Consider the following 41,788-nt stretch of genomic DNA (forward strand, 5'->3'; position numbering starts at 1 on the left):
GTACCACCACGAGGGCGAGCCACCCCGGGGGAGTGACGCATCGCCATCATCATCATCCCGGAGGTAATGCCTTTTTGGGAGGGAGGAGCGCCAATTTCTGCCGCTAGACGAGCCAGGGGTGCTTTGACAAATTCGCTCTCAAACCACTCATTGAGGACATCTTCGGGGGAAGTAATCATCGTGCGGATGAAGTCGAGCAGTTTCTTTTTCGAGCCGATCGCTTTCCAGACACTAGCTAAGGCACTAGAGTTATAATTGCGGGCAATTCTGAGCAAATCTTGAGGCGGAGCGTTAAACCAAGGACCGATCGCATTCAGCAACTGTGCCCAATAGTCGATAAACTGAAGGTAGCGATCGGCATCTCGCCGAGAAAACTGGGCAATTGCGGCGTGAGTTTTTTCCAGAGAGCGATAGGAAAGAAAATATTGGCCGGAGGGATGGGGACAGAAAACGGTAGGATCGAAGAATAAATACTCTAATCCGTGGCGTTTTAGCTCCAATTCCTCAATTACCGGCCCCAAAAAAATAAATTCGTGATCGATCGCACAGAGATTAAACTTAAAATCGGGGGCTAGATCTGGGATAACCGCTTCTGTGGTTGCCGCTCCTCCTGGTACGCTACGCTGTTCCAGAAGCAGGACGCGATAACCGGCTTTGAGGAGATAGGCGGCACAAACTAAACCATTATGCCCCGCACCGATGAGGATGACATCGTAACTTTCCATGCAGTTTCAAAAATTCCTATTTTTAATTTTGCGCTTTTCTTGACCCTAATATGTTAAAAATAGTTAAAGATTCGCTGCTGTCAGCAGATTTCAGCGAGCAGTTATTAGTAAGAAGCTAGAAAACCTTTAATTTTTCCTTTTTTTTATGAGTTCTGCGATTAAAGTTATGCAGCCATCGGGTATTTTAGATGGCAACCAAGCCAGCCAATTTCGCCAAGAAATTGCCGAAGCAGTGCAGGGAGGTTCAGAGGTGATTATCGTTGATTTCCAGGATGTCACCTTTATGGATAGCTCTGGTTTAGGGGCGCTGGTTTTATCCTTGAAAACCGTGCGTTCTGCGGGGGGTAAACTATTGATCTGCTCGATTAATGAGCAGATAAAAATGTTGTTTGAATTGACCGATATGGATCGAGTTTTTGAAATTTTTAATAACCGAGAAGAATTAGAACAAAAAATCCTCGGAAGTTAATTAACGAAAATCCACCTGCATGATCGAAAGATCATCCCTAAAATTACCATCAAATTGTAAAGCTTGAATTTTTTCAATAAAATTATCAAGATTTTTAGCAGAATTACAGTGATAATTTCGTAAAGATTGAATAAAGTTTTCTAGTCCCCACATCCTACCATCAGCACAATCGATCTCGTAAATTCCATCGCTAAAAAGATAAAGGCTACTGGAGAAATTCAGGGATTGAACCTGATTGATATATTCTGCTTCCGGAAACATTCCGATGGGAAAACCGGGGGCTTTCAGTCTGGTTTCAATCATCTGTCCAAAAGGTTTTTGAGTCAGGAGAACTGCCGGGGGATGACCGGCACTGGCATAGGTTAACTGTTGTTGTTTCTGATCATAAATTCCGTACCAGATAGTAAAATATTTATCATTCTTAGGACTGATTTGATAAACTTGATTTAACCCATGTAAAACCTGATTAGGTTGATAGTAATTCACCTGAGTTAAACCACGGGAACGGAGTAAATTAATCACCGAAAGGGAAGGTAAAGCCGCTCGCAAACGATGGCCTGCCACATCTAAAAGATATAACACCAAATGGTCATTATCTAACCAATAATAATCAAAACCATCGCCCCCCAATTGACGAGAAGGAAGGAAGCGAAAATCGATAGCAAGTTTGGGAGAAATAAAAGGTTCTGGTAACAGCGATCGCACATATTCCGCCGCCTCCGCTAACTCCATTTCTAGTAATTGTTTTTGCGCTTGCAGATCATGACTTAATTGATGCAAACGAATTCCCGCCCGCACGCGCGCTCTTAACTCATTAATCTCGATCGGTTTACACAAAAAATCATCTGCCCCCGCATCCAATCCCTTGACCCGATCCTCCACCGATCCCAAAGAAGTTAAGAGGATAAAAAAAGTCGTTGACAGTTGGGGATTGAGCTTAATTTGCCGGCAAACTTCCAACCCATCGATCCCCGGCATCATCCAATCACAAATAATCATCGCTGGTTTTAGTTGCCCCGCTTGCTTTAATCCTTCTTCCCCATCACTGGCAATAAAAACCTCGTATTCCTTCCGCAAAGCGCGGCTCAAAAACGTTTGAATTACTCCATCATCATCAATTACTAGAATTCGTACCATCTTTTTTGTGACTTGACTATCTCAATCTTACTGCCTACCCCCGACTCCCTGACAGATGACTTTGCTTGTCCCTCAACCAGGGATTAAATCCAGAATCGAGCTAACACATCAGTCATAGTTTGGGAAAAATGGTATAACTTCTAGCGTAAGGCATTGGAGAGGTAAGCCGGGGGTGAAGATTTCTTTTCAGGTAGATAGCGATCTCAAGTCCTTAGATACCGTTTTAAAATATTTTGAGCAACTTGAACCAGCGGGCATTCCCCAAAAAGACTGGCTCCAGTGTCAGCTTGCTCTTGCCGAAGGTTTTACCAATGCAGTCCGTCACGCTCACCGACACCTACCTCCCGAAATCCCGATCGAGATCGAGATCGAGATTACCCGATCCCAGATGGAAATTCGCATCTGGGATCGGGGTTCCGCCTTCGATTTAGAGGACTTTATCGAGAAAAACGCCTATCATGACTATAGTTTCTCTGGTCATGGGCAAGGACTGCCGATCCTCCAAAAAATCGCCGATCAACTCAGTTATACTCGCAGCGAAGATCAGCGCAACTGTCTGTTAATTATTAAACAATTTTCCCGCCATGAATCCGATCGCACCCCTAGTTTCTCCTAGTTGGTTAGTGACTAATCTCGATCGCCCCGATCTGATGGTTATTGACTGTCGTTTTCAGTTAAACGATCCCGATCTCGGTTATCAAGAGTATTTAGCCAATCATATTGAAAATGCCTTCTATTTACACCTCGATCGCGATTTATCGGCTCCCGTTGCCCCTCATGGCGGCCGTCATCCTTTACCGAATCCGCAGACGATAGCCGCTAAATTAAGCTCTTTAGGGGTGATTTCTGGTCAAACCCATGTCATCGCCTACGATTCCTCCCGTTTTGCCTTTGCCAGTCGTCTCTGGTGGTTATTACGTTATCTGGGCCATGAACGAGTCAGCATTCTCGATGGTGGTTGGCAAAATTGGTTAAATGCCGGTTATCCCGTCTCTAATCAGATACCTGTGCCGAAAACCGGCGCTTTTCTCCCCCAAGTTCAACAGGATTGGGTAGTCACGATCGAGCAGGTAAAAAGGCAAAAAGAGCAAGGGGGAGTGGTGTTAATTGATGCCAGGGAAAGCGATCGCTATCGGGGTGAAAGGGAACCGATCGATCCGATCGCCGGTCACATCGAGGGGGCGCTTAATTATCCCTGGTTGGAAGTCACCGATAGTCAGGGTTTTTCTCAACCCCAGGACCTGCAAACACAACGTTGGCAAGAGCGGCAAGGCGATCGAGAAATTATCCTCTACTGTGGTTCAGGAGTGACAGCCTGTGTTAATATCTTTTCCCTGACCCTAGCCGGATACGAGAATGTTAAGCTATATTCTGGAGGTTGGAGTGATTGGTGTTCCTACCTGATCTAACCAGCCCTATTGATACCCATCTATCGAGAAAGATTATCAAAATGACCTGATTACTGTACAATCCCTCTATTATCACTTTTAATTATTCCCAAACTATTATCTAGTTTGTCTCCTAAGTGGGTGGGTGGAATTAAATATAAGATAAACGTAGGTTGGGTTGAAGCATGAAACCCAACGCCCGCATGGGTTACGCTACCGCTAACCCATCCTACAAATAATTGTGTCTCCCTACTTAGACAAAAAAGCTAATTTTTATTTTAGTTGCTATCTTTTTGCTCTCAAATCACCGCTATTCCCCAAAGAATAGTCGTTTTCCCCCGTAAAATTACTAAAAAGTAATTTTATAGTTAAACTGTATAAAAAATTAGGTATGTATTTTGTATGACAGAAGCCGGTCTTTGTCATTGTAATGGTGGCACCCGTCCGAAAGATCGCCTTTCGATTTTTGTGGATGGCAATAATATGTTTTATGCTCAACAAAAAAATGGTTGGTTTTTTGACCCGCGTAAGGTGTTAAATTACTTCACCAACGACCCGAATATTATGTTAATTAATGCCTTTTGGTACACGGGTTTAAAAGATTCCCAAGATCAAAGAGGTTTTCGCGATGCTTTAATTAGTTTGGGTTATACGGTGAGAACAAAAATTTTGAAAGAATATTATGATGATAGTTCCGGTCGGTTTTCCCAGAAAGCTAATTTAGATATCGAAATTGTCGTCGATATGTTTAATACCGTCGATCAATACGATCGAGTGATTTTATTTAGCGGTGATGGCGATTTTGAACGAGCGATCGAACTATTGCGCTCTAAAAATACTCATATTACCGTAGTTTCTACGGAAGGGATGATCGCTAGGGAATTACGCAACGCCACCGATCGCTATATTGACCTGAATGATATTCGCAAAGATATCGAAAAAAGTGATTATTAACCGGCCGTTTTGTCTTTAAACCGGCTATTTATCCCATTTTTCTTTATTGGTAGTCCTCACCCCAATCCTTCTCCCAGAAGGGGATAGGTGAGGCAGTTAACCATCTCTTGTTTATTTTTCCTTGAGTCGAAATAGTAAAAACTGATTGACCTGATTCGGATTAAAATTATCATCACTGACTAAAATCAAAGAGCGACTGCCATCAGCTAATCTTGGACCGAGGGTCATTCCTTCCAAATTATCTAAATCAATCCCTAAAGTCCCTAAATCTAGTAATAATTTTTTCCGCAAGGGTTGCACCTGTAAAGCTTCTAATTCTCCCGGTATCCGAGCAATTTTCGAGGTATCGGTGGCACTCCCATTAACTACCTGAAATAGTTTCGCTCCAAAACCTTCTAAACCAAAAGTTCGCTCTAAACTGAGAAAATAACCCTCTTTTTCTAAAGCTAATAATTCCGTTAAACCGTAGTATCTCGCACCACTGGGTGGCTCATCTAACACATACAATTGTTCTGATACTAACACAGGCGCACCAATCGGATCAATAACATAATGAAGAAGTCGCACTCTGAGATTTTCTGCTCTTTTTCCCGTGGGACTATCTTGAATTAACGCGCTTTCTGTGGCAGTAAACAAACGAAAAGGATCGTCTTTGAGAGTGCTGGTAATCCCTAAAGTTAAGGATTCAAACCCTAAATTATCCTGTATTCCTTTTTGATTGGTATCATCTGGTAAAAAGCGATTAGGAATTAACAAAGACTCCTTTAATTGTCCCTGCAAATCAAATTCAGCAATAAAAGGAGCAATTCCCTGTTTAACCGCACCTTCACTGGAAATAAACAAAGTTTGTCGGGGCGAAAAAGCGATACCTTCCGGGTCGATCGATCCCTTTTTAAACGTTTCTCCCTTGCCATCTTTTAGGAACGTGACTGCCTCTAAATTCACTTTTTCGATTTTTTCACCATTTATCTGCAAACTAGCCCGATAAAAGCGGGCCGGAGCTTTCTGAGAACGATCATCACTGAGGAGATAAAAGCGGTTATTGGCACGATCATAGGTAATTGCCGATAATCCCCCCACCCTTGTCCCTTGATAATCCGCTTGTGGCAATTGATATTCTCCCAAAAACTCGACCGAGAGGGGTAGAAACATTCGTTGTTCTGCTAAAACTTGCGGGGAGACACCACAGGCCCCCAGACTAAAGGTTACAATCAAACTAGCAATTAAACCCAAAATTGGGAAACGCAAATTTTCGGCAGTCAGTCTCTTATAGAATCGATCGATCACAAAATATCATCCTCTACTACGCTCCTATCAATCTATTATGCTACGTTTTTCTCTCAGTTTATGGCTCTGTTTGATCGCTACTTCCCTTCCTCTCCTAGCACAAACAGAAACCCCTGCACCCAATCCCCTCGAAACTCCCCTAAAAAGTCCTTTATTACCCGCAATCGATCGCCCTTTAACTCCCTTGGAGCGTCGTCAACTGTTATTATACATCGATCAACGCGATGCTGAAGCTCAAGCTAAATACGATGCGGGATTAAATGAGGAAGCTTTTCCTATCTGGTATGAAGTGATTAAATTAAATCGTTATTTAGGAGCAAAAGAAGAAGTAAAATCTTTGGGAAAAGTGGGTTTAGCAGCTTGGAATCGAGATCGAACCGAGGATGTTAAATTAATTACTGCTCGTTTAAAAGCTCTGCAAAAAACTGCGGAAACTAACCAGACAATGGACGGGGAATTATTAGCATTACTAGGTACATCCTATGAACAGGTACGAGCTTTTAATGAGGCGATAATTATCTATGATAAAATCCTAGCTAATGCCAGACAATCTGGTGATAATCTGGCAGTAGAAGCAACTTTAAATAAACTTGGTCAAATTCATTTATCCCGTTTTGATTATCAAAAAGCAGCTCCAGTCTATGAGGAATTATTAACTATTTCTAAGGTGCAGAATAATTCTTTGACTCAAGGAATTTATTTGCAAAGACTAGCAGAAATTTATCGAGAATCTCTGCAACCAGCTAACGCCGTAAAAATTAAAGAAGAAATAGCTGAAACCCAAATCAGAAATCAGCAAATACAGTTAATCCCCGCTCTAAAAATTCAAATTGGTTTAGATTACCAAGCTTTAAAAGATGCAAATAAAGCCAGCCAAAACTTTCAAGAAGCCTATTCTCTCGCTTTTGCTTTACAACAGTACGGCACCGCAGGAGAAGCTTTAAATAAGTTGGCCGAACTCTATAAAAGTTATCAACAGGTGGATTATGCTTTACAAATCTATCAAGAATTAATTAAAGTCCATGAATTGGGTTATAATTACTACGGTTTAATGAATACCTACGATCAAATCGGTCAAATTTATCTAGAGAGAAAAAATTATCCCCAAGCTTTACTCGCTTTCCAAAAAGGTGCGAAATTAGCCCAAGCTATCCGTTATCGTGAACAATATTTTCAAACCCAAATCACCCAAGTTAATCAAGCAATAAATAATCCTGAACAGTGATCTTTAAGTCTTTGAATAGTTAACTAATGGACATATAAGTAGGTGGGTGGAATTAAATATAAGATGAACGTAGGTTGGGTTGAAGCATGAAACCCAACGCCCGCATGGGTTACGCTACCGCTAACCCATCCTACAAATAATTGTGCCTCCCTACTTAAATGGGGAAATGGGGACTAAGAAATATCTTCCCCAACACCCTAAAACCCCAACACCCCAACACCCTAAAACCCAAAACCCAACCCACCAATGGAAAATTCCTATTCTGAATTAACCGAAGACTTGCTGAAATTGCTGCAACATTTGCCCCACTTAAAAGATAGTAAATGGATTCAAAGATCTCTGGAAGCAATAGTCAGAATTGCCGAGGAGGAAATCGATCGCCTGGATTGGAAAATTTTAACCTACGCGATCGAAGATCTAGAAAAGGGATTTCAGGTATTTTACCCCTACCGTCACATTCGTAAACTTACCATTTTTGGCTCGGCACGCATCAAACCCGACAGCAGTGAATACCGTCTCGCAGTAGAGTTCGCACGTCGTATCAGTCAATACGGTTTTATGGTGTTAACCGGCGCTGGGGGTGGCATCATGCAAGCAGGGAATGAAGGTGCTGGACGGGAAAATTCCTTCGGATTAAATATTCAGCTACCCTTTGAACAGGGGGCTAATCCCCATATCATAAATGATGCCAAATTAATCGATTTTAAATATTTCTTTACCAGAAAACTATTTTTTCTGCGGGAAAGTGACGCAGTAGCTTTATTCCCCGGTGGTTTCGGCACCCAAGATGAGGCCTTTGAAACCCTTACCCTCTGTCAAACCGGTAAATACGGACCTGCACCCCTAGTATTAATTGATGAGCCTGATGGGGATTACTGGCAAACTTGGCAAGAACAAATTAGTGAAAATCTGCAAAAAAGAGGACTGATATCCGCCGAAGATCGGAATTTTTATACTATTACCAACGATCTAGACTACGCTTGTCAAACAATTCGCCACTTCTATCGGGTGTATCACTCCAGCCGTTTTGTGGGAGAATCCTTTGTTATTCGTCTTAATCACGAACTAAGCGGGGAACAGATCGAACAAATTAACCAAAACTTCGGCGATATCCTAGTTAAGGGGAAAATCGCACCTAGTCAAATTCTAGAACGAGAGAATCGGGATTCCAGCCACCATTTACCTCGTCTAGTTTTTTACTTCAACGGCAAGAGTTACGGACGCTTGTATCAGTTAATTGATCACATCAACGATTTAAGTCCTGTAGTGACCCTCGAAGAGCATCCCGAAAGAAAATAAACCCTAGGCTAGAGTTTCCGGACAGTATCCTAAACCCTTAGTAAATTGTTGCCGAAAAGCCTCTATATCTTGCTGATCCGGGGTACCATGGGACACGATCGCCACTTGGTAACGACGCATGACATCAATAGGAGATTGTCCCGTTTCCAAACTCCAAAAAACCATCTGGAGACGCATTTCCGGTTGATAGGGAATCCCTAACTCATTCATGTAGGCGCGAAAATCCCCGTGTTGGCAAGGAGTAAGCATTTGATTAAACTTGACCTTGACCACCCAACCGTTAATCTGATGGATAACCGTCATGACGGAGGAGGGTAGATGAGTCATCGATCGCAGGTATTCGGTGACTCGTAGCGTTAGACTAGCGTTAGCAAGAAAATAGAGATAGTCCATAGTGGCCGCTGGGATGTTGGCTAATAGTCACGATTAGTGTTATATCTCTAGTCTGACGATAAACCGTTCCAGATACCAAGGGGAGAAATCCCCGATTTAGTGAAGTTCGCCTGGGTAGAATTACCCAACTTTTGCGAAGATCTTTATGATGATAACGACGATGATCCCTGACCAATCACTCTCCAGCTACGATTATCACCTTCCTCCGGAGTTAATTGCCCAAAATCCCGCAGACCCCCGAGACAGTTCCCGTCTTTTGGTGTTAGATTCTCCTAATAGTCATAATTTGGCTATTTTTCGGGATTTACCCACTTGGTTAGAGCCGGGGGATTTGTTGGTTCTCAACGATACCCGCGTGATTCCGGCCCGTTTATTTGGACGTAAAACCACCGGCGCACCCATAGAAATATTACTATTGGAAGAACAAGATAACTATCGTTGGTTATCCCTAGTGAAACCTGGAAAACGCTTTAAAGTCGGTTCAGAAGTCCTTTTTTATCCGAAAACAGGGCGAACGGAAGACCAAGCAAAATTATGGTTAGCGAAAGTAATCGATCGAGATCTAAACACCAGTGGTCGTCTGCTAGAATTTCAACGTCATCCCGGACGCAGTTTTTGGGATATGTTGGAGGAGTACGGTCATATTCCATTCCCCCCCTACGTCACCGAATCAGAGGCGGAAGAAGACCGTTATCAAACAGTTTACGGTTATAAACAGGGTTCTGTGGCCGCTCCCACGGCCGGATTACATTTTACTCCCGAATTATTCCATAAGCTCGCCCAGAAGGGTATAGATACCGCCTATATCACCCTTCATGTGGGAGTGGGAACCTTTCGTCCCGTGGAAGTGGAAAATATTACAGAACACCTAATGCACCAAGAATTTTTGCAGATTTCCGCCGAAACTGCCGAAAAAATCGCCCAAACAAAGGCTAGAGGTGGCCGGGTTATCGCCGTAGGAACCACGGTAGCTCGCGCCTTGGAAGGGGCAATTAAAGAAACTAAGAGCGATAAATTAACCGCTTTTCAGGGAAAAACCAATTTATTTGTCTATCCGGGTTATCAATGGCGGGTTATCGACGGCATGATCACTAATTTTCACCTACCCAAGTCCAGTTTGATGATGTTAGTCAGTGCCTTAGTCGGACGGGAAAGACTACTGGCATTGTATCAAGCAGCTATCCAAGAACGTTTCCGTTTCTATTCCTTCGGTGACGCTATGTTAATCCTACCCAGCGCTTGCAGCAGTAATCGGTAAGTAGTTGGGCAAAATTACATCCACACCCTAGAAAGAAGGAGGAGCAGAACTGCGGAAAGGGCAACAGGAAAGGGGAAAAATATGTGTAAGCGGCCCGCGCATCTAAATTGGTCTAGGTCGATTATCGAACCACCTCTAGCCTGTTGTCTATCCTAACCAAGAAATGAAAAGAAAAGATATTAAAATTGGTCGCCGCTATTCTAGCAAACCCCTGCAAATATTTTTAATTATTGCGTTCATCGTCGCCGCTCCCTTTGCTATTTTTTATCTTATTGCCTTGGCCTATCTCTGGCAAGGCGATCGACTTTTGGCCGCGGGGGAGAAGGAATCGGCTCTGTCTGCTTACCGAACAGTTTTATCTTTTCACGAAAATTCAGTCCAAGCCCATATAAAAATCGCTCAGGTCTTGCAAAGTCAAAAACGCTATTCTGAAGCCTTACAAGCATATAATCGTGGCTTTATCGTTAATAATAAACCACCGATGGAACCCTCCCAAAGTAATTATTTAGTGGCTTTGGGGGATATCTTCGCGCAGGAGGAAAAATGGTCAGAGGCGATCGATGCTTACCAAAAAGCAATTATCATTAAACCAACTTTTAAAGCGCAATTTCAGCTAGGAAAAGCCCTCTATAGTTCACAACGTTGGGATGAGGCGGCGAAAGCTCTGCAAGCAGCGGTTTTTCTCGATCCTACTCAGGGAAAAGCCTATTTTTATCTGGGAAAGGCCTACAGTGAACAGCAACTCTGGCCAGAGGCCAGTTATGCCTATCAGCAAGCTCTAGAATTGATACCTAATCAGGGTGAAACCTACAAAAAATTAGGAGAAACCCTAGCAAAACAGGGAAAATGGGAGGAAGCAGAGCAAATATATCGACAGGCTTTAATTTACGCCCCTAAAGATGGGGATATTTATAATTATTTAGGTAAAGCTTTAGCGGAACAGGGAAAACTAGGGGAAGCCATGGCAGTTTTTCAACAGGCGCGCCAAATTAGTCCCAAGAATGCTAATATTTACGAAAATCTCTGTTATATCTATATCAACAACGGTCAGATCGATGAGGGTCTAAATTGGTGTCGGCAGGCCGTAGAAATTGATCCCAATTTATCAGAAGTTAGATTTATTTTAGAGGAAATTCAACGGGGGCGATTGATTCACGACAATCCCGAATTATTAAAAATGCCAGAGATAATTCCCAGTGTTAAGAGTGATCCTCTGGTGAATTTAAAACGCTCAATTGTTAAAATTGTCATTCGTGGCAAAAATAACAATGGTATCGGCACTGGTTGGTTATTAAAACGAGATCAAGATACAGCTTGGATCGTGACTAACCGCCATGTGGTTACGAATTACCGTCAAGAAATCGATGCAGGGGCGCGCATTTTTGTCGAGTATTATAGCCAACCACCCCAGGGAAAAATTCCCAAGCGTTCAAAAGCTAAAATTCTCCACACTACCCCCCCTAACGACTGGCTCGATTTAGCAGTATTAGAGGTAAAAAATCCCCCCCCAGATTTAAAACCTTTAGCTTTAGCGCCCCTACCAATTGCCGCTAATCAACCAGTAATCTCGATCGGTAATCCTTTTAATCAAAAAGATTGGACTGTCAGCAAAGGCACTGTTAATGATAATAACCAAAAATCCTTAAGTTTGTCCATGTTTGTCGTTTCTGGACAGTCGGGAAGTCCAGTTTTAAACGATAAAAATCAAGTGGTGGGAGTGATTTCCCAAGCGAGTTTATTTTGTGATGATCCCTCCACTCCTAAACCCCTAGAAAATGCCGTTAAATTGGGCTGCGGTTTCGCAATTCCCATTGACAGGGTGCGAGAAAGGTTAAGGGAGTGGGAATTATGAATTGGGAAGTGGGGAAGTGGGGAAGTGGGGTGTGGGGAGGTGGGGAAGCGGGGTGTGGGGTGTAGGGTGTAGGGTGTAGGGTGTGGGGTGTGGGGTGTGGGGTGTGGGGTGTGGGGTGTGGGAAGTATAAATAAAAATAATCTCCTGTCTCCTGTCTCGGAGTCTCCTGTCTCGGAGTCTCCTGTCTCCTGATAACTGCTATGCTAGTCTAGGCAGAAAACCAGTCGATCGAGATCACCGTGGCTAACCAAGAAGCAACTTCCCCCGCTATTCGTACCCCCTTATATGACCTAATTGCCCAACAAACCAGCAAATTTACCCCTTTTGCGGGTTGGGAGATGCCGATACAGTTTAGCGGCCTAAAAATCGAACATAATGCTGTCCGCAATGGTGTCGGGATGTTTGACATTTCCCACATGGGCAAATTTATCTTAACTGGAGATAATCTGGTTCAATCTCTCCAAACCCTAGTTCCCTCTAATTTAGCCCGTTTAAGGGCAGGAAAAGCACAATATAGCGTTTTACTTAACCCGGACGGTGGCATAATCGATGATATTATCTTTTACTACCAAAGCGAAAGCCAAGGCGTATTAATTGTTAATGCCTCAACCACCGATAAAGATCGAGAATGGATTTTAGGCAATTTAGAGGGTTCGGGGGTCAAATTAAAGGATTTATCGCGAGAAAGGGTCTTAATTGCCCTGCAAGGACCCAAGGCGGCCACAATTTTACAGCCCTTGGTCGGGGAAAAATTAAGCGATTTTGGCCTATTTAATCACTGGGAAAGCCAGCTTTTCGGGGAAAAAGTTTTTATCGCTAGGACCGGTTACACGGGAGAAGATGGTTTTGAAATTATGGCCGCTCCTGAAATCGGGCAGCAACTTTGGACAGAATTCTTAAATTTAGGGGTGACTCCCTGCGGTTTAGGGGCGCGGGATACCCTGCGTTTAGAGGCAGCTTTAGCCCTTTATGGACAGGATATCGACGATAGCACGAGTCCCCTAGAGGCAGGCTTAAATTGGTTGGTTCATCTGCCAGAAAAAGGCGATTTTATCGGTCGCAATGTCCTTGAAGACCAAAAACTTAATGGTGTGAATCGGCGCTTGGTGGGATTGCAGATGTCCGGCAAACATATCGCCCGTCACGATTATCCGGTAGTATTCGCTGGGGAAGTGGTGGGTAAAGTCACCAGTGGCACTTTATCACCAACTTTAAACACAGCGATCGCTTTAGCCTATCTTCCCACACCTTTCGCCTCGATCGGACAGGCGATCGAAGTAGAAATCCGCGGCACTACCTACCCCGCTACCGTCGTTAAAAAACCCTTTTATAAAAGTAAAAAGTAGTGGTTTGTTTCAGCTAATTTGGTGTATTAGAAAAATGCTATAAATTCTATAATCTAAGACTTTAAGCCGAAATCTATTGCCCTATTTTAGCTGAAACAGTCCAGTAGGGTGCGTTAGCGCAGCGTAACGCACCAACCTAAAGCACCGAGAAAAAAGGAGCAATAATTTGGTGGGTTACGGCGAACACAAAATCAATACTAAACTGTAGCAGTTACCGTCGCCTAACCCACCCTACAGCTGAATCCTGAAAATGCAATCCGTAGACTTTACCACCCTCAGCGCCACTTGTGCCGAAATTGCCGCCACTTGGCTGCCCGCAAGACTAGAACAAGTGTATCAAATTGATCGCCAAACGATCGCCCTCCATTTACGAACCTTCGATCGCAAGGGATGGTTAATTATTTCTTGGCATCCCCAAGGGGCGCGGCTGCATATTGGTGATCCACCGCCAAAAGTCCCAGATACCTTCACTTTCAGCGATCAATTGCGTCATCAACTCAATGGTTTTGCCCTGACAAAATTAGCATTTGTTGCCCCGTGGGAAAGAGTCATCGATCTACAATTTGCCCAACGTCCCGATGATCCGGCCCTGGGGCATTTGTATATAGAAATTATGGGCAAATATAGCAATGTTATTTTAACTGCGGCTGACAATCAAATTGTCACCGTTGCCCATCAAGTCAATGCCACCCAGTCTAGTGTTCGCACCGTACAAACGGGACAAATCTATCAACTACCCCCCGTTTTATTGGCAACAAATCCCAGTTTAGAAGAATCCTTGAGCAGTTGGCAAGCCAGAGTTAGTTTAATCCCTAAAACTATCGAAAAACAGTTAGTTAGTACCTATCGTGGTGTTAGTCCGGTCATCGCTCGATCGCTGTTGCAAAAAGCCAAAATTAACCCGAAATTAAACACGGATCAGTTAGATACTAATGATTGGGAAAAGCTCTTTTCGGCCTGGCAAGAATGGTTAAAAATGCTCGAAAATAAAACCTTTCAACCGGGATGGACAAGCGAAGGTTATACAGTTATCGGTGGGGAGATGCTGGCGGCGGCTAAAAATGTCCAAGAATTATTAAACCGTTATTATAGCGACCAAATTAATCAAGAAAGTTTTCGACAACTACAGCAAAAATTAAGCCAAAAAATCACCTCTTTACTGACTAAACTGCAAACCAAAGCCGCAGGATTTCAAAGAAGACTAGCAGAATCTGCTCATGCTGATCGCTATAAAGAGCAAGGGGATTTATTAATGGCAAATCTGCAGCAAATACAGCAGGGAATGACTAGCATTAGTTTGGCGGATTTCCAGACAGGAACACCTGTAATTATTCCTCTCGATCCCGAAAGAAATCCCGTGCAGAATGCCCAATATTTTTATAAACAACATCAGAAATTAAAAAGGGCGCGGTTAGCGGTGGAACCTTTATTAGAGGAAGTGGTCAGTGAAATTAATTATCTCGAACAAGTGCGATCGAGTTTAAGTCAACTAGAAAATTATAGCAGCAGCGAAGATTTACAGGCATTAGACGAGATACAAGAAGAATTAATCCAACAAAAGTATCTAGAAAGCAATTACCAGCGTAATCGGACGAATAACAAAGAATCTGAACCCATGCGCTTTATTACTCCCTCTGGAGTAGAATTATGGATTGGCAGAAATAACCGTCAAAATGATCGGCTAACTTTTCGTAGCGCCAGCGATTACGATATCTGGTTTCATAGTCAAGAAATCGCTGGTAGTCACGTTTTACTCCGTTTAACCCCCGGTACAGTTCCAGAAGCCGCCGATCTGCAATTTGCCGCCGATTACGCCGCTTATTATAGCCGCGCTCGCCATAGTGAACAGGTTCCCGTCGTCTATACCCGTCCCAAATACGTCTATAAACCCAAGGGCGCCAAGCCCGGTATGGTGGTTTACAAACAGGAAACGGTAATCTGGGGCTGTCCTCAGAGGGTTGAAGATTACCGCAAAAAATAATTTTCTACCAAATTGTTTACTTTTTTTTACACAAAATGGGTATTGTCTGTTACAATTGTTACTAGAGAGACAAATGCAGTTCAGGCGCTTGGGAACGCAAGAACTATATTTCCTCGGATTACAACAACAAACAACAGCAAACCAGTGGTAGCAGCCGATAGTCTCGGGAAAGACACAAAAAACCGACTATTCAGGTGATATTAAAGCGACCACTGGTATTTTATCCTCACCTAACCGCTTCTGTCACTTTCCTCAACTTTCTTTTGGGTTTCCGAGACTTATTGCCCAGTTGACTGAGTTTGATTGTTGAGAATATTTGCTCTATCTTTGGGATGAAAGAGGGATAGTTGGCATCCAGCTTTTTTTGACATACCCCACGCCGTTTACGACGTGGATTCTTCTAGCATCACTGCTGTGAATTTCTGGCTCAACGAGTCCACTTGAATTAGATTCCTGGCGAAATCCAACCCAGAGGTGGTTCTCTCCCCAGACTTTCGCGACCTTACAGAAGCCTGTTTTCGGGGGCCCCTACGATACAGTTCAAAACCTCTAAAATCATTGGTTTCTTTGGTACTTGGTGCTGAGAATTTTTACCTATAGGAGCATTCCCCTAGAGAACCCCATAACTCTAGTTTTCAAGGTGCGTTCATCGGTTGATGACTGGGTTTTTTAAGCGGTTGCTTACCCGGCCCCCTATTCTTAATATCATACATCCTATAAAGTCGCCCTCAAAGGGCGAGGCTTTAAACCCAATTTTTCGGTAAAGAAATTTAAACTTCACGCACAGTTAAGCCTCTTCGGCCTAAATAAACGACTAGAAACAGTTTTTTTCGGGAGGCCCAGTTTATGGATAGCCCATTAGGGACGATGAACTTTCAACAGACAGAGCTATACAAAAGAATTCAGGCATTTGCCTTGGATCGGCCAGATAGTCAATTATCTTTCAGCCAACGATTAGCAAAAGATAACGGCTGGTCCTTAGGCTATACTCAGAGAGCGATCGAGGAATACAAAAAGTTTATATTTCTAGCCGTTGCAGCAGGACATCCGGTCACGCCATCCGACCAAATCGATCAAGTTTGGCATTTACATCTGACCTATACGCGATTGTACTGGCAAGAGTTCTGTCCCAAAATTTTGCAAACCACATTACATCACGAGCCGACTCGTGGGGGTTCATCCGAGCAATTAAAATTTGGCAGTTGGTATAGCAAGACGCTAGAAAGTTACGAACAGTTTTTTGGACATATTCCGCCAATAGATATTTGGCCTAAACCCAAAGACCGATTCGGGCGAGATTTGCATTTTATCCGGATCAACACTCAACAAAGCTGGGTTTTGTCAAAACCTAATTTCACAGTCTCCTTCAAACCACAACTGCGAAAAATAGGCATCTTTACCTTTTTAGTCTTCCTTTCACTGATGATAACTAGCTGTCAGATAATCTCCCAAATTCCTAACCCAATGAATTTTACAGGTCCGGAATTTTTAACCTTCTATATTTCCCTAGTAGTGATGGGAATCGCTTTGGCAGCCTGGCTACGTTTTTCACTGTGCCTAGTTAGCGCTAATACAAAGCAGCAACCTGATTTAAATACTTACGAGATAGCTTTCTTGGCGGGGGGCAATGATCGCCTGATTATGGCCGCAATCGCCAGTTTGGTAAAACAAGGCTATGTGGAGGTATTAAAGGAAAAATCACCATTTGGAAGAACACAAAGCAAACTGGTGGTGACAGGAAAGATCGATGCTATTGCCGATCCTGTAGAAAAGGCGGTCGCCCAAGATATTTTGGCCACTGATGGGGCAATTGAACAGGTTTTCCAGAAGTCTAAAGTAATGAAAGATAGCATTCGTTCCCGCCTAGAACAGCTTGGTTTGTTTCTGAGCGATGCCCAAGCATTCAAAGCCCAAATTTATCCATCATTGATTGTGGTTATTCTTCTAGGAATAGGCTTGTGCAAAATGGCTGTGGGAATTTCTCGCGATAAGCCAGTTGGTTTACTTCTCATCTGTATATTTGGGCTTCTAGTTTTGGGAGCAAGGTTTTTTGTCAAACCACAGTGCAAGCGCAGCCGTTATGGAGAGATCATTTTTAATGATTTAACAAATCGCTTACAACCTTTAAAAACAGCCAATAGCAGCGATTCTGAACTTGTGCTTGCGGTGGCGTTGTTTGGAGCAACAGTTCTGATGGCGGATATGGCTTTAGCAGACTTGTATCAAATGCTGACTCCCATAGCCGCTGCTAGTAGCGGCAGTGGTAGCGGCAGTGGTGGCGGCAGTGATGGCGGCAGTGATGGCGGCAGTGGCGGCAGTGATGGCGGCAGTGGCGGCGGCAGTGGCGGTTGTGGTGGTTGTGGTGGTTGTGGTGGTTGTGGTGGTTGATTGAGTTCAAGGCTATTAACAGCCGCTCGCTCGAAGCGTGATGCCGAACCGCGAACTCCGTTAAATTTGTCTGTTTTTAGCGGAAGTTCCCCCATACAGATTCTGCCACAGCAGAGGTTGTCGCTTTTTGTCAAAGGGAAACTTCCGTTGAACATTCCCGCCACGGTAGCTCTGTTAATTTCTGCCTTAATCTCCTCTCTGGTTTGATTGCTTACTGCCACCAGCCGAAAAAACCCTCCTGGAACAGGGAATTTTATCGCCTCTACTTAGGGTTTGCTGGAATAAATCTAAAAACATTGTTGGATAAGGTTTTTAGACTTTTTTCCCCTCAAAAAGTGCTGACCATTGGAGTGATCGCGGGTAAAATTCAGGGACTTTTTCCCTGAATTTTAGGTAACTGACTACCTCAAAATCGGGAAAACCCTACACCCCACACCCCACACCCCACACCCTGCCCCCACCAACAAACTTTTTCAGCAGACCCTAAGTAGCCATTTTTCAGGAGAAAAGCGCTCAGGGCAGCGGGAAAGTCTGGATATTTGCCGAGCGCTATACTTTGGCCGTGGATATCGAGACCCCAATCGGAGTTTTTATCGTAATTAGCGAGGAGAAATTGCCAAGCTTCTTCGTATTCTCCCAGGAGAATTTTCTGTGCCACATAACCGGCCAAAATGCCATTAACTTCGGCTTTTTCTTTTTTAGCTAACTGAAAAGCTTTCAACATTGCTGCTAAAGTTTTTCTTAATTCTTGGGGATATTTTCTGGTGACATCCGCTAATTTACCCTGTTGAAAAGTATAAATTCTCGAGGGAGGAAAAGAGGCGGCGTAGGAACTAAAAGCATACAAAAAAGCATTATCAACGGTGACAAATTCATAATTATTATCTCCATCTAAATCTTCAAAGGAACCACCACTACCATCTAAAAAACCCGTTTCTTCTCTAATAAATTTATCTTTTTGCCAAGTATAAATTACCAAAGATGTGCAGCAATGAGCGCCGCCGCTATAGGTGGAGACGATAATCTCATCGATGCCATTATTATCTAAATCTATTAATTCGACATAGCCAGAGCCAAAGGCACTATACTCGCTATTTTGCTGATAAAGTTGCTCGTTATAAAAGATTTGATAAGAAACATTATTAATATCAGAATTGTCATCAACTCTCTCGTTTAGGTCGATGGGTTGATAGCTAACTTGTACCTTAATTTTCCCCGATCTAACCACTTGATTTGTTAGGGGTTGACCGGCATCAAAATCGAGTTTAGTCACGGCTAAACTCGCGGCTGCATTGCCAAAAAATTGAGATAATAAGCAGCAAATAAAGCAAGTTTTGCTAATATTCATCGGCTAAGTAGCTGGTTATAATTAAATTAAAAATGGATTTTAGGTTCGATCCCCCCTGCCCCCCTTGATAAGGGGGGTGCCGATAGGCGGGGGGATCCGCCCTTAATCCCTAGGGTCGTTTCATTCTCTCAAATGTCATTCTCTCAAATCTTTATCTGGCAACGTTTTTAGTCGATTTCTCGGAATAAATATCTGAAAATTTCTAAAAACGTCGTGCTTTGCTTACCGCATAAGCGATTAAAGGTAGCAAAAAAAGAATTAGATTCAGAGAATGAATCAGCCCTACCCTACCCCCTAGTAGGGTTGATTCATGAATCAACCCTACCATGAATCAACCCTACCTTAATCCCCCCTTAATAAGGGGGGCATCTGATAATTTTTAACGCCTACCTACTTAATTCCCAGAGAGAGATTAATATCAGTGTATCTTACTTATTCTTCCCGACAATCAGCCGTTAACTTTTCGAGAAAAACTATCTAGGGTTTGCGGCAAAAAGCTTTTCGGTGGGGGCAGGGTGTGGGGTGTGGGGTGTGGGGTTTTACCGATTTTGAGGTAGTCAGTTACCTAATTTTCAGGGAAAAAGTCCCAGAATTTTACTCCCGATCCCCGCAATGGCTGGCACTTTTTGAGGGAAAAAAAGTCTAAAAGTCTTATCCAACAAGGTTTTCAGATTTATTCAGCCAACCCCTATCTATTCCAAAGTTTTAACGCTCAAAACTTGGGGGGGTGTGGCATCGGGGGGATAGAGAAAATCGAGATTAATGTCGCGTCTGGCTCCGGGGGGAAGTTCCACCTGTACTAAAGCTTCTCCCTGTTGTCCTTCCCGTTGAACGAGATGGAAAAAACGTTCCTCGGTGCGTCCCAGGGCGTTACGATAGGTAACGCGCACTGCACCCCGGAAAAATACCGGTCCCTGGACGGGTTCAACAAATAGCAAGCGATCGAGATAATTGTCTTCTTTAATTGGGGTTTGAATACTCAAAGCCACCACCTGGGTTTTGCTGCTATTGTTATATAGAGGTAAAGTCAGATAGTAGTGAACACCGTAGTTACCGTGAGCTTTGAAAGCCGTATCGGGATAACGCACTAACATGGGAGCGCTTTGAATTTGTCTGGTTCCGAAAGTAGCTGCTGTCACCGTACTTAAAGGATAGGCAAAAGCTTGACCGGGTTGAGGAATGGTGAGATTAATTCCCCCTTTGGGATCGACAATGCGGGTTGCCCATTCCGAACCGACAGAAATTCCGGCCACGCGACCATAAAAATTTCTTCTTCCAGGGAACCATTGATCGGGGGGAGTGGGGGGAAAATCGCGAGGAGCGGCTAAATCACCTCTAACTAATAGGGTACGCCATTCCTCTAGGGTAGGGGGACGAAAGGTTTCTATTTCCCGATCTTCGATTTTGACTTTTTGGGGAACTTCGTAGAGGGCTAAATTGGCCATATAGACCGGTCCATCGCTGTAGAGACGTAGGAGGGTCGAGCGGGCGCTACTTCTGGGGATAACCAGATCGAATAGCATCCGACTTTGGCCTGGGGGAATGACGATCTGGGCGGGAAATTGGGTATCATGGCGACGACGCATGATATCGCTGGCTAAACGGGAACCGGGACCGGAAAAAACCCGGCCATTGGGATCTTCCACCAGAGAGGGTAAATCGACAAAAGGGGCATCGGCGGAGGTGACGTAACTGACTCCTTGCAGGATGCGGATAACGAGGTTTCTGGAGGTGGGATTAGTAACGATCAGGCCCTGGTGTAGGTCGCGATTGGGATCGGTTTGACGGGCGATGTGGTGGGTGAAAACGTCAAAACGTCCTTGTAGGGGATGATTGAGATGGGCTATGGGATAACGTTTTCCTTTACCGGGGAAAGTGGAGAGGAGAATTCCCTCTTTTTCTACCACTTCGGGACTATTGCTATTAAAAACTAGAACGTCATTCAGTTGACCGGGCAACTGACGCACTTCCTGATATTGGGTGATTAATTTCCTCTCTATCTGGGGCAAGACCGAGGCGGACTGAGCTAAAAGAATAGTGGGTAAGAAAGAAAGCATAGAGATTCTATATTTATAGGATCTAATTAAGGGTGAGTCGATGGAGATATGAAGTTATACAACAATATAGGCGAGGGTGTCCGGGCGATCGATAAAGAATCTTAATATATTTTTCAGGCCTGATCAAGTCATGTCAGGGGTGATGTGAGCTAGGGGCGGTTTTATGGGTTAGCAAGGGAGAATACCCCTTGCTATTGCCGATTTTAACCGTTACGTTGACAGTGACGGGAGCTGCTCACCCTAGCTTTAAATTTCGCCGCGAATTTCTTCGACTATGCCATCTCTAAGGACGAGTTCCACATTCATTTTGGCCACTAAGTTATCGCCTTTTTCAACCCGGAAAAAGCTTTCTAGTTGTGCTTGGGCGACTTCTTGATTGAGTTCCAAGAGTTGTACCTGTTGCAATTGTTGCAGATACTGGTTTTTTTGTTCGAGAAACTCACTTTTCTGTTGATTGACTTGGATTTGAATATTGTCAATCTGTTGGGCAGCCGCGGGGGGTAAGGGGATCAGACTCTGACGCTGAATTTCTGCGATCGCTCTTTGGCCTTGGGTTTCTAATTGTTGAATTTGTGCGTCAATTTGAGCCATTTGTGCTTGTAATTGCTGTTGTGCTTCTTCTTTCCAGCGCGGAGTCACGATGACTTTAATTGTCACCGGGCGCTTCAGTAATAAACTGGTTTGTGCGTCATCCATGATTTGCTTATCCTAAAAAGGTCTTTTTGTCAAGGGGTTAGGGAATATTTGCCGGAAATATTTACTTGGCAAACATCTCGTTAATCATATCGCGATAGCGTTGCGTTACTACCGGTCGTTTAATCTTTAAAGTTTGGGTCATCATGCCGTTTTCTTGGGAAAAAGGCTCTAAAATTAACTCAAAGGTTTTAATCTGGTCATCGGCACGATAACTGGGCCGATTTCTTACCTCGCGCTTTAATTCTTGTTGGTAGAGAGCTAAGACTTTTTTGCTGTAGAGATCGCTAGAAAGAATCGTTGAGCGATCGCTGTGAAGATCGGGTAAATTTAAGGATATTTTCTGTTCTTGCGCCCAATTGGCCAGTATATCAAGATTAGGCACGATCAAAGCCCCCAAAGCTTTTTGATCCTGTCCCACTAGCATAATTTGGGAGATAAAGGGACTGCGTAAACAAGCATCTTCAATCGGTTGCGGTTCGATATTTTCACCATTGCTCAAAACAATTGTATCTTTGGCCCGTCCGGTTAAGACTAAATCCCCGGCAGCGGTTAACCAACCAATATCACCGCTATCAAACCAACCATCGGGAGAAATCGCTTTTTCGGTTGCTTCGGGTTTTTTATAGTATCCCTGCATCACCTGCGGACCACGAATCAAAACTAAACCGTGTTTTTCTGTCGGTAAGACTTCTTTGCTGTGTAAATCGACAATACAGATTTCTGTCTGAAAGACGGGACGACCGGCAGACCCGCGCAGGTTATGATCGATACGACGGACGGTAGCCACAGGAGAAGTTTCTGTCAGTCCATAACCAACTAAAATCGGGATTCCCGCAATCTCATAGAAAGTATCTAGATGTCTGGCTAAGGAACCACCGCCACTTACCAAGATTTTAACTTTATTTCCCACTGCTTGGCGAATTTTGCCATAAACTAGCTTATCACCGATGGCATGGAGGGGATAGAGTAAGAGGGATTGAATTCTTGCTTTCAGTCTTTCGATCCCGGAAGCGTGAAGATGATCTAGACTGAGATTATCAGCGATACGTTTAGCAATAACGTACTTTTCCGACTTTTCTAGCAAAAATCTCACTAATTTCTGTTTTGTGGCCGATTGTTCGCTAAATTGTTTTTGGATACCCTCGTAAAGAGATTCCCAAAGACGGGGAACTCCCACCATTAATTGCGGACTAAATTGCTTTAAATCGGACTTAAAAGTGCGAATACTGGTATAAATCTGGGTGCAACCCTGAGCTAGACTGAAATACTCACAACTGCGCTCGTAGGAATGCCATGAAGGTAGTATACTTAAAACTCGATCGCCAGGATCCGGTTGAAAGATAGCATTTAAGTTGCGTACCTGATGCAGCAGATTACCGTGACTTAGCATCACCCCTTTTGGTTGTCCCGTCGTTCCCGATGTGTAGATGAGGGTAGCCAGATCATTTTCGCTCTTGGTGATGGGTTTAAGGGTGTTCTCAGCCCCGATCGCCATTAGTTGCTTGAAATTTAAGGTCTGCACGGAAATCGCCCCAGTAGCGGGGTCTTCGTCGGTGAGCAGCACGATTAATTTTAGGGGCAATTCAGGGATTTTCGCCAGCAATTTCCCTAAAGTTTTGTTATTTTCGACAATCAGCGTCTGACTGTCACTATCGGCCAAAATATAGGCTAATTCCTCTGCATCTGCTTGAGCAGATCGTACCGCGTTGGCTGCCCCGGCTGCCATGGAACCTTGGTCGGCAATAAACCACCGGGGACTATTATCGGCAAATAAAGCGACATTTTCGGTTTCTGTGACTCCTAATGCTTGTAAAGCGGCGGCAAATTGCTGAATTTGTTGATAAAGTTCCCGATAGGTGATAATTACTTCCGGTTTACTGTGGGGATCGTGCAGGGCGATAATATTGGGGAAACGCTGGGCAACTATTGACCAAACTTCGGGTAAAGATTGAATATTTGAATAGTCAATTAGGGTTGTCATAACAGTAGTTATAGAGAGTTACAAGGGTAATAGCATATAGATTAACCATTCTAGGCTCTTTTTGCTGGTTCTCCTAGACAGTATTTGAACAGGTATCTAGTCCTGCAAAGTTAATTTCCTAGTCGAGACTGGGAGAGGGGAGACTTTTCGGTTATCGGTGAACAGTGAACAGTAATCAGGGAATGTTACTGTTACTTAATACTGCTTACTGATTACGGAAAAGGCTGACAGCTTAGATGTATAATTAATTTTGCCTAGGTACTTAAATATAGTTGTAACTAGCAGAAAAAACGATGATTGCTTTATCTAACTATAATAATCTCACTCCAGAAGAATATCTTCAGTTTGAAGAAACCAGTCTCATTAAACATGAATATATCGATGGACAAGTTTACGCCATGGCAGGGACGACGGATACTCATAATATTGTTTCGGGGAATATATACACAATTATTCGTAATCATTTGCGGGGTTCCGATTGTCGGGTTTATTTTGCCGATGTGAAAGTCAGATTAGAGAAGCGCAATCACTTTTATTATCCTGATATTATTGTCACCTGCGATGACAGAGATAGAGAAACCGCTACCTACAAAAGTTTTCCTAAACTGATTATCGAAGTTCTCTCCGATTCTACAGAAGCTTTTGACAGGGGGGATAAATTTAATGATTATCAAACTCTAGAAAGTTTAGAGGAATATGTCTTAGTCAATAGTAAACACCAACGAGTGGAAACTTTTCGACGGGGTGAACAGGGTTTATGGATTCTGCAAACCTATCAGCAAGAAAGTTTTAGTTTGCAGAGTATTAATCTGACGGCATCTTTTCGGGATTTATACGAGGATGTCACCCTAGAAACGGTTAATGATACTCCCGAAAGTCCTTAAGAAAATCTCCTTCAACGATTAAACCCATGATTGCTCTATCTAACTATAATAATCTCACTCCAGAAGAATATCTTCAGTTTGAAGAAAAAAGTCCCATTAAACATGAATATATCGATGGGCAAATTTACGCCATGGCAGGGACGACGGATACTCATAATATTATCGGACTCAATTTCACTTTTATCATTCGTAATCATTTGCGGGGTTCCAATTGTCGGGTTTATTTTGCCGATGTGAAAGTCAGATTAGAGAAACGCAATCACTTTTATTATCCTGATATTATTGTCACCTGCGATGACAGAGATAGAGAAACCGCTACCTATAAAAGTTTCCCTAAATTGATTATCGAAGTTCTCTCCGATTCTACAGAAGCTTTTGACAGGGGGGATAAATTTAATGATTATCAAACTCTAGAAAGTTTAGAGGAATATGTCTTAGTGAATAGTAAACGCCAACGAGTGGAAACTTTTCGACGGGGTGAACAGGGTTTATGGATTCTGCAAACCTATCAGCAAGAAAGTTTTAGTTTACAGAGTATTAATCTGACGGCATCTTTTCGGGATTTATACGAGGATGTTACCCTATAGGGAATGAAAAATAATTAAGGTACAACCTCAAAAGGTTGATTTCCATACCGTCGGTAAATATAGAAATCGCTATCGAGAGTGAATATTTGTTTTTGATTAAGAACTTCAGCCATGGCTACTAAAGAAGCATCTGCTAAATCCATAGGAACATCTTGATATTGTATCATTAAGGTTTCCATTCTTGTTAGTTCATCTGAATTATGATGGTGTATTACCAGTATTTCATCTACCACATAACCCCATAATTCTTGTTGTGCGAACCAACCACCATATCGACGCAATAAATACATTGCTTCGGTAAAACAAGCGCAAGTCGTGACAAGGGGGGCCGATAGCGAAGATAAAATGTCAACACAACGCTGATGATTTTTATCAGCTTCATTAATTAAGGCAATAAGTGGAGAAGCGTCGCAAAGAGTCATTGATGTAATGCTGATTAGTCTTGAACATCTAAAATATTTGTAAAAACTTCTTCTACTCGCTCAGATAAATCTGATGGCTGAAAATAAACTCGTCCAACTCTTCCTTTTAATTTTTGGTCTAGGGTTTCTGGAGTGGAAGAATTGGAAGATTGATTAGGTAGAATGGTCAATCTCACTCGCTGACCTGCTAATTTAGCACTATGCTGTAAAATTTCTTCCCAAGTCCCCTCTAAAGTGTTTTGTTCCATAGATATTGATTTGAATTTCGTTCTTTCCTCAGTGTAACAAGCAAAAGATAAAAAAACAAATTTCTAGAATTTTTTTGTCTTATTGTTTTCTACCGGGGGGAATAAAACGGATTTCAATTCTGCGTCTGCTTGCATCTGCGTCACGATTAACCGCGGCTAATTTACCCGATGGGAGGTATAACTGTCCTGCGGAAAAAGCTCGAAATTTGACGTTTTTGAGTTTACCTGTGCTTTCGATTTCTTGCACTACTGCTAAAGCGCGCATTAATCCTAAATCAGTGTTAGAACCGGGTACTAGCATTTTAACAGATTGTTTTCTGCTGGCAACCGATTCGATATTTTTATCGAGATTACTTGTCTTTTGTATTCCCTGTCCATCGGTGTGTCCAATTACTTGAATAAAGTCGATTTCTCTGTCTTTGGTAATGGTTTCGATAGCGGGAATAATGCGCTGACGAATATAGGTTTTTAAAGCGGGGTTTAATTCAGCACTTCCCGACTGAAATTTGAATTTTCCTGATTTTTCATCGATAACTATGGGGGTTGCTGTTTGCAGTTTTCGGTTAGCTTCCTCCAGTTTGCTGATGAGATTATAGGACTGAAAAAGTGCCAAGAGGAGAAATAAACTCAGAATCATGAAAGCATTGGACATTAAATCGGTAAATGCGGGATAAACATCCACCGATTTATCTTCATCTCGGTAGTAGGTACGTCTAGACATAGTTACTTATATGTTGGTGAAGTTATTCAAATAGGGTGTTAATGTCATCCAGAACATCTTTTTGAGGAGGATTAGGGATTGTCTCACAAAGTTTTTCTATCTTATCCTTTAAGTTAGAAAATTCAGACTGAACATCTTTTTGAGGAGGATTAGGGATTGTCTCAAAAAGTTTTTTAAGTTCTTCCAACTTCTTATTTAACTTATAAATGTCATCCTGAACATCTTTTTGAGGAGGATTAGGGATTGTCTCAAAAAGTTCTTTAAGTTCTTTCATCTTATCCTTTAAGTTAGAAAATTCAGAACTCATTTCGCCAATTTTCTCCAGTTCTGCTAAACATTTTTGAATTTCTCCATAGATGTGTTCAATCATTTTCTGATTCGATTTATTTTCCTTAGCGATAACTTTCTCTAACTTATCTCGCAAAGATTCTAAGTTAGCAGTTAATTGACTGGTGTTGGTGTTCACTGCGTTAATTACTTGAGAAAAATCTGATTTAAGGCTGCCAAATTGATTGGCTGTTTTCTCAATAGATTGGGAAACTGCTTTTAATTGTTCTGAGTTCTTAGTTAATTTATCATCAACTACCATCCCTAAGTTATTGCTTAAAAGGTTTAAATCAGACTGTAAGCTTTCCTTGACTTGAGTAAGTTGCTCTGTCACTGTACCAATTAACTGAGACAAGTTAGCATTAGTCACCTCTGGATTATTACTAGAGCGCTCAATGCCATGGGAAGCAGTGAGGATTTTATCGGAGGTTTGGGATAGTCTTTGCTCAAGACGATTGATAAGTTGATTGCCTAATTGTTTCGACTCGGAGTTAAAACTGTCTTGATAGGTTTTCACGGTTTCGATTAATTTTACTAATTCTCCTTGAATGTTGGATAACTTTTCTTGTTCGGTGACTGAGCGTTGCTGATTTTGTTCTAGGATTTTCTCAGAGACTTGAGTAACTTGCTCTGTCACTGTATCAATTAACCGAGACAAGTTAGCATTAGTCACATCGAGATTATTACTAGAGCGCTCAATCCCATGGGAAGCAGTGAGAATTTTATCGGAGGTTTGGGAGAGTCTTTCATCGAGACGATTGATAAATTGGTTTCCTAATTGTTTCGACTCGGAGTTAAAACTGTCTTGATAGGTTTTCACAGTTTCGATTAATTTTACTAATTCTCCCTGGATGTTAGATAACTTTTCTTGTTCGGTGACTGAGCGTTGCTGATTTTGTTCTAGGATTGTCTCAGATTTTTGATTCAAGTCAGTAATTTTTATTCCTAACTCAACCATAGTTGTCATTGAACGCTGGAAGTCTTGAGTTAAAGAAGCTAGAGATTGAGTTGATTGGTTTAAATCTGTAGTAGAATTGGCAAACTGTTGATGAGCAGTCATTAAATCTGCGGTTGCTTGCACTAACTTATCAGCAAATTGACTACTTTCGATTTTTTCGGAAGCTTCCAGAAAACCTAGCGCACTATTTTGTAATTTTTGAGAAGATTCTTGGATATTTAAATACACTTGTTCTGCTAAATCGTTAGCTCTTTTATTACTGCTGATAATCTCCCCGATATTCTGCTCTAGTATTGCAGTGGATTGAGAGAATCTCCCTTGGGTTTCTGCTAAACTAGCGGTAAACCTTTCGATATTACCAGAGAAGTTACTTTTTTCAATTAACTCTGACGCTTGTTTAAAAAGCAGTACACTATTTTTTAGTTCCTGAGAGGATTTTGTAAACTCTCGGTTTGCTTGCGTGATAATTGGTACTTGCTCGTTAAGTTCAAAAGCTGAACTCTGAAAAGTCGTCGCACCAGTAGATAAAGTTCCCGCAGTTTCAGTTAATCTTTCACAAACCTGGGTGACTAACTTAGCTGTTTCCTGATTACCATCAGCAATTTCTTTAGCAACTTTTCCTAAAGAAGATTCTAATACTCTCGTCACCTCAGTATGAAAGTTAGTCAGAAATGCTTGCTGTTTATCCACCATGCGATTAACCGCTTTATCCAAGCGACTATTCCCTTCTACAGTCGGCTGCAAGATGTTATCTAAATAGTCTTCTAGGGAACTAATTAGATTTACTTTAGCAAGGTTGGTATTAAAGATTAAGTTAATCACAGTCAGTAAAGAACTACAAGCTAAACCAATTAAGCTAGTGATAAAAGCAATCCCCATACTTCCTAGGGGAGTTTTGAGCTTTTCTCCTAAACTTTGCACATCGACATTATTGATATCGATAAGTGTGCTGATTCCCGTCAGATTGAGAGTAATTCCGAGGAAAGTTCCCAACAAACCAAAAGCGAGGAGGAGATTGGGTAAGACTCTTACAAAATAATCCCATTTCTCGCAGCTAAGAGATTTAGACATGAAAGTAAATTGTTCTTCATGGTATAAACCATCTACCAAAGCTGCGGTATTAACATCATCTAGTTGACTACTGGCTATCTTAAATCTATTCTCTAGATTAGAGATAATTTTAGGTTGAACCCCGCGACTTTCTCCCCGAATTAAGCGCTTGACTTTTACAGTTGACTCTTGGAGATATTTATAAAGAGTAATCCGGATTCCCACAGCTAAGACGGTGGGAAAAATAACCAAGACTAGAGTTAAAACAATCAGATAGGGAGGAAAAAGGTTAAGTAATGCCATGATAGTTATTGGATACCTCGAATTGTGATTGATAGAGAGAGTTGGGGGTGAATGTTTCCTCAGATAGCTGGGGAAACATCATTAAGATTGATTAATTTTATCATTCATCATCAGTGCTAACCTCTGCGGGTAAACTGGGTTGACTACTGTTATTATTTGTTCCCAGTAAAGTTTGTTGCTTTTGCTGTTGTTTGTCGAGTTTTTTCTGTTCAGCAGCACGTTTTTCTAGTTCCATTTTTAGTTGATTAACAAAACGGGTGATAATTCCTTCTTTTGCCTCCTGTCGAGTATTTCCATCTTGTCCAGCTACCTTATTTTTGTAGCGATAATTGGGGTGATGGTCGGGTAAATTTTTGACATTGTTGACAAAATAGCTGACATTCTGGAAATAATCACCCTCGTTAGTAAATAATAGGGGAGGATTAGCCAAAATCTCATTTTTTGCCTGATTAAGCAGTACCTGCAAAGCATTAATCATGTCATTACGAGAGGCAAATTGTTCTAAGGCAAGTCGCCAATTACCGCTAATGTCAATAATGGACTTATTGTTAAATAAATCTCCTTCGATGACTAATTGATAAGTATCATCCTCCTCATCGTATTCCAGTAAACCGAGAGCAATTGCGGGATAGAAAATAAACTCTAATTCCTCAATTAATTTTGCAGGTGGTGGGATAATATCAGCAAAATCTATCCTGTAATCATTGTGTAAAATGCTGATTCTCTTTTGGTCTTGATAGATTTTTTGTAACCCAGATAAATCAGTAATGATTCTTAGGGGAAACCCACCAAACTCGTAGGTAATTAGGATTTCTTCGTCCGTTTGAATTGATTCAAAAGAAGTCCCCAGATTAATATTTAAATCAGATTCAAGAGTCTTCATAAATCTTTGCATGGTGGGTGAATTATCATCCTTAGTCCCAATTAGTAATGCTTTATCTGTATGCAAGCGATAGTAAGCATCATTAACATTTATCGGTAACATTAAATCAGCTTCTCGCAGAATTTGCGCCAAGCGTTCAGGAAAATCATGGGGTTTATATTGACCCATAAATCGCTTAATTACTGCATCAATTTTATTAGTGCTTACTGATTGAAACTGTTTCTCGATTGTTGCTGTTAGGGTATCTTTGAGAGTTTCATTATCAATAACAAAAGATTGGCTAAATAAACTGAATAGTGAAGCATTATAGCCTAAATTATTGGTGACTTTTTGGCTAACGGAAATGTATTGAGTTCGGGAGTTACTGTCAGGGATACAGTTATCAATATTCTCCTCTGGGAAAATACCTTCCCCAGTCATCTCGTCGAGATTTAACTGCATTAACTCCTGTTCGTATTTATCGTATTCTGTGATTAGCTGATATAGGGTTTCTTTCAGTTGTTGTATCTGCAGCATTCGACTGGAAATATGCTTGAGAATCGCTTCAAAAATCTTTCTGGATTCCCCATTGATGCTGAAATTAAAGTTATGCTGAATTAATTTTTGTCCGCTTTGAACGTAGTCTCTTAACTCGGCCTTGATTCTCTCACTATTGGCATTTTTATTGAACATCTTGAAGACAGACTTTTTCCCGTTTATATCTTCGAGAGTTTGTTTGAGATTTCGCCAAATGTTATCAATTTTTTCCGAGGAATGAAACCCTTTATTATCCTGAGATAATTCCTCTAGATTCCCCTTGTAGGTATTAATCTGTACTTGTAAAGCGACCAAAAAAGATAGGCTATTTTCCAAAGAAAATTCTAAGCTATCAGGATTAAGAAGAATCTCCAAAAATTGGTCAATATCTGACTTAAATTTTTCGATTAATTTAGGTTGAGTTTGTTGGGTCAGAGTTAACCAGATTCCGCGACTGCTATCTGTTTCTCCCCCTTGTACTTTGCGAAACTCTTTTTCTAGGGATTGCTTGACGGTTTGGGGTAAATTCTCCAAATCTTGACTATTGGATATTTCTTCCTCTAGGGAATTTTTCCAAGAGGTTAAAGTCTTAGAAAAAGTTTTATTATTCTCTAGGGTTGCTTCTTCCAATCTGGCAGTAAAATAATCCTTATTACTTTGGGTACTCCAATTAGCTAGGAACTTACTTAATAACTCTTGTCCACTGGGACTTTGACCGTATCCCTCTAACCAAAATTTAATTAATTTGAGACTAAAACGATTAAGACCAATCTGCACAATTCGGTCGCGAGTAAAATAAATCCTCGCTAGTCCAAAGGACATATAACCTTGACACATCTGAAAAGGATGATTATCTTTACGAATCATCGGGTCTTTATGGTTATCCCGATTTCTTTTAATGGGGAGAGATAACTCATCGGCAAAATCCAAGAAAATCTTGTAAGCAATGACATTACATAATTTACCTTTGTTATTAATCTGGTAATCTCCCGCAGTGCGATTAGAAACTAAGTAGGCAAAATCAAAAGGAGAACGTTTTTCATCGATGTTGACGAAATTTTGTTTATCATAACAGGCTTGAAAGGAATTACTTTCATTGGTATAATGATCTAACTCTTTCAAAGCTGCATAGGTATTAGCTCTCATAATTGCCCCATCACCATAAAGTTTAGGACTAATTACCAAATAACCAAAGGATGTATATTCGGTGGTTTGTTGTAAAATATGACGCAAAGTGTAGGCCACATCGAGGAAAATACCGCTACCAGTTCCCCCACACAAAGAACCGACAACAAAGACATTTAAACCCTCTTGGACATTAAAACTTTGACCGTTAACTTTACCGCTAAACATAAAGGATTCATGACCAGAAGTTCGTCTTTCCGCTGCTTCAATTGCCTCTTGAATTTTTTGATAGTTATGGAAGAAAGCTAAACGACCGACGGGACGAATACCTCCCGCACCATTTTCAATGGCAGTTATTTGTTTTTTTAGTCTTGGGTCTAACCAGCTTGCAATATGGGAAAAGGGACTTTCAAAAAGGGTTTTGTGTTCAAGTTCATAGGTGAGATTGTTAACATCCTGAGCATTCATATTAATGAATACTCTTTCAGCAGCTGATAAAAGAATTTCTTCTCCGTGATAGCTATTTCCTGTGGGTAAACCCGAACCATTGAAAGCGTTTTTGTCTGTGTCAATATGAACAAAACTGACAACGGGTAGGTTAGATAACTTCCCATACTTATCAATAATAAAGCGACGAATTCTCATTAACACATCTCGACCAGTACCACCTAATCCGATGATAATTGTCCGTTTGATAGCGCGGGTTTGACTGGTGTTAGCCATGGTTTAAATCTCCTGAGTTATTTTTTGCTAATCTGAATTTGTAGGTCGAAATCTTGATGGTTATGGTGATAGGTTAAAGTCAGGTAATTTTTATCTATCTTCACCTCCTGAGTTAGTTGATTACCTCGATAAAAAATCTCTGCTTGTTTAGTGGGTTTTAGATATAACTGATTGCCGCGTCTTTCTAAATAGCAGCGAATTTCTTCCCCATGACAAGGAATGGTATTCTTATGATATTCATCACCACCGATGTTAATTCTTTCGGATGTTTTTAAAATATATTTTTGGGTTTCATTGTCATCATCATTAGATGAGACTTTAATAGTCCAAGCAGTATTTAACCGCAACCAGTGACGAATTCCCAAAATACTCGCTACTATTCCCCCAATTCCCATTAATGTAATTACCAATGCTGGCAACCATAACTGACTCAAGAGATAAGGATTAATCAAACAGGTTTCTTGTCCTCCCGGTGCGGGAGTGCAAAACTCTTGTGCTGTGGGAGCAATATCGACAACTGATAGTTTATATTTATTGCCGTTAGTGGCAGTAATTTCTTGAGTTCTTAGATTAATTGGTAGGGAATTAAGCCAGTTTTGTCTTTCCAAACTTTCGGGAGAATTAGCAAGACGAAAAGGGCTATTTTTTGGGGTTTCTATCCACTGTTGTGAAGTAATCCCCGCGGCAGTAGAAAGGGGTGCATCGGTAATCCAAACTACCGACTGGGGTTTGATAGCTTGATTGGCAGTTAAACGACACTGATTTAAGCGTGCCAGTCGGGGATAAACGTGCCATTCTGCGCGCTGAATATCGGTATTTTTAGCACTTTGGCTAGATTGCCAAGGAATTGACTTTAAAACCGCGTCTATATCTTCCCTTCCGCGAATTAAAATCGGTTCTGTAATCGGTTGAACATTATCAGCAAAGGGGACTAAATAAACGGAATCGTTATTTTTTAAACTATCGCGAATAATTTGACCGAGGCGCGTGCGTCCTTCATCATTAAAGTTAACACTGCCGGTAAGATCGATCGCTAGGATAACATCTCGTCCCTGCCAACGAGCCACCAAATCTAATCCGAGTTTTTGCCAATCGGTAAGCGGTTCCCCGGGGGATACCGTTAAACAGTCAGCACTTTTCATTTAGCCTCGTTCGAGAGTGAAAAATTGAGCTTATCCCTATTCTTCCGCCATTGTACTAAAAAAGTTAATACTTCTTAAAAGTTTTTTTCGCTTTTATTCTCGATTTGCTCTAAGTTATTGTCAATAGTAACCATAGATTAAACTAAATTTTAAAGTTCAGCTGCCCGCGCATTTAAGTGGGTGAGTGGAATTAAATATAAGATGAACGTAGGTTGGGTTGAAGCATGAAACCCAACGCCAGCATGGGTTACGCTACCGCTAACCCATCCTACAAATAATTGTGCCTCCCTACTTAAATTGCCTGTTGAGATAAGGCAAGAGGTAACAGTAAAGGGATTGGGAGAGATTCAGAGGTTAAAATGTGTCTTTTATCCTCTAACCACCTAATCCTAATTCTCGTCTGAGCAATTGAATTGATTTATCCCCAATATAATTATCACTACAGATAATTTCTGGCAGACGAATTAAATCCGATCGCACTTCATTAATCAGATTTTTAATTAAAGTATAACTCGCTTGATCACTGATAATTGTCTGGGAAGTTCGGGCTAAAACTTTTAACTTATCCGTTTCATGAATTTGGGCAGACATAACTAATAAATCATCGCCCCGTAAACTATGAATTAAAATTTCGGCCACCTTAATAATACCGGTGCTAATACTGACAATCCCCAAGCGGCTATCCGTGGGTAATTTTTTGATTAATGCCAATTCCTTGCTGTAATCGTAGATATCGATGGGAATGACTCGTAATTGAAAAGGAGCGGCAATTTCCTCCGCCACACTGATAAAATAGCGACTGGTGACAACAGTGGCAGATTTAGTATTGGCTAAAACTTGGGCTAAATCCTCCATTGCCACTAATTGGACGGGAATTTTGAGGGATTGCTCTAATTCTCTCAACATTAGTTCTCCTGCACCCAAATCGTGACGGGGAATGGTGACAAGAACTTGAGAACTACACTGCGATCGCCAATCAATTTCCGCCAGTAATAACTCGCGAATTTGCTCTAAAGTTAAACCTTGAGCGAGAAAACCAGCCAAACTCTGGCGAATTAGTCGGCCTATTTCTGGATTTTGTTCCAATAGGGGTGAACCCGATAAATTATCGTTTTCATGCCCGCGAGCCTTGACATAAATCCCCGAACCTGCTAGGGATTCCACTAACCCATCGTCTTCCAGTTGCTGATAAATTTTACTTATCGTATTACGGTGTAATCCCGTGATCATAGCTAGTTGACGGGTACTAGGTAAACGATGGCCCGGGGGATACTGACGAGAGGCGATAGCGAAGCGAATTTGGTCAAATAATTGCTTAGAGGCGGGTATTTCACTGTCGGGCTGGATTTGGAACTGCATCGGATCACTTCGCTCACAAACTACTTTCGCTGATGCCCATTCTATCATTAGACCCCCTGCAACAATCGGACATTTTCACCGATCTGAGGGGTTTCAGAGGCAGTATTCAGGAGCTAGAAGCAGCAAAAACCAAGATATTATTTATTTAAACCAGAAAAGCCACTTTTTTGCTTAAAAATAGTTAAAACAATCATTTTAATCCGTCCCCGAAATCGCACTTGTGCGGTAGATAGTCAATAGCTGATTAAGGGGATTGATCCTCGTGGAGAAGTTTTAAGCGATCGCTCAAGGTTTTGGTTAAGCGGACAGTTTCCCGTTTTAGCGAATTTTGTTGATAATCAAGCACATTAATCTCTTGACCGATATTTACTATCGCTTCGCTTCCCCATCCGGGGTAAGGCTGATTATAACTAATGCTTACCGGCAAAATCTTGATATCTGCATCGGGTTTCATGGTCTTAACTTCCAACGCGATCCGCGCTACCCCCGGTTTAAGAGGATGAACCACTCGATCGCGACAGATACCCCCTTCCGGAAAAATCGCCACCATTTCCCCCGCGGCCAAAAGTTCGACGCTATGGACCAGACTACCCATACCGGGGTGATCGGTGTTGACGGGAAAACCCCCCAAACGTCGGATAAACCAACCTTGCACCCCTTTGATCTCGTTAGCGGAAACCATAAAGCGCAAATCGCGTCTACTAACTAAGCGTCCCACCGCGTAGGGTAAAATCAGCGCATCCCAACGGGACCGATGGGTAGGTGCAAGGATGACCCCCCCCGTTAGGGGAATATTTTCTTGGCCTGTCACCGTTATTTTGCCGAAAAAAGCCGGTAAAACCAGATAATTTCCCAGAAAATAACAAAAGCGAATTAAACAGGGATTAATTCGGGAATTGACAGCAGGACTTTTTCTAATGGTGAGGGACTCGTCAACGATAGTGCTTTGAGACATCCGATTGTTAGGAAAGATCGAGACTTTCTGACCACTTCTACTTTAGTCTAGTTGTCTGGGGGGTCGCCATCTTGTCCTGACCAGTTCGGCAATTGTCTTGTGAGATTAATAGACCTCTTGCATAATTAGGGTTTGCGGCAAAAAGTTCTTCCTGGTGGCAGGGTGTGGGGTGTGGGGTGTAGGGTGTAGGGAAGGAAACCTCTTTCATCTGTGGGGGTGAAAATTGTTTCATCGGGACTGACTACTGGCTACTGACTCCTAACCCTAACAACAATTTTTGATTTTTACAAGAGGTCTAAGGGTTAGGATTGGGGTTGTACTCCCGATCCTACCGGTGCGATCGAGTTTAATTGCAAAGAGGGATGATCTTCTTTGACTTGCTGTAAATTCCACTCATTTTTGAATAATAAGACGGGACGGCCCCAGTAATCTTTGACGGTTAAAGTATTAAAGAGTTTACCTGCTTTTTCTAAAGCGGCCCAACCCCCGGCTACCCAACGGGCTAAACTATAGGCTAGGGGTTCGAGGGTAGTTTCGACTCCGTACTCGCTTAAAAGACGGAATTGCACCACTTCAAACTGTAATTGACCGACAGCGGCTAAAATTGGGTCGCGTTTAAATTCATCGATCGAGGATAATATCTGTACGGCCCCTTCTTCCTGTAATTCCGAGACTCCTTTTTGAAACTGTTTGAACTTGGAAGGGTTAGGATTTCTGAGATAGGCGAATAATTCGGGAGAAAAACAGGGAATCCCTTCGTATTCGAGCTTTTTACCCATATAAATCGTATCACCGATCGCAAAGACCCCGGGGTTATTCAATCCGATCACATCTCCGGGATAAGCTTCTTCAATAACTGCGCGATCTTGAGCAAAAAGTTTCTGAGGACGGGATAAACGGATAGTTTTACCAGTTCTAGCGTGGTTTACTACCATATCCTTCTCGAATTTCCCCGTACATACCCGCACAAAGGCTACCCGGTCCCGATGTTTGGGATCCATGTTTGCTTGCAGTTTGAAGACAAAACCGGTGAAATCGGGATAGGTGGGATCAAGGACTCCTAGGGAGGAATTGCGTCCTCTGGGTGGCAATCCATAGTCGAGGAAGGATTCTAGGAATAATTTCACCCCAAAATTGGTCATGGCGCTACCAAAAAAGATCGGGGTCATTTCTCCTGCGTGGACTGCTGGCAAATCCAATTCTGCACCCAATTCCGAGAGTAGTTCTATATCCTCTTTTAACTGGTAATACAGGTCTTTTTCGAGATGATCCTCAATTTTGGGGTCGCCAAGCTCGATCACGGTTTCCTGCGCCTCCTGAGAGCCGTGGGAGCGACGTTCAAACAGGTGTATGGTTCGGGTGGCCCGATCAAAAACTCCCCGAAAGCGATCGCCAATTCCGATCGGCCAATTGACGGGATAGGTTTGTAATCCTAATTCTCGCTCGATTTCGTCCAATAAATCCAGAGGTTCGCGGCCGGGCCGATCCATTTTGTTAACAAAGGTAAAGATGGGTAACTGCCGCAGTTTGCACACTTCAAAGAGTTTTCTCGTTTGGGGTTCCAAACCTTTGGCCGCGTCGATTAACATCACCGCATTATCGGCAGCGGCTAGGGTACGATAGGTATCTTCGCTAAAATCTTGGTGGCCGGGAGTATCGAGGAGATTAATCTGAAAATCACGATAATCGAACTGTAAAACCGTGGAAGTAATCGAAATTCCCCGTTGTTTTTCCATTTCCATCCAGTCGGAGGTGGCCTTGCGTTGGTCGCGTCTTGCTTTGACTGCACCCGCTTGATGGATTGCACCCCCGTATAGTAACAGTTTTTCGGTCAGGGTGGTCTTTCCCGCGTCAGGGTGGGAGATAATGGCAAAATTTCGCCGTTTTTCCAAGACAGCTTCGCCGGTTTCTAGTTCTTTTTCAATTTCGGTCGTCATTCTAATTTTGATCGCTTTCCTATCTTTCTATTCTAGTTTAGCTGGGGAGTTAGATATCTTTATGGCTCTGATTCTAGGTTAAACTCAATCCGGCTCTGTAAAACCATTTCTGCAATTACCGCTCCTCCTTTACCTTGAGCTAAAACCCGCTCAAAACGGTTGATTAATTCGGGAATATTGATCACTTCCTCTACCGATTCTAGATATCTTTCGACAATTGCCCTGATCTTGTATCTTATCTTAGCTTGCTCCGCAACTTTTTCTAAAATTTCCTCGCAAGTCTGCTCGGTTTTAACCACAAAAGTAATGGGATATTTTTGCACTTTATCAATATCTAAAAAATATTTATCAGCAGCTATCGTTTCCGTAACTTGAAAAAATCGACCTAGGGGTTTCATGACAAAATCTATCCCCCCGTCATTGGCATTTGTTCGACCAGTTTTATATAAAAGTAAGTATTCAGAGTTTAAGCGTTCAGGCGACCATCCCCAATATATTTTCTGTTCCCCATAATACTCTTTAAGAATTGCATAACTGACAATCTCAAAAACTCTAGCATCAATGTTTGGTCTGAGTAAACTCCGAATAAATTCAATGGCTTTCTGGGGATCTTGCTGTTGAATATCAATCATCTGTTGACAATAGCTGATAAATTGATTAAATGCTTTTTGTCTTGTTTGCACATAGGCATCAATTATATCTATAATCACTGGCGCAATATTAACTTGATTACCCTCTAGATAAAACTTAATTAGATTCTCATTAATCCAGTATCTATTGGTTTTAACATCTCTAATTATCGGCAGATAAGATAAAGTAGGAAAATACTTTTTAAATTCCTGATTTAATCGATGATTGAGAGCATGATTTTGTAATTTATCGCCAAAAGGAAGCTCCCTTTGCCTGCGAAAAAGTGTCATATACTGAGCGCCTTGATACTCGTCGTATCCATCCTTAAGATGAAACTCATTATTAATATAGTCTTCCACTAAAACATAAATGGCATAATGGTTAGCCAATCCTGCTCGGGATTTAGAACCTCGATTAGCGGCTCTAGTTTTAATGTTCAAATATTGCAATAACTCACTAGCATTTAAAATGCTATTTCCCTGATTGGGAAAGTAATTATCGATAATTTTAATAATTATCTTGGTGAATTCATGCTTGACTATCGACATCGAAAAGACTCTCCTGTACAAAGTTAGATTCTTGTTTATTTTCGCTTTTTCTACTATAGCTTTTTTGAGGTGGTAGTAACTTTTCTTCCTTGTATTCTTGCCATCCGAGAATCCGTCGAAGACCAATTTTTAAATACTCCTCTTGTAATTCTATACTAATAGAAATTCTTCCCAAACGTTTAGCTACAGCTGCAGCTGTAAAAGTTCCTGCAAAGGGATCAAGCACAATTCCACTCTTGTCAGTGCTGGCCAAAATAATTCTTTCTAGCAATGATTCAGGTTTTTGTGAGGGATGATTTTCGTATTCATCCATGCGATATCTTACCCTAGGGAAATACCAGACATTGCCCGGTACTTTCTCTGTATTGTATTGACTGGGAATCGCTTTTCTATAATCAATTAGTTTTCGTTTTGCTCCGGTTTTTGCTTCTATCTTAATATCCTTTGAATTAAAAGTGTAATTATTTTTATCTTTCACACAGTGAAGTATTGGTTCATACATCGAACCAAAATATTTTGTTGCTTGTACTCCTGAACTATCATAATGCCAGATAATGCGACTAAGAATCGTCATTTTTTGTCTTAAGTAAAGATCAAAGTAAGGCATTGCTTGAGTGCTGGCCATAACATATAATGTTCCCTGGGGTTTCAAGATACGAAGACACTGATCAAGAATTTGATTTGCCCAATTTATATAATCATTTTCCGATTCCCATTTGTCGTAAAAATCGGCAAAATGCTTACCTATATTATAGGGAGGATCGAGAAAAATTAGATCTACAGAATTAGAGGCAATCTCACTGGATAAAATCGGCAAAGAATCACCATGAAATATAACTTGTTCATCAGCTTCGTATCGTTTAAACATGATCATTTTTTCAATTTAAAGTAGTTAGATTTTTACTAGGAAATGTGTCAATTTTTAACCTCCTTAGCAATTAGTATAGTTTACAGACTTTCTCATAAAAATGAAGTATAACCTAATTTGGTATTGATGACCGACTTCTGACGACCGACTCCCCACAACAAAAACTTGGATTTTTAAGCCTTTAAATATTTTAAGATGAGTCAGTATCCCGCAGTCTAATAATCGGGACGAATTATTTCTAGTAAATTTCTAGCCACTGCTTCCACTACAGTTATAGGAACAGCGTTTCCGAATTGTTTTTTAGCGATAGCTGACTGTGGATGATAGATAAAATTATCGGGGAATCCTTGTAATTTACGCGCATCTTGGGGAGTAATTTCTCGAAACTTTTTGGGTTTATAGATTTTCTTTAAAAACAATTGTTTGTATTCTTGGGGATGAGTAGCGGTAATTGAAATAGTGGCAATATAATCTTTAGCACCCGTAGCGGTTAGGGTAGGAATAATATCGGCCGTCGGTAAAATAATCCGATAAATGCCGTTAATTCCCGTCATATTTTTCGAGTTAATAAATTCATACTTACCTGCGGTCGTTTGCCAACAAATACCGAGAGAAACTAACTGATTTAGTTCCTCGATTTTTAGGTCGGGTATAATTTCCAAAAAAGCAGAAAAAGCCACGGGATGACCATCTTTTTCGCCATACTTTTTACTGCGTCTTAATTTCAGCAAAGCTAAACAGATACTTTTTTGTCGTTCCGTAGTTTTGATAATATCCCAAGAATGAATAGTTGTGTGGCCATTTCTTAAATCAGAAAAAATAAAGAAGTCATTTAATTCATCTTCTTTTTGAAAACGAGTTCTCGATGGAGGAACAAAACCATTAAATAAAGTATCTGCTGATAACTTAACTTTCTCGACGGGTTGAATATTTTTGATGTCTTCTAAAATATCTAAAACCTTGGGATGGATACCCAAAGGTAAAGGAAATTTAAACCGCTCATAGTTATCTATATTTTTTCTAATTCCTACGATAAAAACTCTCTCGCGATTCTGGGGTAAACCAAAATCGTAGGCATTTAATAACTGCCAGTAAACTTGATAACCACAGCTGGTTAATTCATCGATAATTAATTGTAAATTCTCCCGATTGCGAGGACTAGCCAACCCACTGACATTCTCGAAAATAAAGCTTTTGGGTTGACTTTTCTGGACTAATTTAATCACATCAAACCAGAGTTTTCCCCGGGGATCCTCAAATCCCCGTAAACATCCCGCCACCGACCAAGGTTGACAGGGAACGCCGCCGACAATAAGATCCAGATTATCGGGTAAATTGCTAATTTTACTCACATCTCCGAAAGCAATTTCATCGCTGTTGAGATAGCTAATAAAATTCTGTTGATAAACTTGGATGGCCTGTTTATCGATTTCTGAATAGCCTAAACAACGTCCTCCCAATTTCTCCAAAGCGATTCTAAAACCACCGATTCCCGCGAATAAATCGATAAAACGATACTGGGGATGGGTGATAACTAGATGTAGGGGTAATTGGGTTTGTGTGCTGACTTTAACTGTGGTTTTCAAGGGTAAATAATTCCTTTTCACCATCTGGGAAGATGTGTGTCTGTATTAATTATTTTAGTATAACTTAAGAGTTTTTTCTAGGTAGGGGCTGCTGAAAAAGTTTTTCGTGGGGGCAGGGTGTGGGGTGTGGGGTGTGGGGTGTGGGGTTTTACCCATTTTCAGGTGGTCAATTACCTAATTTTCAGGGAAAAAACCCCTAAATTTTCCCCCCAATCACTCCAATGGTAGGCAC

At 41.6% G+C, this 41,788-nt stretch carries 34 protein-coding genes and 1 pseudogene; 14 read left to right on the forward strand and 21 right to left on the reverse strand.

The genetic code is table 11. The annotated features are described in order from the left end of the window. Positions 1-725 (reverse strand): phytoene desaturase family protein (locus PX482_RS04730; protein WP_288122139.1); only part of this gene is annotated, 725 nt, incomplete at its 3' end. 145 nt (positions 726-870) lie between these two features. On the opposite strand from PX482_RS04730, the gene PX482_RS04735 reads away from it, so the two are divergent. After that, positions 871-1,194, forward strand: coding sequence for an STAS domain-containing protein (locus PX482_RS04735; RefSeq protein ID WP_002756645.1), 324 nt, complete (start codon positions 871-873; stop codon positions 1,192-1,194). Here PX482_RS04735 and PX482_RS04740 read toward each other — a convergent pair whose 3' ends face one another. Further along, complete coding sequence (locus PX482_RS04740; RefSeq protein ID WP_288093750.1) at positions 1,195-2,331, reverse strand: PP2C family protein-serine/threonine phosphatase; 1,137 nt, start codon at positions 2,329-2,331, stop codon at positions 1,195-1,197. A 172-nt stretch (positions 2,332-2,503) separates the two neighbouring features. Between PX482_RS04740 and PX482_RS04745 the strand changes: the two genes are divergently transcribed. The 3 genes from PX482_RS04745 to PX482_RS04755 all read left to right on the forward strand — a co-directional run bounded on the left by PX482_RS04745 (position 2,504) and on the right by PX482_RS04755 (position 4,673). Beyond that, positions 2,504-2,947, forward strand: coding sequence for an ATP-binding protein (locus PX482_RS04745; RefSeq protein ID WP_002756640.1), 444 nt, complete (start codon positions 2,504-2,506; stop codon positions 2,945-2,947). Next, on the forward strand, positions 2,916-3,740 hold the full coding sequence (locus PX482_RS04750; protein WP_288093752.1) for a sulfurtransferase: 825 nt from the start codon (positions 2,916-2,918) through the stop codon (positions 3,738-3,740). Before PX482_RS04745 ends, PX482_RS04750 begins: the two co-directional genes overlap by 32 nt. 381 nt (positions 3,741-4,121) lie before the next feature. Then, on the forward strand, positions 4,122-4,673 hold the full coding sequence (locus PX482_RS04755; protein ID WP_002751943.1) for a LabA-like NYN domain-containing protein: 552 nt from the start codon (positions 4,122-4,124) through the stop codon (positions 4,671-4,673). A gap of 111 nt (positions 4,674-4,784) precedes the next feature. Here PX482_RS04755 and PX482_RS04760 read toward each other — a convergent pair whose 3' ends face one another. After that, positions 4,785-5,960 carry an esterase-like activity of phytase family protein gene (locus PX482_RS04760; protein ID WP_052275540.1) on the reverse strand — a complete coding sequence of 392 codons (1,176 nt, stop codon included), beginning with the start codon at positions 5,958-5,960 and terminating at the stop codon, positions 4,785-4,787. Positions 5,961-5,997: 37 nt separating this feature from the next. On the opposite strand from PX482_RS04760, the gene PX482_RS04765 reads away from it, so the two are divergent. Both PX482_RS04765 and PX482_RS04770 read left to right on the forward strand, forming a co-directional pair. After that, positions 5,998-7,185 (forward strand): tetratricopeptide repeat protein, encoded by a 1,188-nt coding sequence (locus tag PX482_RS04765; RefSeq protein WP_288122141.1) that lies wholly within the window; start codon positions 5,998-6,000, stop codon positions 7,183-7,185. Positions 7,186-7,431: 246 nt separating this feature from the next. Then, a complete protein-coding gene (locus PX482_RS04770; RefSeq protein WP_288122143.1) occupies positions 7,432-8,484 on the forward strand; it encodes an LOG family protein in 1,053 nt (350 codons plus the stop codon). Positions 8,485-8,487: 3 nt separating this feature from the next. On the opposite strand, the gene PX482_RS04775 is transcribed toward PX482_RS04770, so the two are convergent. Further along, positions 8,488-8,877 carry a hypothetical protein gene (locus PX482_RS04775; protein WP_002733765.1) on the reverse strand — a complete coding sequence of 130 codons (390 nt, stop codon included), beginning with the start codon at positions 8,875-8,877 and terminating at the stop codon, positions 8,488-8,490. Positions 8,878-9,037: 160 nt separating this feature from the next. On the opposite strand from PX482_RS04775, the gene queA reads away from it, so the two are divergent. From queA to PX482_RS04805, 6 genes and pseudogenes are all read left to right on the forward strand, one after another. After that, positions 9,038-10,135, forward strand: coding sequence for a tRNA preQ1(34) S-adenosylmethionine ribosyltransferase-isomerase QueA (queA, locus tag PX482_RS04780; RefSeq protein ID WP_288059929.1), 1,098 nt, complete (start codon positions 9,038-9,040; stop codon positions 10,133-10,135). A 163-nt stretch (positions 10,136-10,298) separates the two neighbouring features. Further along, positions 10,299-11,987 carry a serine protease gene (locus PX482_RS04785; protein WP_002756621.1) on the forward strand — a complete coding sequence of 563 codons (1,689 nt, stop codon included), beginning with the start codon at positions 10,299-10,301 and terminating at the stop codon, positions 11,985-11,987. A 239-nt stretch (positions 11,988-12,226) separates the two neighbouring features. Then, complete coding sequence (gene gcvT, locus PX482_RS04790) at positions 12,227-13,333, forward strand: glycine cleavage system aminomethyltransferase GcvT (protein WP_288122145.1); 1,107 nt, start codon at positions 12,227-12,229, stop codon at positions 13,331-13,333. A 250-nt stretch (positions 13,334-13,583) separates the two neighbouring features. Beyond that, on the forward strand, positions 13,584-15,314 hold the full coding sequence (locus PX482_RS04795) for an Rqc2 family fibronectin-binding protein (RefSeq protein WP_002756619.1): 1,731 nt from the start codon (positions 13,584-13,586) through the stop codon (positions 15,312-15,314). Between the two features lie 846 nt (positions 15,315-16,160). After that, positions 16,161-17,702: a TIGR04222 domain-containing membrane protein gene (locus PX482_RS04800; protein ID WP_002756618.1), complete on the forward strand. Its 1,542-nt coding sequence runs from the start codon at positions 16,161-16,163 to the stop codon at positions 17,700-17,702. A gap of 140 nt (positions 17,703-17,842) precedes the next feature. Further along, positions 17,843-17,941: pseudogene (locus PX482_RS04805) on the forward strand (IS982 family transposase); the annotation flags it as partial. Positions 17,942-18,108: 167 nt separating this feature from the next. Here the strand turns inward: PX482_RS04805 and PX482_RS04810 are convergent. The 4 genes from PX482_RS04810 to PX482_RS04825 form a co-directional block, all read right to left on the reverse strand. Continuing rightward, complete coding sequence (locus tag PX482_RS04810; protein ID WP_002756617.1) at positions 18,109-19,050, reverse strand: hypothetical protein; 942 nt, start codon at positions 19,048-19,050, stop codon at positions 18,109-18,111. Between the two features lie 692 nt (positions 19,051-19,742). After that, positions 19,743-21,107 carry a DUF3370 domain-containing protein gene (locus PX482_RS04815; RefSeq protein WP_002756615.1) on the reverse strand — a complete coding sequence of 455 codons (1,365 nt, stop codon included), beginning with the start codon at positions 21,105-21,107 and terminating at the stop codon, positions 19,743-19,745. A gap of 246 nt (positions 21,108-21,353) precedes the next feature. Beyond that, the gene (locus tag PX482_RS04820) at positions 21,354-21,803 is read right to left on the reverse strand and encodes a YlqD family protein (RefSeq protein WP_002756613.1); all 450 of its coding nucleotides are present in this window, start codon (positions 21,801-21,803) and stop codon (positions 21,354-21,356) included. 61 nt (positions 21,804-21,864) lie between these two features. Beyond that, entirely contained in the window at positions 21,865-23,784 is a 1,920-nt protein-coding gene (locus PX482_RS04825) for a long-chain fatty acid--CoA ligase (protein ID WP_288122147.1), read from the reverse strand. 293 nt (positions 23,785-24,077) lie between these two features. Here PX482_RS04825 and PX482_RS04830 point away from each other — a divergent pair, with 293 nt between their 5' ends. Both PX482_RS04830 and PX482_RS04835 read left to right on the forward strand, forming a co-directional pair. Beyond that, the gene (locus PX482_RS04830) at positions 24,078-24,668 is read left to right on the forward strand and encodes a Uma2 family endonuclease (protein WP_288094465.1); all 591 of its coding nucleotides are present in this window, start codon (positions 24,078-24,080) and stop codon (positions 24,666-24,668) included. 26 nt (positions 24,669-24,694) lie between these two features. After that, the gene (locus tag PX482_RS04835; RefSeq protein ID WP_288024033.1) at positions 24,695-25,255 is read left to right on the forward strand and encodes a Uma2 family endonuclease; all 561 of its coding nucleotides are present in this window, start codon (positions 24,695-24,697) and stop codon (positions 25,253-25,255) included. Between the two features lie 14 nt (positions 25,256-25,269). Here the strand turns inward: PX482_RS04835 and PX482_RS04840 are convergent, their stop codons facing one another. The 13 genes from PX482_RS04840 to PX482_RS04900 form a co-directional block, all read right to left on the reverse strand. Further along, complete coding sequence (locus tag PX482_RS04840; protein WP_002756606.1) at positions 25,270-25,677, reverse strand: type II toxin-antitoxin system VapC family toxin; 408 nt, start codon at positions 25,675-25,677, stop codon at positions 25,270-25,272. Positions 25,678-25,691: 14 nt separating this feature from the next. Beyond that, the gene (locus PX482_RS04845) at positions 25,692-25,925 is read right to left on the reverse strand and encodes a hypothetical protein (RefSeq protein ID WP_002756604.1); all 234 of its coding nucleotides are present in this window, start codon (positions 25,923-25,925) and stop codon (positions 25,692-25,694) included. Positions 25,926-26,004: 79 nt separating this feature from the next. Next, positions 26,005-26,646, reverse strand: coding sequence for an OmpA family protein (locus tag PX482_RS04850; RefSeq protein WP_002733090.1), 642 nt, complete (start codon positions 26,644-26,646; stop codon positions 26,005-26,007). Between the two features lie 22 nt (positions 26,647-26,668). Further along, the gene (locus tag PX482_RS04855) at positions 26,669-29,284 is read right to left on the reverse strand and encodes a methyl-accepting chemotaxis protein (RefSeq protein ID WP_288122148.1); all 2,616 of its coding nucleotides are present in this window, start codon (positions 29,282-29,284) and stop codon (positions 26,669-26,671) included. 100 nt (positions 29,285-29,384) lie between these two features. After that, positions 29,385-32,531, reverse strand: a complete 3,147-nt coding sequence (locus PX482_RS04860; protein WP_288094467.1) for a tubulin-like doman-containing protein — start codon at positions 32,529-32,531, stop codon at positions 29,385-29,387. A gap of 17 nt (positions 32,532-32,548) precedes the next feature. Continuing rightward, positions 32,549-33,673 carry a vWA domain-containing protein gene (locus PX482_RS04865; protein WP_002756598.1) on the reverse strand — a complete coding sequence of 375 codons (1,125 nt, stop codon included), beginning with the start codon at positions 33,671-33,673 and terminating at the stop codon, positions 32,549-32,551. A 375-nt stretch (positions 33,674-34,048) separates the two neighbouring features. Then, on the reverse strand, positions 34,049-35,080 hold the full coding sequence (locus tag PX482_RS04870) for a GntR family transcriptional regulator (protein ID WP_002756597.1): 1,032 nt from the start codon (positions 35,078-35,080) through the stop codon (positions 34,049-34,051). 196 nt (positions 35,081-35,276) lie between these two features. Further along, on the reverse strand, positions 35,277-35,987 hold the full coding sequence (locus PX482_RS04875) for a lysophospholipid acyltransferase family protein (protein WP_002756596.1): 711 nt from the start codon (positions 35,985-35,987) through the stop codon (positions 35,277-35,279). 37 nt (positions 35,988-36,024) lie between these two features. After that, a complete protein-coding gene (locus PX482_RS04880) occupies positions 36,025-36,219 on the reverse strand; it encodes a hypothetical protein (protein ID WP_196219773.1) in 195 nt (64 codons plus the stop codon). 70 nt (positions 36,220-36,289) lie between these two features. Further along, positions 36,290-37,924, reverse strand: a complete 1,635-nt coding sequence (gene prfC, locus PX482_RS04885) for a peptide chain release factor 3 (RefSeq protein ID WP_002756594.1) — start codon at positions 37,922-37,924, stop codon at positions 36,290-36,292. Positions 37,925-37,983: 59 nt separating this feature from the next. Next, positions 37,984-39,102: a hypothetical protein gene (locus PX482_RS04890; RefSeq protein WP_002751176.1), complete on the reverse strand. Its 1,119-nt coding sequence runs from the start codon at positions 39,100-39,102 to the stop codon at positions 37,984-37,986. After that, positions 39,083-39,970 (reverse strand): adenine-specific DNA-methyltransferase, encoded by an 888-nt coding sequence (gene yhdJ / locus PX482_RS04895; RefSeq protein ID WP_147068786.1) that lies wholly within the window; start codon positions 39,968-39,970, stop codon positions 39,083-39,085. The genes PX482_RS04890 and yhdJ overlap by 20 nt, the downstream gene beginning before the upstream one ends. Positions 39,971-40,185: 215 nt before the next feature. Beyond that, positions 40,186-41,580, reverse strand: a complete 1,395-nt coding sequence (locus PX482_RS04900) for a DNA cytosine methyltransferase (RefSeq protein WP_288122149.1) — start codon at positions 41,578-41,580, stop codon at positions 40,186-40,188. Positions 41,581-41,788: the final 208 nt, after the last annotated feature.

It is taken from the genome of Microcystis sp. M53602_WE12 (assembly GCF_030065455.1).
Lineage (GTDB): Bacteria > Cyanobacteriota > Cyanobacteriia > Cyanobacteriales > Microcystaceae > Microcystis > Microcystis aeruginosa.

What these genes read in the sequence shown, in the direction of transcription:
- PX482_RS04770 (WP_288122143.1), top strand. Translation starts at nt 7,432, where the DNA reads ATGGAAAATTCCTATTCTGAATTAACCGAAGACTTGCTGAAATTGCTG.
- yhdJ (WP_147068786.1), bottom strand. Translation starts at nt 39,970, where the DNA reads ATGTTTAAACGATACGAAGCTGATGAACAAGTTATATTTCATGGTGAT.
- queA (WP_288059929.1), top strand. Translation starts at nt 9,038, where the DNA reads ATGATCCCTGACCAATCACTCTCCAGCTACGATTATCACCTTCCTCCG.
- PX482_RS04835 (WP_288024033.1), top strand. Translation starts at nt 24,695, where the DNA reads ATGATTGCTCTATCTAACTATAATAATCTCACTCCAGAAGAATATCTT.
- PX482_RS04900 (WP_288122149.1), bottom strand. Translation starts at nt 41,580, where the DNA reads ATGGTGAAAAGGAATTATTTACCCTTGAAAACCACAGTTAAAGTCAGC.
- PX482_RS04765 (WP_288122141.1), top strand. Translation starts at nt 5,998, where the DNA reads ATGCTACGTTTTTCTCTCAGTTTATGGCTCTGTTTGATCGCTACTTCC.
- PX482_RS04820 (WP_002756613.1), bottom strand. Translation starts at nt 21,803, where the DNA reads ATGGATGACGCACAAACCAGTTTATTACTGAAGCGCCCGGTGACAATT.
- PX482_RS04775 (WP_002733765.1), bottom strand. Translation starts at nt 8,877, where the DNA reads ATGGACTATCTCTATTTTCTTGCTAACGCTAGTCTAACGCTACGAGTC.
- PX482_RS04890 (WP_002751176.1), bottom strand. Translation starts at nt 39,102, where the DNA reads ATGTCGATAGTCAAGCATGAATTCACCAAGATAATTATTAAAATTATC.
- prfC (WP_002756594.1), bottom strand. Translation starts at nt 37,924, where the DNA reads ATGACGACCGAAATTGAAAAAGAACTAGAAACCGGCGAAGCTGTCTTG.
- PX482_RS04870 (WP_002756597.1), bottom strand. Translation starts at nt 35,080, where the DNA reads ATGATAGAATGGGCATCAGCGAAAGTAGTTTGTGAGCGAAGTGATCCG.
- PX482_RS04860 (WP_288094467.1), bottom strand. Translation starts at nt 32,531, where the DNA reads ATGGCTAACACCAGTCAAACCCGCGCTATCAAACGGACAATTATCATC.
- PX482_RS04830 (WP_288094465.1), top strand. Translation starts at nt 24,078, where the DNA reads ATGATTGCTTTATCTAACTATAATAATCTCACTCCAGAAGAATATCTT.
- PX482_RS04795 (WP_002756619.1), top strand. Translation starts at nt 13,584, where the DNA reads ATGCAATCCGTAGACTTTACCACCCTCAGCGCCACTTGTGCCGAAATT.
- PX482_RS04845 (WP_002756604.1), bottom strand. Translation starts at nt 25,925, where the DNA reads ATGGAACAAAACACTTTAGAGGGGACTTGGGAAGAAATTTTACAGCAT.
- PX482_RS04740 (WP_288093750.1), bottom strand. Translation starts at nt 2,331, where the DNA reads ATGGTACGAATTCTAGTAATTGATGATGATGGAGTAATTCAAACGTTT.
- PX482_RS04755 (WP_002751943.1), top strand. Translation starts at nt 4,122, where the DNA reads ATGACAGAAGCCGGTCTTTGTCATTGTAATGGTGGCACCCGTCCGAAA.
- PX482_RS04815 (WP_002756615.1), bottom strand. Translation starts at nt 21,107, where the DNA reads ATGCTTTCTTTCTTACCCACTATTCTTTTAGCTCAGTCCGCCTCGGTC.
- PX482_RS04750 (WP_288093752.1), top strand. Translation starts at nt 2,916, where the DNA reads ATGAATCCGATCGCACCCCTAGTTTCTCCTAGTTGGTTAGTGACTAAT.
- PX482_RS04865 (WP_002756598.1), bottom strand. Translation starts at nt 33,673, where the DNA reads ATGAAAAGTGCTGACTGTTTAACGGTATCCCCCGGGGAACCGCTTACC.
- PX482_RS04800 (WP_002756618.1), top strand. Translation starts at nt 16,161, where the DNA reads ATGGATAGCCCATTAGGGACGATGAACTTTCAACAGACAGAGCTATAC.
- PX482_RS04855 (WP_288122148.1), bottom strand. Translation starts at nt 29,284, where the DNA reads ATGGCATTACTTAACCTTTTTCCTCCCTATCTGATTGTTTTAACTCTA.
- PX482_RS04825 (WP_288122147.1), bottom strand. Translation starts at nt 23,784, where the DNA reads ATGACAACCCTAATTGACTATTCAAATATTCAATCTTTACCCGAAGTT.
- PX482_RS04875 (WP_002756596.1), bottom strand. Translation starts at nt 35,987, where the DNA reads ATGTCTCAAAGCACTATCGTTGACGAGTCCCTCACCATTAGAAAAAGT.
- PX482_RS04850 (WP_002733090.1), bottom strand. Translation starts at nt 26,646, where the DNA reads ATGTCTAGACGTACCTACTACCGAGATGAAGATAAATCGGTGGATGTT.
- PX482_RS04785 (WP_002756621.1), top strand. Translation starts at nt 10,299, where the DNA reads ATGAAAAGAAAAGATATTAAAATTGGTCGCCGCTATTCTAGCAAACCC.
- PX482_RS04880 (WP_196219773.1), bottom strand. Translation starts at nt 36,219, where the DNA reads ATGAAACAATTTTCACCCCCACAGATGAAAGAGGTTTCCTTCCCTACA.
- PX482_RS04810 (WP_002756617.1), bottom strand. Translation starts at nt 19,050, where the DNA reads ATGAATATTAGCAAAACTTGCTTTATTTGCTGCTTATTATCTCAATTT.
- PX482_RS04840 (WP_002756606.1), bottom strand. Translation starts at nt 25,677, where the DNA reads ATGACTCTTTGCGACGCTTCTCCACTTATTGCCTTAATTAATGAAGCT.
- PX482_RS04735 (WP_002756645.1), top strand. Translation starts at nt 871, where the DNA reads ATGAGTTCTGCGATTAAAGTTATGCAGCCATCGGGTATTTTAGATGGC.